Genomic DNA, 56,167 nt, shown 5'->3' with positions numbered 1-56,167 from the left:
GCCCGAGACGGTGGAGTTCTGGCAGGGGCGCAGCGGCCGGCTGCACGATCGGCTGCGTTACCGTCGGACCGAACAGGGAGAGTGGATCATCGAACGCCTGGCACCGTGAGCAGAGGACCCCGGCGATGGGCCATTGACCTACGGCCCCTGGCCACCCCCAGCTACCGCCGGATGTGGATCGGCACCGCCTTCTCCAACTACGGCTACCAGTTCACCGCGGTGGCCGTACCCGTCGAGATGTTCGCCCTGACCCAGAAGTCGTTCTGGGTGGGCCTGCTCGGCATCGCGGCCCTCGTGCCCCTGCTGGTCTTCGGTCTCTGGGGTGGCGCCCTGGCCGACGCGATGGACCGCCGCAAGCTGCTGATCGCGGGCTCGGTCGTGATGTGGCTGGGCACCCTCGGCTTCCTCGTGCAGTCGCTGGCGGAGTGGGACAACCCGTGGCTGCTCCTGCTGTTCACCGCCGTCCAGTCGTGCGCGTTCGCGGTGACCAACCCCACCCGCAGCGCGATCATCCCGCGGCTGGTGCCGGGCCACCTCGTGCCGGCGGCGAACACGCTCTCGTTCACGACCGGCGAGGCCGCCGTGGTGCTCGGCCCCCTCACGGTCGGCGTCATCCTCGCGAGCTGGGACCTGCACACCGCACTGCCCATCGCGTACGCCGCGGACGCGCTGCTGTTCACCGTGGGCCTCTGGTCGACGCTGCGACTGCCGGCGATCCCGCCCGTCGGCGAGACCGCGCGGGCCGGCCTGCGCAGCGTGGTCGAGGGCTTCCGCTACCTGGCCGGCGCGCCGGTGCTGCTGCTCTCGTTCGCGATCGACATCATCGCGATGACGATCGCCATGCCCCGGGCGCTGTTCCCGGAGATCGCCGCCGAGCGGTTCGGTGGCGGCGCCGCGGTCGGCTTCCTGTTCAGCGCGATCGCGATCGGCTCGGTGCTCGGCGGGCTCACCTCCGGCTGGATCGGCCGGGTCCGCCGTCAGGGCCTCGCGCTGGTCGGCGCCGTGGTCGCCTGGGGCGTGCTGGTCGGTCTGGCCGGTTTCGCGCACAGCCTGTGGCTGATGGTGGTCGTGCTCGCCCTGGCCGGCGCGGCCGACCTGGTCAGCGCCGTGTTCCGGCACTCGATCCTGCTCGTCTACGCCCCCGACCAGATGCGCGGGCGGCTCCAGGGTGTGATGACCGTCGTGGTCGCCGGCGGGCCCCGGCTGGGTGACCTGCGGGCGGGCGGCACCGCCGCGATCTGGGGTGTCGGCGCGGCGTTCAGCGGTGGCGGCTTCGCCGCGGCGGGCCTCGCGATCGCGCTCGCCCTGGTCTTCCCCGCCCTGGCCCGCTACCGGAGCCCGGACCCGGAGCCGGACCCGCAGCCCGCGGCCCAGCCGGAACCGATATCGTCCGGCCCATGACCAACCGCACCGCCCCGCCGCTTTCCGGAACACAGTGGACGATCGCCGCGCACGGCCAGGAGGCCGTCGTGGTCGAGGTCGGCGGTGGGCTGCGCGCCTACCGGGCCGACGGGGTGGACTACCTCGACGGGTACGCGCAGGACGAGTTGCCGCCGGGCAGCTCCGGGCAGGTGCTGGCGCCGTGGCCGAGCCGGATCCGGGACGGCCGCTACACCTTTGCCGGGGTGGCCTACCAGCTCCCGCTCACCGAGCCGGCCAAGCACAACGCCATCCACGGCCTGGTCGCCTGGCAGCGCTGGCGCCTGGTGGAGCGGTCCGAGTCGGCGGTGCTGATCGAGCTCGACCTGCCGCCACAGGTCGGCTACCCGTGGCAGCTCAACCTGCGCACCCGCTACTCGCTCGGCCCCGACGGGCTGCGGGTCGACCACGAGGTGACCAACATCGGGGTCGCGGCCGCGCCGTTCGGCCTGGCCGCGCACCCGTACTTCCGGCTGCCCGGCACCACGGTCGACGACCTGCTGCTGACAGTCCCCGGCCACAGCCGGGTGCTCTTCGACGCCCGGTTGTTGCCGATCGGGGCGGCCAAGGTGGCCGGCGGCGACCATGACTTCACCGAGGCCCGGCGGATCGGCGCGCAGGTGCTCGACAACGCCTTCGGTGACGTCGACCGGGACGCGGACGGCACCTCCGCGGTGCTGATCTCCGACGCGACCCGCACGCTGCGGGTCTGGGGCGGCGAGGCGTTCAAGTGGTGGGTGGTCTTCACCTCCGACACCCTGCACGGCGACCGGCAGCGCCGGGCCGTGGCGGTCGAGCCGCAGACCTGCCCACCCGACGCGTTCCGCTCCGGCCACGACGTGATCGTGATCGAGCCGGGCGACACCTGGACGGCCGCCTGGGGCGTCCAGGTCTCGGTGGACGGATAGCCGGGCCGACCGATAAGTTGCGAAACCGGCCACCGGGGAGGTTGGTGATGGAGTTCGGCGAGGTCGTCCGCAAGCGGCGGATGGTCCGCGACTACGACCCCGGCCGCCCGGTGCCGGCGGCGGTGGTCGACCGGCTGCTCACGCACGCGACCCACGCGCCGTCGGCGGGCTTCTCGCAGGGCTGGGGCTTCCTGGTGCTGGACGACCCGGCCGACCGGGCGGCGTTCTGGGCGGCGACGACGCCGGACGGGCGGGGGCGCGGCCGGTGGATCGAGGGCATGCGCCGGGCGCCGCTGATCGTCGTGCCGCACTCCAACCGGTCCGCCTACCTCGACCGCTACGCGGAGCCCGACAAGGGCTGGACCGACCGCGACCCGGCCCGCTGGCCGGTCCCCTACTGGGACGTCGACACCGGGATGGCGGCGCTGTTGATGCTGCTCACGGCCGTCGACGAGGGGCTGGGAGCGTGCTTCTTCGGCATCCCGGGGGAGTCGGTCGACCGATATCGGAAAGCTTTCGACGTGCCGGCCGAATTCAACCCGATCGGTGCCGTGACGATCGGCTACCGGGCACCCGATCGGCTGTCGCCGTCACTGAAAAGGGGGCGGCGTTCCGTTGATCAGGTGGTACACCGGGGCCGCTGGTCCCGAGACTGACTCGCCGCCCGACGCTTATCGTTGCGCGGGTCGATAGGCTGAGCCAGCTGGCGGCCAGCCACCTAGCCGGGAGGAGCGGTGCGTGATCTTCAAGTCGGTACGTGACGGCCGCCCCTACCCGGAGCACGGCCTGACGCTCAAGCAGTGGTCGGAGATCCCGCCGCGGCCGCTGCGGCTCGACCAGCTCATCACCACCAAGCGCGAGCTCGCCCTCGACAAGCTGCTCGCCGAGGACTCGACGTTCTACGGCGACCTGTTCCCGCACGTCGTGCAGTGGCACGGCGGCCTCTACCTGGAGGACGGGCTGCACCGGGCGCTGCGGGCCGCACTGCAGCAGCGCAACCAGATCCACGCCCGGGTGCTCGTGCTGCCCACCGAATAGGGTGAGCGGCATGGACCCGCTGGAGCTGCTCGACCTCGATGGGACCCTGTCCCCCGAAGACCGCGACATGCGCGCCGTCGTGCGCCGGGTGGTCGACGAACGGGTCAGGCCGCACGTGGCCACCTGGTACGAGGAGGGCCGCGTCCCGGTCCGTGAGCTGGCCGCCGAGTTCGGCAAGCTCGGCCTGCTCGGCATGCACCTGACCGGATACGGCTGCGCCGGGGCGACCGCCACCGCGTACGGTCTGGCCTGCCTCGAGCTGGAGGCCGGCGACTCGGGCGTCCGCTCGCTGGTCTCGGTGCAGGGTTCGCTGGCGATGTTCGCGATCCACCGGTACGGCTCCGAGGAGCAGCGGCAGCGCTGGCTCCCGCCCATGGCCGCGGGTGAGGCGATCGGCTGCTTCGGGCTGACCGAGCCCGACCACGGCTCCGACCCGGCCGGCATGGCGACCCGGGCCCGCCGCGACGGCGGCGACTGGGTGCTCACCGGCGGCAAGATGTGGATCACCAACGCCCCCGTGGCCGACGTCGCGGTGATCTGGGCCCGCACCGACGAGGGCGTGCGCGGCTTCGCGGTCCCGATGGACACGCCGGGCGTCACGGCCCGCGAGATCACGCACAAGATGTCGCTGCGGGCGTCCTCCACGGGCGAGATCGTGCTCGACGACGTCCGGCTGCCCGACGACGCGCGCCTGCCGGGTGCCGAGGGCCTCAAGGCGCCGCTGTCCTGCCTGACCGAGGCCCGGTACGGCATCGTCTGGGGCGCGCTCGGCGCCGCCCGCGACTGCCTGACCACGGCGCTCGACTACGCGGTCAGCCGCGAGCAGTTCGGCCGGCCGATCGCCGGGTTCCAGCTCACCCAGGCCAAGCTCGCCGACATGGCGGTCGAGTTGCAGAAGGGCTACCTGCTCGCGCGGCACCTGGGCACGCTGGCCGACGCGGGGCGGCTGCGGCCCGAGCAGGTGAGCGTCGGCAAGCTCAACAACGTGCGCGAGGCGATCGCGATCGCCCGGCAGTGCCGCACGATCCTCGGCGCCAACGGGATCAGCGCCGAATACCCGGTCATGCGGCACGCCAACAACCTGGAGAGCGTGCTCACCTACGAGGGCACGAGCGAGGTGCACCAGTTGGTGATCGGCCAGAAGCTCACGGGAGTGTCGGCCTTCGTTTAGGGCTTGCCGCCATCGGGGAAACTGTTCGCAGAAGGACGGTGAGGTGGACAAATGGCCAATATCGAGCCCACCCGCGAGTACCCCGGTGTCAACGCCCCAGGCGTCAACGCCACGGCCGAAGACCGGCAGCCGGACGATCCGGCGTGGACCGACCAGCAGCCGCAGAACCGACCACCTCGGTGGCGTGGCCTGATCTGGCTGGCCGCGATCGTCGCCGTGCTGATCGCCGGCGGCTTCGCGCTCAAGGCCGCCGACCTGCTGCCGAGCTGGCGCAACCCGTTCGCCCAGGAGACCACCGACCGCAGCCAGCCGCCGCTGCTCAAGTCGATCCAGGACCTGAGCCGCTACGTCGCGGCCGAGGGCAACTTCCAGGTCATCGTCGACAAGCAGACCAGCCGCGACAACATCCCGGAGTTCCTGCTCAACGAGCGGACGCTGTTCGTCGGGGTGGGCTCGGTCGAGGCCTACGTCGACTTCGGCACAATCGCCGAGGGCGCGATCATCGAGTCGCCCGACGGCAAGTCGGTCGAGGTGAAGCTGCCCGCGCCGCAGTTGGGCGAGGTCAACCTCAACACCCAGGACAGCTACATCTTCGCCGAGGAGCGCGGGCTGGCCAACCGGCTCGGCGACCTGATCAAACGCGACCCGAACCAGCAGGCCGAGGTCTATCAGCTCGCCGAAGACAAGATCAAGGCGGCCGCGGTGGACAGCGGGCTGCAGGAGCGGGCCCGGGCCAACACCAAGACGATGCTCGAGGGCATGCTCAAGTCGCTCGGCTACGAGACGGTGACGATCACCTACACCGCTCCCTGAGGACAAAGGGGAAGGGGCCCCACGGGGGCTTCAGGGCGGGCGCCCCTTCGGGGTTGAAGGGGCCCCGGCAGGGGCCCCTTCCCGGTCTTCAGCGCGTCACGCGTGGGCGTGGTAGCGGCTCTCGTCGGGCATCAGCACCCAGAGCACGATGTACGCGAGCACCTGCGGGCCGGGCAGCAGGCAGGAGAGCACGAACAGCAAGCGCATGGTGTTGGGTCGCATCCCGAAGCGGCGGGCCAGCCCACTGCACACGCCGGCGATCCACCGGTTGTCGCGCGGTCGGACGAGTCGAGCGCTCATCTGTAAGTCCCTTTCCCTTCATTCGGTCCTGATACCAACGGTAGAAACGGACATCAAGGCCGCCCTCGGTCCGCAGGTGGATTTCGGGCCTCCGCTTCCCGTAGGGAGTACCCCGATTGCGCGCGTATGCTCGCGCGCGGCCGCACGAAGAATGGAGCACGCCGGTGATCAGCGCTTTCGACCTCTTCACGGTCGGTATCGGACCGTCGAGTTCGCACACCGTCGGCCCGATGCGCGCCGCCCGTACGTTCGTGGCGGGCCTGGCCGACGACGGCGTGCTGGCCGGCACGGCCCGGGTCCGGGCGGAGCTGTTCGGCTCGCTCGGCGCCACCGGCCACGGCCACGGCAGCGACCGGGCCGTCGTCCTCGGCCTGGCCGGTGAGACGCCCGAGGAGGTCGACACCGACGCCGTGCCGAAGCTGGTGGCCCGCACCGCGGAGGGCCGGCGGCTGGCCCTGCTGGGCCGGCACGAGATCGACTTCGACCCGGCCGAGGACGTGGTGCTGCACCGTCGGCGCTCGCTGCCCTACCACCCCAACGGCATGACCTTCGCGGCCTTCGACGCCGCGGGCGCGACGCTGCGGGAGCGCACCTACTACTCCGTCGGCGGCGGGTTCGTGGTCGACGAGGAGGCGGCCGGCGCCGATCGGATCAAACCGGACACGACGCCCGTACGCTATCCCTTCCGCACCGGCGCCGAACTGCTCGACCGGGCCGCGGAGGCCAAGGGCTCGATCTCCGACGTCATGCTCGCGAACGAGTTGGCCTGGCGCTCCGAGGCCGAAGTCCGCGCCGGGTTGCTGGACATCTGGCGCGTCATGCGGGAGTGCGTCGAGCGGGGCTGCGAGCGGGACGGGACCCTGCCGGGCGGCCTGAAGGTCCGCCGCCGGGCCGCCGAGTTGAACCGCAAGCTGCGCTCCGAGATCGCCGGCGACCCGCTGCGGGTGATGGACTGGGTGACTCTTTTCGCACTGGCCGTCAACGAGGAGAACGCGGCCGGCGGGCGGGTGGTCACCGCGCCGACCAACGGCGCCGCCGGCATCATCCCGGCCGTCCTGCACTACTACACCCGGTTCGTCCCGGAGGCGACCGCCGACGGCGTCGTCCGCTTCCTGCTGGCGGCCGCGGCGATCGGCGTCCTGTTCAAGGAGAACGCCTCGATCTCCGGCGCCGAGGTCGGCTGCCAGGGCGAGGTCGGCTCGGCCTGCTCGATGGCGGCGGCCGGGCTGGCCGAGGCGCTGGGCGGCACCCCTGAGCAGGTGGAGAACGCCGCGGAGATCGGCATGGAGCACAACCTGGGCCTCACCTGCGACCCGGTCGGCGGCCTGGTCCAGATCCCGTGCATCGAGCGCAACGCCGTGGCCAGCATCAAGGCGATCACGGCGGCCCGGCTCGCGCTGCGCGGTGACGGGGTCCACCACGTCTCGCTGGACAAGGTCATCAAGACCATGCGGGAGACGGGCGCGGACATGAAGGTCAAGTACAAGGAGACCGCCCGCGGTGGTCTCGCGGTCAACGTCATCGAGTGCTGAGCCCGGGGGACGCTGCGCTTATGAGCCAGTTTTACTGGCTGCTAACCTATGGCGCGTCAGCGGCCCGCGTCGGCGCTCGCAGCCGCCGCGACGCGTGCGTCGCTCGGGCAGCCACGCAAGACGTTCGCGGCTGACCGCCGACGGGTTGCTCGTCGATGAAAAGCGCAGGTGGAGGCGGCTGTGACATCGAGCGTGATGACGTTGTGGGAAAACCGCAACGCCCTGGGGCTGCTGGTCCGCCGCGACCTCGCGGTGAAATACCAGCAGTCCCTTCTTGGTTACCTGTGGTCACTGATCGAGCCGCTCGGCGTCGCCGCCATCTACTGGTTCGTCTTCGGCGTCCTCTACGGCACGGGTTCCGACCGCCACCTCGGTGACGCCAACAACTCGTACCCCCTGTTCCTGATCACCGGGATCTTCGCGTGGTCCTGGGCCAACGCGGCCATGGGCGAGGCGACCAGCGCGCTCACCGGCCAGGCCCGGCTGATCACGACGATGAAGGTGGCGCGCCAGGTCTTCCCGATCGGTCGCGTGCTCGGCCGGTTCGCCGAGTTCCTCGCCGGCCTGCCGATCCTGATCATCCTGGCCATCGTCTTCGGCGAGCTGCACTTCGACTGGCAACTGCTCGCGCTGCCCCTCGCGGTGCTGCTGCAGACGGTCTTCCTGACCGGCCTCGCGCTGCTGCTCTCCTCGCTCAACGTGCTGCTCCGCGACGTCGAGAAGCTGATGCGGCTCGGCCTGCGGGTGCTCTTCTACGCGACGCCGATCATCTACCCGCTGGCGATGGTGCAGAACGCGAACATGCCCGGCTGGGCCAAGGACGTGTACGAGCTGAACCCGCTGGTCGGGATCATGGAGCTCTACCACGCCATCTGGTACCCGGAGATGTTCCCGAGCGCCACGCTGCTGGGCATCACCGTCGGCATCAGCGTCGCCCTGCTCGTCGGCGGCTGGTGGGTGTTCCGCCGCCTCGAACCCGCCGTCCTCAAGGAGCTGTGATGGCCACCCCGATCATCGAGGCCGAGGGGCTCGGCGTCCGGTTCGTCCGCAACCGCCGCCGGCAGCTCCGGATCCGCGAGATGTTCATCCACCGCGGCGGGCGGCAGCCCAACCCGGGCGAGTTCTGGCCGCTGCGCGACGTCAACTTCGCCATCAACCCGGGCGACGCGATCGGCATCATCGGCCGCAACGGCACGGGCAAGAGCACGCTGCTGCGGCTGATCGCCGGCGTGCTGATCCCGGACGAGGGCAAGATCACCGTCCGCGGCCGGGTGGCGCCGCTGCTGGAGCTCTCGGCGGGCTTCTCCAACGACCTCACCGGCCGCGAGAACGTGCACCTGGTCGGCTCGCTGCACGGCCTGTCGAGCAACTTCCTCAAGAAGACGTTCGACGAGATCGTCGACTTCGCCGGCGACCAGGTGAGCAAGGCGATCGACACCCCGGTCCGGCACTACTCGTCCGGCATGAAGGTCCGGCTCGGCTTCTCCGTGATCGCCCAGCTGTCGCACCCGATCCTGCTGGTCGACGAGGTGATGGCGGTCGGCGACGCCGAGTTCCGCAAGAAGTGCTACGCGACCATCGAGCGGCTGCTCGCCGAGGGCCGGACCCTGGTGCTCGTCTCCCACAACGAGGGTGACCTGACCCGGTTCTGCAACCGCGGGCTCTACTTCAACGCGGGCAAGCTGATGACCGACGGCTCGGTCCAGGACGCGCTCGACGCCTACAACGCGGTCGTCCGCGCGTGACCGTAGCCGTCCTGTTGCCGGGCCCCGACCCGGCGCTGCTGGAACGGCTCGCCGCCCAACTCCGCGCCGCCGGCGTGCGCGAGGTGCGGCACACGCTGCCGGCCGACCGGTCCGAGCCGGTGCTGGTCTGCGCCGGCGACCTCGTCGCGCACGATGCGGTGATCCGCCACGTGGTCACCGCGCCCGGCGCCGGGACCGTTGCCCTGGTGCTGCCCGACGGGCCGGGCGAACCCGTCCGCGAGGAGCGCGGCCAGCTCGTGCCCGGCGATCCGACCGGGGTCGCCGGTGGGCTCGTCCGGGTGGGCGTGGCCGACCTTCCCGCGCTGACCGACGCCTCGGGTCCGATGCTCGCCGGCCTGCTGGCCGCCGGCGTCACCGTCACCGCGCAGCGGGTCCGGCTGCTGGTCGCCCGGCGCGTCACCGCGCCCGCGGAGATCCCCGCCGCGCTGGCCGCCGTCGCGGCCGTCGACTCGGACCGCGCGGAGTTGCGGCTCGCGGTCAAGGAGCAGGACGACTTCTTCACCACCTACTTCGTCAGCACGTGGTCGCCGCACGTGACCCGGGCGGCGGCCCGGCTGCGGCTGACGCCGACCCAGGTGACCGCGATCTCCGTCGTGGTGGTCGCGGGGGCTGCGGCGCTGTTCGCCTGGGGCGGCGGCCGGCCCGCCTGGCTGCTCGCCGGGGTCCTGCTCTACCTGGGCTTCGTGCTCGACTGCGTCGACGGGCAACTCGCCCGCTACACGCGCGTGTTCAGCGTGTTCGGCGGCTGGCTCGACACGATCGCCGACCGGGCCAAGGAGTACCTGGTCTACGCCGGTCTCGCCGTGGGCGCGGAGAGCGCCGGGCTGGCCGGGGCCTGGCCGCTGGCGATCACGGCGATCGGCCTCCAGACCGTGCGGCACATGACCGACACCTGGTACGGCACGCTGCACGACGTGGCGGCCCGCGTGCCGGTCGCCGCCCCGTCGACGGGTGGGGTGGCGGGACGGCTCGGCGCCGTCTCGGCCCGGGTCCGCGGCGACACCGGCTCGCCCGCCTACTGGCTCAAGCGCACGGCCGCGTTCCCGATCGGCGAGCGGTGGGCGGTGATGGCGCTGCTCGGTGCCCTCTTCGGCCCGCGGATCGCGCTGGTCGCCGTGCTGGCCGGCATCGTGGTCGCGTTCGCCTACACGCTCGGGCTGCGTACCCTGCGCGCCCGGGGCATGCGGGTCTCCGCCTTCACCGGCGTCGCGGCCGGCGAGCAGCGTGACGACGGCCCGATCGCCCGGGCGCTGAGCCGGTTCCGGGTCGGCGGGCCGCTCGCCGGCGCCGTCGCCGCGGTGCTGGTGGCCGCCCTGTTCCTGGCCCTCGCGTACGCCGGGCTCGGGGGTGGCGACCTGCGCACGGTGACGCTCAGCGCGGCGGTGGCGCTGCTGGTGGCCGCGCTGCCCGCCGCGGCGCCGCACGACCGGCCGCTGGACTACCTCGTGCCGGCCGCGCTGCGGGCCGCCGAATACCTCTTCGTCATCGCCATCGGGGTCGGCTTCGACGTGCCGGCCTGGGGCACCTTCCTGCTGCTGTTCGCGCTCGCCCTCTGGCACTACGACCTCACCGCCAAGCTGGAGAAACGGGAGACCGGCGGCTGGCTGCACCGGTGGGGCCTGGGCTGGGACGGCCGGGTTCTCGTGCTCGCCCTCGGCTGTGCTTTCGGGCAGGCCGCCGCCACGACGGTTACGATCGCTGCTTACCTGTTGTTTACCTTCGCGTTGGGCAGTGTGATCTGGTGGCGGAACCGGGCGGCAATGGCAGCCCTCTGATCAGCTTCGTTGTTCCGGTCTACAACGTCCGGTCGTACCTGCGGCAGTGTCTCGACTCGTTGCTCGCCGACGACTCGGTGCCGGTCGAGTTGATCGCGGTCGACGACCGGTCGACGGACGGCAGCGCCGATATTCTGGCGGAGTACGCGGCCCGGGACCCCCGGGTGACGGTTCTCACACTGGAACGCAACGGCGGTCAGGGGCCGGCCCGCAACCGCGGCCTCGAGATCGCCACCGGTGCGTACGTCTGGTTCGTCGACAGCGACGACTGGCTGGCCGACGGCATCGTGCCGGCGGTGGCGGCCCGGATCGCCCACCTCGATCCCGACGTCGTGGTCGTCGACCACGTCCGGTCGCACTGGGACGGCACCGTCGACGCCTCACGGAACAATTTCGCCGCGGCCCCTGAGGTCTTCGCCCTGCACGAGTGGCCGAAGGCGATCGAGATCCTGCACACCCCGTGGAACAAGATCATTCGGCGGTCGTTGCTGCTGTCGACCGGGTTCCAGTTCAAGACCGGCTGGTACGAGGACGTCCCGTTCACCTACCGCGTCCTGATGGCCGCCGACCGCATCACCGTGCTCGACCGGGTCGGCGTGCACTACCGCCAGCGGCGGGTCGGCGCGGCCACCCGTACGGTCGGCGAGGGGCACTTCGCGATCTTCACCAACTGGGCCGAGGTCTTCGACACCTTCGACGACAGCCGTCCCGGCGCCGACAAGCTGCGCGGGCTGCTGTTCCGCCGGATGATCTGGCACTTCCTGATCGTCCGGGGCAACGACGACCGGCTGCCCGACGAGATGCGGGCCCGGTTCTTCACGGAGATGAACGCGCACTACCACCGCTTCCTGCCGCCGGGCGGCTACCCGGTGCCGGGTGGCATGGACGGCCTGAAGCACCGGCTCGTGGCCGCCGGCCGGCACCGCACGTTCCAGGCGCTGCGGTTCGGCTTCCGCCGCGCACAGGGCGCCAAGGCCGGCGGGGCGGTCGCCGTGCGGGCGGCGCGACGCGGCAAGGGCGCCGCCCGGCTCGGCCGGAAGGCCGCGCTGCGCGCCTACTACCACGCGGAGTTGCGCCGGCCCCAGGATCCGCGCCTGGCGCTCTACGCCGCCTACTGGTACCGCGGCTATGCCTGCAACCCCGCGGCGATCTACGAGAAGGCCAGGGAACTCGCGCCGGACGTACGCGGTGTCTGGGTCGTGCGCCGCGACAAGGTGAGCAGCCTGCCGCCGGGCGTGCCCTACGTGGTGGCCGGCACGCGCGCCTACTTCCGGGCGCTCGCGCAGGCGACCTACCTGATCAACAACGTCAACTGGCCCAACTACGTGGTCAAGCGGCCGGGCAGCACGCACGTGATGACCCACCACGGCACGCCGCTCAAGGTGATGGGGCTCGACCAGCAGGACTATCCCGGCGGCGTGCAGGACGCGGACTTCGCGGGGCAGATGCGCCGGGCGGACCGCTGGGACTACAGCATCACGGCCAACGCGTTCACGACGCAGATGTGGGAGCGGGCCTACCCGTGCCGCTACCGCACGCTGGAGACGGGCTACCCGCGCAACGACCGGTTGGCGTCGGCCACCCCGGACGAGGTGGCCCGGGTGCGCGCGTCGCTGGGGCTGCGGCCGGGTCAGCCGGTGGTGCTCTACGCCGCGACGCACCGCGAGCACCTGCCCGGCTACCACCCGCCGTTCGACCCCGAGCGGGTACGGGCGGCGGCCGGCGACGACGCGGTGCTGCTGATGCGCAGCCACTACTTCCACGACCGTTCCGGCGCCGCGCCGGATCCGGTCGACCTGCCGGGTGTACGGGACGTCTCCGCGTACCCGTCGGTCGAGGATCTCTATCTGGCCGCCGACGTGCTCGTCACGGACTACTCGTCGGTGATGTTCGACTACGCGGTGCTGGACCGGCCGATCGTCATCTACGCGCCCGACTGGGAGGCGTACCGGATGATCCGGGGCGTCTACTTCGACGTCGTGGCGGAGCCGCCGGGCGCGGTCGCGCTGACGCTCGACGACCTGCTGGACGCGTTCCGGACGGGTTCGTACGCCGGCGACGCGGCGGCCAAGGCCCGGGCCGAGTTCCGCCGCCGGTTCACGTCGTTGGAGGACGGCCAGGCCGCGCGGCGGGTGGTCGAGACGGTCTTCAAGGACTGATCATGCTGACGGTCGTGGTTCCGGTGCACAACGTTGCCCGCTACCTGGACATTTGCCTCGAATCGCTCGCTGCGTCGACCTATCGCGATCTCTCGGTCGTGCTGGTCGACGACGGGTCGACCGACGGGAGCGGGGATCTCGCGGACGCGTGGCCGGAGCGTGACCCGCGGTTCCGGGTGGTGCACCAGTCGAACCACGGCCTCGGGGCCGCCCGCAACGCCGGTGCGGCGGTGGCCGGCGGGGACTATCTCGCCTTCGTCGACGCCGACGACGTGCTGCCGCCGTACGCGTTCGAGGTGTTGGTCAACGCGCTCGAGCAAACGGGTTCGGACTTCGCGACCGGCGACGTCGCGCTACTGACCTCCGGAAAGCTGTCGCCGTCGCCGCTGCACCGGGGCACGCACCGGGAGACCCGGCTGGCGGTCGACCCGCGCGCGCACCGGTATCTCGTGTACGACCGGCTCGCGTGCAACAAGGTGTGGCGACGGTCGTTCTGGGGCGACACGCGCTTTCCGGAGGGTGTGCACTACGAGGACATTCCGGTGACGGTGCCGCTGTACGGGCGGAGCCGGCAGGTCGACGTGGTCGGGCTGCCGGTCTACTACTGGCGGCAGCGGCCGCCGGGGGACCCGTCGATCAGCCAGCGGCTGGCCGAGCAGCGCAACCTGGACGACCGGTTCGCGGCGGTGGTCAGCGCTTTGTCGGCGCTGGAGGGGTCGTTCGCGACCTGGTACGCGGAGACCGCGCTGCAGAGCGACCTGCGGCTGGTGCTGGAGGTGCTGCCGGACGCGGACGAGGCCTACCGGCACCGGTTCCGCAAGCTCGCGGCGGCGTTCCTGGCCGATGTGGACGACGGGGTGCTGTCCCGCCTGCCGAGCCGGCTGGCGGAGGCCTGGCGCCTGACCCGCGACGGCGAGATCGACGCGGTGGTCGAGCTGGTCTCGAGGGTACGGGCCGGCAAGACGGCAGGCGGCGGCGTGGCGGTGTCCGGCGCCGCCCCGGGCGGCGGCCTGGCGGGGTCCGGTGCGGCGCCAGGTGAAGGCGTGGTGGGGTCCGGCGTGGCGCCCGCCGGTGGAATGGCCGCGTGGCGGGACCCGGTTGCCCCGGTGGTGCGGGCCGCCGGCGTGCGGTGGTCCGGCGACCGGCTCCGGATCTCGCTCGCCGGGTCCTCGGCGCCGGTGGGGCTGCTCTGGCTGCGCGAGGGCGCACCGGGCGCTCGGGCCGTGGCGCTGCCGGCTGTCGGCGGTGCGGGGACGCTGTCCCCTTCCCGGCTGCGCGGCAAAGCCGGCTGGGCGCCGGGGGAGTGGACCGTCAACGTGGCGCCCGCCCGGGGCGCGGCGCGGGGGCTGTTGCGGGTCACGGATCCGATCGCGTTGCCGTCGCGCTGGGTCGGCGGCGCGCTGGTGGCGCCCGTGGTCCGCGGCGGGGTGCTGCGAGTGGCGGTGGACCAGCCGGAGGTGTTCGCGGCGGAGGCGGGCGAGGACGCCGGCGATCTCTACGTCGACGGGTTCGGTCACCTCGCGCCGGGGACGCTGTTCCACCTGGAGCGTGCGCCCGGCGTGCCGTCGCTGGCGTACCCGGTGATCGCGGCCGGTCCGAAGTGGATGGCCCGGGTGCCGCTGGCGGACCTGACGGCCGCGATCGGCCGTCCCGGCGTCCCAGCCGAGCCGCCCGCGACATGGCGAGCGGCGCTGCCCGGACCGGACGGCGAGACCGTGCCGCTGCTGGCCGGCCCGCGCCTGACCGAGAGGGCGGCCGGCCCGGTGCGCGTCGGCCCGGACGAACGCGGCGTGCTCCGCGTCGTCGCCGCCGGCTGACCGGTCGCCCTACTCGCCCCGGCGGACCAACCTCGTGCGGAGCGTGCGGCTGGCCGCGCCCGCGACGCGCATGGCGACGAAACGGGTGGCGAGCGCCAGCGAACGCGCACCCCCCACCGGGATCGTGTCGACGCCCAGGAAGCTGACCTTGTTGCCCAAAGTCGGTCGGGCGACCAGCCGCGGCAGCGGCGAGACCAACTCCTCCGCCGGCCACTCGGCCAGATTTGCCACGGCGAAGTCGCGGGCGCTGACCCAGCGTTCGCCGGCCACCGATACGACCGCCTTCTCCCAGGACTCGTCCGGGCGCTTCGCCCGGGCGGCCCGGCGCAGGGCCGAGGTGCGCCAGAGGGCCAGCGTCTGCTCCGGCGCGTTCTCCTTGGGGGCGAGCACCCGGACCAGCCCGACCTGCCACCGGTTGGCGATGTTGACCAGCCGCCGCACCGTGTTGGCGTCGACGCCGGCGCTGACGGGGACGTTGATCCGGTACGGCGAGGGGAACACGTCCTCGGGCGCCGAGGCCACCAACGCGACCCGCGGCTCGTGCCGGTAGGTCGCCTCGACCAGCCGTAGGTCCAGGTTGGGGTCCTTGAGCACCGACATCCGCCCGTTGTCGAGCGACGCCCAGTCACCGACCAGGAAGATCCGCATGTCGGTCAGGTCGCTCATCAGCAGCAGGTCGACACACGTCTTGACCAGCTCGAAGCTGCCCTCGGCCCGGACCACCGCGGTGACCAGCGGGACCTGCCAGCTCCGGTTGCCGACCGAGCGCAGCCAGCGCGGCTGCGGCATCAGGTCAGCCAGGAACGGCCAGTTGTAGCGGCGCAGCGCCTCGCCGCGCTGCATCATGTTGGTCGGACCCATGTGCCAACTGCCGGCCTTGGGCTCGGGTACGAAGGCCGCCCCCGCCTGGGTCAGCCGGTAGCCGAACTCCGTGTCCTCGCCGAGCCGCAGGCTGGTGTCGAGCCCGCCGGTCTCCTCGTAGAGCCGGCGGGTCAGCGCGGCCGTCGCACCGACGTGGGCCCGGAAGTTGAGGTGGTCGCCGGCCCGCAGCTGGTCGGTGTCGTCGATGATCTTCTCGACGTAGTCGTGCGGCTCGGTGTCCTCGAAGGCGAACAGCGTGTCGATGGTGCCGGCCGCGCACCGCTCGGCGACCTCTTCCGGCGTGGCCCAGCTCGTGACGAAGCGCTTGTAGCCGAGCGTGACGACATCGTCGCTGACGTGGTGCCAGCGGACCTGCGCCTCGACGTGCGCGGGGAAGACGACCATGTCGGCGTCGAGCCAGTGCAGGATCTCGCCGGTGCTGTTGGTGGCGCCGACGTGCAGGGCGTTGGCCCGGCCCCAACCCGCCGAGTGGTCGGCGACCCGGACGATCCGGGTGTTGGCCGGACGGATCTTCGGCAGCTCGATCGGCGGGTCGCTGGTGTCGTCGGCGATCACGACCTCGAGCAGTTCCTCGGGGTAGGTCTGGTGCGCCAGCGCGGCCAGCGTCAGGTTGAGCGACTCCTGGCAGTTGTAGGCCGGAATGACCACCGAAACGGTCTTCGTGGGACTCCAGGCGCCGATCTCGGGCGGCTCCAGGACGCTCCAGTCGTTGCGGAAGATCCGGACCGGCTCGGCTGCGTCGTTCGGGGTCGGCACGGTCGTGAGTGTATCCAGCGGAAATCCACCCCGCCTGGACGCTACGTTAAATGTGCCGGTCAACGGGGGTTTCCGGCACGAAGGGGGCGTCGCGTGGCGGCGGACCAGCACCGGAGCCGTTTCCGCCGGTGGCGGATCTTCGCCGGCCCGCGTCCCGCGCCGGGGCGGGCCTGGCCCGTCGGGATGCTCGGCGCCCGGCTGCGGGTGATCGACTCGCCGGAGCGTTCCGCGGCGCCGCTGGGGCCGGGCACCTGGGTCACCACGATGTGCGTGGGCGCCGCCTCGCTCGCGGATCTCCGCCGGCTGCTGGACCACCCGGTCGGCGGCACCATGGTGCGCGAGCTGACCGTCTTCGTCGAGGACTGGCAGAACCCACAGAGCACCTGGTCGGGCCGGCTCGGCCCGGTGCCACACCTGGTCGCGCACCGGGTCGACCTGCCCACGGCCGACCGCGGCCGGGCCACCGTCGGGCTGGAGCTGCGTCGCCCCGCGCCGCTGCGCAAGCTGATCATGGCCGTGCTGCCCGTGTTCAGCTCCGTGCGGCCCCTGCCCCGGGCGGTCAGCGCCGACATCACCGCGCAGGAGGTCGCGCCGCCGTGGGTGGGCGCGACGGCCAACGTGGCGGTGGTCAGCGGCGCGCTGCCGACCGACGCCGACATCCGCCCGCACGACCTTGTGCTCAGCGCCGACGGCGCACCGCTGCCGCCGGCCGGCGAGACGCCGGATCCCCTGTACGGCGGGGTGATCCGGGCCGGTGCGGCCGGGGTGGGCCGCACGGTGCTGGTCGACGTCGAGGCCTACGTCGGGCGGTACGGCCCGTTCGGCCGGCGGGTGCCCCGCGCCGAACTGGTCTTCGAGGAGCACGGCTGGCGGATCGACGGGCCCGCGGGAGTGCTGGCCCGGGGCCGGATGGACGACCACCGCCTGCCGCCGGAGTCCGTGGCCGCCCTGGTCGAGGTCGGCATCGTGCACTGCGCCCAGGCGCCCTGCGTCTATCCGGCCCGCGAGGCGGCGGTGCTGGTGCGGCTCGCGGCGGCCGGCGTGCTCGTCCACGCGCCCCGGCTGCGCCCGCCCGTCGCCGCCCTGCTCGCCGACGAGCTGCGCCCGCTGGTGCTGGGCGACCTGCCGCCGCCGGCCGCGGACGAGCTCGAGTGGGAGGCACGGGCGGTCCGCCAGCGCCGGGCGGCGTTGCGCCAGCATGCCACCGCGTTCGCGCTGCCCCGGCTGGCCGGCGCGACGTTCCCGGCGCTGACCGCCCCGCCGCCGGTCAGCGTGCTGCTGGTGACCCGCCGGCTCGAGCACGTCGCCCCGGCCATCGCCGCGATCGAACGGCAGACGTACCCGGATCTCGAGATCGTGCTCTGCCTGCACGGGACGCACCCGTCGGCCGAGCTGCTGGGCCAGGTCGCGCGCTGCACCCGGCCGGTCGAGCTAATGACGATCGGGCCAGAGCAGCGGTACGGCTTCGGCGAGGCGATCGGCCGGGCCACGATGCGCGCGCGGGGCAGCCTGCTGACCAAGATCGACGATGACGACACGTACGGGCCGGAGCACGTCTGGGACCTCGTGCTGGCCCGGCTCGTCTCCGGCGCGACGCTGGTCGGCAAGACCGCCGACTTCGTCTACCTGCACGCGTTGGGCATCACGGTGCGCCGGGAGAGCGCGGGTGCCGAGAACTACGCGAAGGTGGTCGCCGGCGGCACGATGCTGATCAGCCGGGGCGACCTGGAGGAGATCGGTGGCTGGCGGCCGGTGCCGCGGTCGATCGACCGGGGCCTGATCGAGCGCGTCACGCGGGCGGGCGGCCTGATCTACCGGACCCACCCGCTCGGCTACCTCTACCACCGGCGGGCCGGCGGGCACACCTGGGACACCGGGATCGAATACTTCCTGCGTAACAACGGCCCGCAGTGGCCGGGCGTGCTGCGACACCCGGAGTTCGGCACGGAGCCAGGCGTACGGGCGGCGCTGCCGGGGTAAACCTCGTCGCCATGGCGGACAAGGTCGCGGTGGTGGCCCATCGGAAGAAGAGCCTCGACGGCGGCTTGCCGGAACTGCGGCGCCTGCTCGCCGACGCGGGCGTGATCGAACCCCTCTGGTACGAGGTGCCCAAGAGCCGGAAAGCGCCGAAGAAGGTACGCAAGGCGCTGGACGCGGGCGCGGAGCTGATCTTCGTCTGGGGCGGCGACGGGATGGTGCAGCGCACGGTCGACGCGCTGGCCCGGGCGGGCGCCGACGACGTGCCGCTGGCCATCCTGCCGGCCGGCACGGCCAACCTGCTCGCCGCCAACCTGGAGATCCCGGAAGACCTCGCCGAGGCGGTGGAGATCGGCCTGCACGGCAAGCGCCGGTCCGTGGACGTCGGCCGGGTCAACGGCGAGCACTTCGCGGTGATGGCCGGGGCCGGCTTCGACGGCGAGTTGATCCGGGACGCGGACCGCGGGCTCAAGGACCGGCTCGGCCGGCTCGCGTACGCCTGGACCGGTGCGCGACACGTCCGCGACGGCGCGGTGCCGATGCGGGTGACGGTCGACGGCGAGGAGTGGTATGCGGGCGCGGCGAGCTGTGTGCTGTTCGGCAACGTCGGCACCATCACCGGCGGCATCCGCGCGTTCGACGACGCCGACCCGCACGACGGCCGGCTGGAGGTCGGCGTGGCCACCGCCGAGGGCGCGCTGGAATGGGCGCGCACGCTCGGGCGGATGGCCACGGGCCGCTCCGACGGCTCGCCGTTCATCAAGATTACGACGGGCCGCAAGATCCGGGTGGACCTGGCGGAGCCGCTCATCTACGAGATGGACGGCGGCGCACGCGACGCGGCCAAGAAGCTCAAGGTCCGCGCAGTCCCCGCCGCGATCACCCTCTGCCTGCCGGGTTAGCCCCCTAACCTAGGGCGGGCTCCGTGAAAGTGGCCGGTGGGACCGGGTCGTCGGCCGGGCAGGCGCCGCGGGCCACGTAGCGCTCGATGAACGCCGCCACCGCCTGCTGGATGCGCGGCCCGGCGCCCCGGCGGTCGAGGGCCGCCGCGGCCGCCGTGAAGCAGGTCAGGGCCGCCGTCGCGAGTTGCGGGTCGCGCAGACCCGTGCGGGCCGCCGCCAGCCAGTCGCGGTGCCGGCGCAGGGGCGAGCGCAGGTGCTCGGTCGCCGCCGCGGCCGCGTCGGCCGCGATCGGGTCGTCGAGCAGCGCGCTGACCACCGCCAGCGGCACGACCCAGCCGTCGCCCGGCTGCTGGTCGATCATGCGGAACTCGAGGTAGCCGCGCGGGCGTACCGGTGGGACCAGGGTGCCGAGGTGGCGTTCCAGGTCTGCCAGGGTGACCGGGCGCGGGCCGTGGCCGCGCAGCCAGGAGCGCATCGTCAGACCGGTCGGAACCTGCCAGGCCGCGGGCTCCGGCTCGGCGATCATCGCCACGTTGGCCCGCAGGGCGTAGCGGGCCCAGTCGTCCCGGGGCTCGCCGCCGCGGCGGGGTGCGCGGGTCCGGGTGGCGTCGGTGCCGAACCGCAGCGCCTGCCGGTAGGAGACCCAGCGGTGGCCGCGCACGGTCCGCGGCGAGTTGGCGAACGCCGCCAGCAGCACCGGGCCGATCGCGTCCGCGAGCCACCAGCGCATCCGGTAGCCGGCCCAGCCGTCGGAGTCGTCGCCCGAGTCCAGGCAGACCTGCACCGAGGCCGAGTTGCACATGACCGCGAGGCCCTTGCCGCCGGAGCGGCCGTGGTATTCGGCGAGCGCGACGTAGCGCGGGTTCGTCGTGATCAGTTCGGGTGTGCGGTGCGCGTCCAGGCCGGTGCCGTCGAGCACGAGGCCGTCGGCGGCCAAGGCCGACCGCACCACCGACAGGTCGGCCCGGTTCGCGTCGACACAGTCCACGAGGGACGCGCCGACCGCGGACGAGATCTCCAACTGGCCGCCGGGCTCGATGGTGATCTGGCCGCCGCCGGGCAGTGGGCCCAGGTGGGCGGTGGCCGCGGTCAGCCGGTCGATCGACGGCCGCGCCAGCGGCGTCCGCGGATCTCGCACCGGGTACTCGACCTCGACGCCGACCCGGCCGATGGGGCCGACCCGAAATCCCGCGGCCGCGACGTAGATCTCCGCAGCGCGCTCCGTGAGGACGGCGATGTCGTCCACGGCGCCTCCGATGAGTGCGGTCGTCCGCCGCCGTCGGTGGGCAGGGCCGGCGGCGGCGTTCGGTGAGGTAGGTGTGCCGTCCGGGAGCCCGGTCGGGGTGACTCCATTAGCGGTCCCGCGGGCCGCCGTGTCCAGCCAAACCGGCCAACTCGAAATGAACACCCGATTGACCACACGTTCGGCTGACGGGGGCGGTTGCGTCCCGCTTCTTTCACGTTTTTCCGAACGCTTTCTTAAGGGCGCCTTTGGTGACCGAAAGTCGTTGGTACGTAACGCATTCCGCGTACAAAGAAGGCGCCTTTCGATGCTTGCGAAGAATAGGTCAGGATCGGTTAAGCTGGCCCCGGCTTCAGCCGGATCATCCCCCCGGTGACTCCGGCGCCGCTGCCGCCTAATCGCCGTGAGGCGAGCCGGGGACCCAGAGTTCCCTTGGGGTGAGTCCGCGCAATGCGGTAGGGGTTGTTCCGTCCCGAACCCGTCAGCTAACCCGGTCGGCGGCCCGACCGAAGGAACGTGAATGACGCGCACAGGACGTCCGCGCGCGATTGCCCCGCGCGCAGCCCTCGTGGGGACCGTGACGCTGTTGGTGAGCCTTGCCCTCGCCCCGGCCGCGGTCGCCGCACCCAACCCCAGCCCGACCCCGGCGGCACCCGCCGAGGGCGGCAAGAACGAGTTGCTGGACGACGCGATCGAGCGGACCAGCCGAGCCTTCGTCGAGGCGAAGAACGCGGCCGCCGACGCGAAGAAGAAGCAGGACGCGCTCGGCAAGGAGCTGGTCCGGCTGGACGTGCGCCGGGCCGCGCTGGTCCCGCAGGTCGCCGAGATCGCCCGCCACAACTACATGAACGGCCGGCTCGGCCCGGTCCTCATGATGCTCAACAGCCGTGACAGCAACGACTTCCTGGCCCGGGCCGAGACGCTCGACATGCTCAACTCCCTGGACAACGCGCAGCTCACCGAGTTGGCCGAGAACCAACGGCGGGCCAACGAGGCCAAGGCCCAACTCGACCTCGAGGTCAAGCGCGAGCAGGCCCAGCTGACCGTGATGGCCAAGCAGAAGGCCGATGTGGAGAAGGCGTTCAAGCTGGCCGGCGGCAAGACGGTCAACGGCAACGTGTACGCGAACCTGCCGACGGCCAGGCAGTCGCCGCGGTCCGCGGACGGCTCGTTCCCGCCGCAGTCGTGCAACGTCGACGACCCGACCACCAACGGGTGCATCACGGCGCGCACGCTCTTCGCGCTCAAGGAGACCCAGCGGCTGGGCTACAAGCGGTTCGTCTCGTGCCACCGCGACGGCGGCCCCTTCGAGCATCCGAAGGGGCGCGCCTGCGACTTCTCGGTCTTCAAGACCAACGACTTCGGCAGCGGTGACGCCCAGGGCGGTGACCGGTTCTACGGCAACAACCTGGCGGCGTTCCTCGTCAAGAACGCCGACAAGCTGGGCATCCTCTACGTGATCTGGTACCGCCAGGTCTGGCTACCGTCGACGGGCAACTGGAAGCCCTACAGCGGCGTCGGCGGTGATCCGTCCAGCGATCACACCAACCACGTGCACCTGTCGCTCCTCTGAGCGCCTAACGCCGCCTCGCGTCGGGCGCCGGCCGCCGTGCCGGTGCCCGACCCGCGGGCTGGCGGGGCTGCCGCCGGTGCGGCTCGATCGGCGGGATCGGCATCCTGACCTCTTTTTCACAGGTCACCGTGACCGGCTCCCCGTGGTGGGTGAGGTCGAGGCTGTGGTCGGTGTCGCCGTCGCGCAGCGAGTAGGTCACCTCGTGCTGGCGGACGTCGACCCGCAGCCGCATGCCGCGCCACATCAGCGAGAACTCCAGCCGGTTGATCCGAGCGGGTAGCCGCGGCACGAAGGTGAGCTGCTCCTCGTGGTCGCGCAGGCCGCCGAAGCCGGCGACCAGACCCAGCCACGCACCGGCCAGGGCGGCGATGTGCAGCCCTTCCCGGGTGTTGTTGTGGATGTCGTGCAGGTCCATCAGCGCGGCTTCGCCCAGGTAGTCGTGGGCGAGCTCGAGATAGCCGACCTCGGCCGCGACGACCGCCTGGGTGCAGGCCGACAACGACGAGTCCCGGACCGTACGCCGCTCGTAGTAGTCGAAGTTGCGCAGCTTCTGCTCGGCCGTGAAGGCGTCGCCGGCCCAGTGCATGGCGAGCACGAGGTCGGACTGCTTGACCACCTGGCGGCGGTAGAGGTCGAAGTAGGGGTAGTTGAGCAGCAGGGGGTAGCTCTCCGGCGGCGTGTTGTCGAAGTCCCACTCCTGGTAGCGGGTGAACCCCTCGACCTGCGGGTGGACGCCCAACTCCTCGTCGTACGGGATGTGCATGTTGGCGGCCGCGTCGCGCCAGGCGGCGGTCTCCTCGTCGTCGACGCCGAGCCGCCAGGCCCGCTCGCTGTGCCGGTTGACGCACTCGGCGGCGACCAGCAGGTTTCGCCGGGCCATCAGGTTGGTGTAGATGTTGTCGTTCTTGACCGCGGTGTATTCGTCGGGCCCGGTCACACCGTCGATGTGGAACTTGCCGTGCCGGTCGTGGTGACCCAGCGAGTGCCACAGCCGCGCGGTCTCGACGAGCAGCTCGAGGCCGACCTCGCGCTCGAAGTCGACGTCGCCGGTGGCCTGGACGTAGCGGCGGACGGCGTCGGCGATGCCGGCGTTGACGTGGAACCCGGCCGTGCCGGCCGGCCAGTAGCCCGAACACTCCTGGCCGCGGATCGTGCGCCAGGGGAACGCGGCGCCGCGCAACCCGAGCTGCTTGGCCCGGTCGCGGGCCATCTCCAGGGTGGCGTGCCGCCAGCGCAGGGCGTGCGCGACCGCCACCGGTTGGGTGTAGGTCAGCACCGGCAGGGCGAACATCTCGGTGTCCCAGAAGACGTGGCCGTCGTAGCCGGGACCGGTCAGGCCCTTGGCTGCGATCGGTCGCAGCTCGGCCCGCGCGCCCGCCTGGAGCACGTGGAAGAGGCCGAACCGGACCGCCTGCTGCACCTCGGAGTCGCCCTCGACCTGCACGTCGGCGGCGTCCCAGAACGTGTCGAGGTATTCCTTCTGCTCGCGGACGAGGCCGTCCCAGCCCGAGAACTCGGCGGCGGCCAGCGCGGCGCTGACCTGGTCGCGGATCGCGGGCAGCGAGCGCCGGCTGGACCAGCCGTAGGCCAGCAGCTTGACCACGACCAGCTTCTCGCCGGGCTTGAGCACGCAGGCGATGGTGGTGCGGGCCCAGTCGTCGTGCGACTCGGTGTTGATGTTGGTCTTGGCCGGGCCCTCGATGTCGTGCTGCATCGCGGCGCCGACCCGCAGGCCGCTGCGCTTGGTGCGGTGGATCAGCAGGCCGCTGGTCTTGTCGGTGACCCGCTCCTCGATCTGCAGCGGCCGCTCCAGCACGGCGGCGACCCGGGGGTCGCGGCTCTGCCCGGGCAGCTCCTCGTTGGCCACGAGCTCCGACTGGACGATCAGCCGCAGCGGCTCGTCGACGGCCTCGACCTCGTAGCGGATCGCGGCGATCGAGCGCTGGGTGAACGAGACCAGCCGGGTGCTGCGCACCTTGACCGCGCGGCCGGCGGGCGAACGCCACTGGACCACCCGGTCGAGCGTGCCGGCCCGCAGGTCGAGCACCCGGGAGTGCGCGTCGAGCTCGCCGTAGCGCACGTCGAACGGCTCGTCGTCGACCAGCAGCCGGATCAGCTTGCCGTTGGTCACGTTGACCACGGTCTGGCCCGACTCCGGGAAGCCGTAGCCCGCCTCCGCGTAGGGCAGCGGGCGCAGCTCGTAGAACGAGTTGAGGTAGGTGCCGGGAAGGCCGTGCGGCTCGCCCTCGTCGAGGTTGCCGCGCATCCCGATGTGCCCGTTGCCGAGCGCGAAGACCGACTCGGCCTGCGCCAGCACGTCGAGGTCGAGCCTCGTCTCCCGGACGTGCCAGGCCTCGACCGGATAGGCCCGCTCGCGGATCATGCCGTGCCCTCCAGCAGTTCAGAAAGGTCGCGCACCACGACGTCGGCGCCGTGTGCCTTCAGGTCGGCGCCATGGTTGCCGCCCACGCGGTCAACGCCGATGACGATGCCGAAGTTGCCCGCCCGGCCCGCCTCCACTCCGGCGAGTGCGTCCTCGAAGACGGCCGCGTGCGCCGGGGCGACGCCGAGGAGCTCGGCGCCGCGCAGGAAGGTGTCGGGGGCCGGCTTGCCGGGCAGCTTCTCGGCCCGCGCGACGTTGCCGTCGACCCGGGCCTGGAGCAGCTCGCCGAGGCCGGTGATCTTCAGGATGTCGGGGGTGTTGGCGCTCGCCGAGACGACCGCGGTCTTGAGTCCGGCGGCCCGGGCGGCGTGCAGGTAGGCGACGGTGCCGTCGTAGACCGCCACGCCGTCTTCGCGGATGCGGCGGACCAGCACGGCGTTCTTGCGGTTGCCGACCCCGTTGACGGTGTCGGCCTCGGGTGAGTCGTCGGGGTCGCCCTCGGGGAGCGTGATCCCCCGGGACGCGAGGAAGGTGCGGACGCCGTCGGCCCGGGTGCGGCCGTCGACGTATTTCGGATAGTCGGAACGAGGGTCGAAGGCCGCGAACGGCTCGCCGGTCCGCTCACTGCGGCGGCGCAGAAAATCGTCGAAAGTCTCGGTCCACGCCGCGTTGTGAACGGTCGCGGTCTGCGTGAGGACGCCGTCCATGTCGAACAGGCAGGCGGTCACGTGATCGGGTAGCCCCAGCACGGGTCAAATCTAGTCGAACCGGGTTGGAGCGATGTTACGTGGATCACCCTGTTTCGAGGGGCCCGGTCAGCCGTGGTCGTGCCCGCTGACGCGGCCCGCGGACTGACCCGGCGCGACCACCACGAACTGCCCCATCATGCCGTCGTCCTCGTGCATCAACAGGTGACAGTGATACATGTACGGCATGTCTGGATCGGCATAATCGGCGAATCGCAGAATGATCCGCACCTCGCTCTTCGGCGGCAGGAAAACGGTGTCCTTCCAGCCGCGCAGCTCCGGCGGCGGCTCGTCACCGTCCACCGAGAGCACCTGGAACTGGACGTCGTGCACGTGGAAGTTGTGCCGCTGCCCGTCGGTGTTGCGGACCGTCCAGATCTCGGTCGCGCCCTGCTCGACCACCGCGTCGATCCGGTCCATGTCCATCTGCTCGCCGTTGATGTTGGTGCCGGTGAGCTGGAAGTCGCGGTTGACCACCGCGGTGGCCGGGTTCAGCCGGGGGATGGCGGTGAACCGCTCGGGTATCGCGCCGGTGCGGCGCAGCCGGGCCGCCGCGCGCAGTTCGAGCACGTCGAACTGGTCCTTCCCGCCGTCGAAGCCCCGGCCGGTCTGCGGTGGGAAGCTCCGCAGGACGACCCGCTCGCCGGCCTGGACCGGCACGACGATCTCGGCGCGCTCGCCCGGTGAGAGGCGGATCCGGGTGACGGTGACGGGGTGGTCGAGCAGGCCGCCGTCGGTCGCGACGAGGGCGACGGGGCGCTCGTCGGCCAGCCCGAAGGCGAAGGTGCGGGAGACGGCGGCGTTGAGCAGGCGCAGGCGTACGCGATCGGTCGTGATCGTGAGGTATGGCCCGTAGGTTCCGTTGACCAAGAGCTGGTTGCCGGTGTTCTTGGCGCGGAGCTCCGTCTTGTCGACGTCGACGTCCTGGACCACCAGGGGGATGTCGTCGACGCCGTAGTCGTGCGGGAGCCGGCGCTGGTGCGGATCGTCGTCGTCCAGGATGAACAGACCGGCCAGTCCGCGCGCGACGTGTTCCTTGGTGTGGCCGTGCGGGTGCGGGTGGTACCAGAGCGTGGCCGCCGGCTGGTTGATCGTCCAGGTCGGTGACCAGGTGGCGCCGGGGCGGACGGGCTGGTGCGGGCCGCCGTCCATCCGGGCCGGCAGGTGCATGCCGTGCCAGTGCACGGAGGTGTCCTCGTCGAGCTCGTTGACGACGTTGACCATGACCTGCTCGCCGCGCGTGGCGCGCAGCGTGGGGCCGAGGTGGTCGCCGTTGAAGCCCCAGGTGCGGGTGGGGCCGCCGAACCCGAAGTCGCGCCGGCCCCGGCGCGCGTGCAGGTCGAACACGCGCCGGCCGGCGCTGTCCGTCCTGGAATCGGCCAGGGGTGGGATGAGCAGCGGTCGGGTGAAGTCGACCTTGCCAACGGTGTCGACGGTGGCGCAGGCGGAGAGTCCGGCGCCGCTGGCGACCAGGAACGATCCGCCGAGTACGCCGGCCAGCACGCTTCTGCGACGCATCTGTCTCGTACCTCCTTGCCGTTGGTTTTCTACATGTAGGCTGCCTTCCTATGCGCGGTGGCGTCCAGGGTCGTGGTCGGCTTTGGGGGCTGGTTCCGGGCGACCCCTAAGGAGAGCGTTCCGGTTGACATGTGATTGAGTCACACATACGTTGAGGGCATGACCGAGATCGTGGAAACCAAGCTCGAGATCACCTCGTGGGACGAGAAGCCCTACCGCGAGTTCGACGACGGCCGCAAGTTCTCCCGCGCCGAGGTCACGCTGGGCGGCACCGGCGACGGTCTGACGGGCGGGGCGTTCGAGTCGCTGCTCTACTACCGCGCCGACGGCACCAGCGACTATGTGTCCATCATGGAGATCACGGGGTCGCTGGGCGGGCGCAGCGGAAGCTTCGTGCTGCGCGGCGACGGCACCTTCGACGGCACGACGGCCCGGGGCACCAGCACGATCGTGCCGGGCTCGGGCACGGGGGAGCTGGCGGGCATCAGCGGGTCGGCGGAGAGTGTGTCGACCCACGCGGACTACCCGAACATGCCGCTGACCATCCGGTACGACCTGGCGTGAGCGACGAACCCCTCGACCATCAGGCCAACGTCCTGGGCGCCTTCGCGCTCGCGGTGGCCGACCGCACAGCGGCGGCGGTGGCGGCGGCGGGCGAAGCCAACCCGTCGTCGGCCGCCGCCCTGTCGGCGCTGCTGCACTTCCTGGACCACCCGACGCTCGACCAACTCCGCCGGGTGCTCGGCCTGACCCCGTCGGGCGCCGTACGCCTCGTCGACCGCCTGGCCGCCGCGGGCCTGGTGACCCGCGGCCCGGGCGGCGACGGCCGCTCCCGCTCGGTCGCCCTGACCCCCGAGGGCCGGGCGACCGCCGAACGCCTCTCGGCGGCCCGGGCCGCGAGCCTGCGGGGGGCGCTGGGCGCGCTCTCTCCTGCCGAACGCTCCACTCTGGATGATCTCATCGGCCGGGTGATGGCGGGGATCGTCGCGGAGAAGGAAGGCGGGGCCTGGCTCTGCCGCCTCTGCGACCTGACGGCCTGCGGCCGTGACACAGGCGCCTGCCCGACAGCCAACGCGGCAGCAGCCAAATACGGCGCAGCCGCAATCCGCCGCGACCCCTGACGCGCCACCCTTCGTCGGCCGCGCCGGCCTTCCTTGGCTGCGCCGGCTTTCCTCCTGGCTCGCTAAAGGTTGGCGATCGTCCGGATGATCTCCGCGTAGAAGTTGCCCTCGATTTCGCGGAACAGGGCGAACGGTGAGTCCGGGTTGCCGAAGAACGGGCGCAACGTCCACGCCAGCTGTGTGCCGACGAAGCCGAACAGCAGGATCCAGATGTAGAGCAGCGTCATGCTCGCCGGGCGTTCGGTGGCGACGCCCGTCGGGCGGGCGACCTTGTAGCGCTGCTGTGCCGGGTCCCAGACGCGTTCGTCGGAGCGGGCGACCAGCACCGGTGGTGGCGGGGCCGCCGCCGGGACCGCTGCCGGGGCCGTCGCGCCGTCGCCGTTGGCGGCCGGGGCGCCGACCACCGCGGGCTTCTTCTCCTCCGCCGGCAAGGTCTCTGTCGGCGTAGGCGTGGCGACGGCGACCAGGGCCGGCTCCGGCTCCGGCGTGCGGGCCGGGGAGAGCAGGCCGTGGGAGTGCAGCACCTGCATGCCGCTGGTCAGGAACCGCAACCCGACGATCGCCGACAGGGCCAGGATCGTGACGTTGAGCAGCTTGAAGAAGCCGTAGTCCGGCGCGGTGATCAGGAAGAACAGCGCGATCGGCGCGAACGCCACGGCCAGCATCGCGGTCACCGTGATCGCGACCATGACCAGCGCGACGGCCTGCTTGACCGACAGGCGCGCACCGAAGACGAGGTTGAACAGGTAGAGCGTGGGTAGGCAGATCGCCAGGGTGACGAGGAAGAGCAGCGGCAGCTTGATCGCCGACGTCAGCGCCATCAACGGGCCGTTGAAGAAGCCCAGCACCGCTCCGTAGATGGCGAGGGCGACGGCCGAGCTGGCGAGCATCTGGCCGCTGAGCCGGTTGAGGTCGCGCTCGTCGACGATCTGTTGCCAGATGCTGCCGCGGTCGCGCAGGATCCGCTCGATGATCAGCAGCCCGGGGCTGTTAGCCGACACGATGCCATCCTCTCTGGACTCACGTGGCGACAGACGCTAGACCACCGCGTGTGATCAGCGCCACCCCACATCGATGCGGTCGCCGCGATCGTCGAAAAAGTGCAGGGCATCGAGACGTACGGAGACCGAAAGGGCGGTGCCCGGCTGCACGTTCGGGTAGGGCGCGAGGCGGACCGCCAGCTCCGCCGGGCGCCGGTGGTGCCGGCCCGGGTCGCTGAGCACGCTCGTGCGGGAGCGCGGGCCGCCGAGCTCCGCCGCGACGTCGGCGCCGGAGGTGCGGCTGGTGAGCCGCTGCACCGCGTGCCCGAACCGGCGCAGCGCGCCGCCCTCGTTGGCCGGCTCCGCCGGTGCCTGGCCCATCTCGTCGACGACCACCGCGGTCGCGCCGATGTCGAGGAACGCGAGCGACTCGTGCCCGTGGTGCTCCAGATAGCGGATGCGGCCCTGCAGCACGTCGCCCGGGCTGTTGGGCGCGACCGGGGTGAGCGCCTCCGCGCGCATGCCGATGACGATACGCTCGCCGTGGTAGTGGGCGACCGCCCGGGCGCGGATGTCGTCCCACGGCAGATAGATGGCCTGCTCGCCCAGGTTGAGCGTGACGTAGCGGTCGAGGTGGACGTAGACCGACGCCTCCAGCAGGTTCATCCGCGGGCTGCCGAGGAAGGCCGCGACGTAGAGGGTCGCCGGGCGCCCGTAGACCTGCGTCGGTGTGCCGACGTCCTGCAGCACGCCGCGGCGCATGATGGCGACCCGGTCGGCCATCGTGAGCGCCTCGGCCTGGTCGTGCGTCACGTAGATGGTGCTGACGCCCAGCTCGCGCACGAGCCCGGAGATCTCGGCCCGCAACTCGGCCCGCAGGCCGCTGTCGAGGTTGGACAGCGGCTCGTCCATCAGGAACAGGCCGGGGCGGCGGACGATCGCGCGGCCCATCGCCACGCGCTGCCGCTGGCCGCCGGAGAGCTGGTTGGGCTTGCGGCCGAGCACGTCGCCGATGCCGAGCGCGCTGGCGACGTCGGCCACCCGTTCGCCGCGCGCGGTCGGCTCGACCCGGGACAGCCGCAGCGGGAAGCCGATGTTGTCGCCGACCGACATGTGCGGATAGAGCGCGAAGTCCTGGAACACCATCGCGATCCGGCGCTCGCGCGGTGGCAGGTCGTTGGCGAGCTCGCCGTCGAGCAGGATCGCCCCGACGGACGGGTCTTCGAGCCCCGCGACCATCCGCAGCACCGTGGACTTGCCGCAGCCGGACGGGCCGAGGAGCACCATGAACTCGCCGTCGTTGACGTCGAGGCTCACGTTGTCGACAGCGACCGTGCCGTCCGGAAAGATCTTGCTGACGTCCTTGAGCGCGACGGTGGTCACCGTCTCCTCCCAACAGTCGATTCCCCGATCAATGACTGTGACGAGAGTTACTCGAATATCCCATCGGGTAAACGTGCCATGTTCACCCTGTGACAATCTGACTACCTCCATCGACGCTGATAGCTCTAAGGCCGACGCGGCGTAGCCGGGCGATCCTCCGCCGTTGATCATCAGACGCCGCGAGTACGCAAGATCAGGATCTGTCAAGCCGTACGCAAAGGTGGCCCGCCTCCGCTAGCCTCAGCAGGCTGTGGCAGTTCGTGCGGACGAGGGGGCGGCGATGCGACTGACGGTGGGGGTCCTCACCTACCGCAGTGCGGCCAACCTGCCGCCGCTGCTCGCCGCGCTGCCCGCCGGCCTCGCCGGTGTCGACGACTGGCGGCTCGTCGTGGTCGACAGTGGCTCGTTCGACGACACCCTGACCGTCGCGAAGGACCTGGCGCCCGAGGCGACCCTGGTGCAACTCGACAGCAACCGTGGCTTCGCGGCCGCCGCCAACGCCGCAGCGGCGGTCGACCCCGAGGCCGACGCCGTGCTGCTGCTCAGCCCCACCACCCGGCTGCGGCAGGGCTGCGCCGCCGACCTGCTGGCCGCCCTGGCGGAGCCGGGGGTCGGCATCGCCGTGCCCCGGCTGATCGGGCGCGACGGGGCCCTCAAGACCTCGCTGCGCCGCCGGCCCACCCTCGGGCGCGCCCTGGCCGAGGCGGTGCTGGGCGGCAACCGGGCCAGCCGGCTCGGCCGCGGCGAGGTGGTCGCCGACCCGGCCGGCTACGACCGCGGCACCCCGGCCGACTGGGCCACCGGCGCGGTGACGATGGTCAGCCGCGCCTGCCTGGCCGCCACGGGCCCGTGGGACGAGACCTTCTTCCTCTACAGCGAGGAGACCGAGTTCGCCCTGCGGGCCGCCGACCACGGCTTCCGGCTGGCGTTCGTGCCCGGGGCCGAGGCGGTGCACAACGGCGGCGACTCCCGGAACGTGCCCGCGCTGTGGGGCATCATGGTCGCCAACCGGGTCCGGCTGCACGCGATGCGGCACGGCCGCGCGGCCGCCACCGCCTACTGGGCGGCGATCACGCTCGGCGAGGCCGCGCGTTCGGCTCGTGATCACAACCACCGTTACGCCACCCGCAAGCTGTTGCGGGAGCGCAAGCGGCTGGTCCGGGGTCAGCCGGCGGGCATACCAGGCGATCTCAAATAGGATCAGCTTCGCCGAACCGGGCGCCCGCACCGCCGTCACCCTGTGGCGAGGCCGATTCGGCATTAGCGTGGAAGTCATGACTGACGTGACGGCTGGAACTGTGTCGGTGCAGCCACCGGACCCGGCCGAGGGCAGTCACGTCGAGCGCGGCATCGTCGAGCACCCCACCTCCGACGACTTCCACCACGCCAGAAACGTCCCGGTCGACCAGACCTGGTTCCAGCGTGCGGTCTTCTACGAGGTGCTGGTGCGGGCGTTCGCCGACTCCGACAGTGACGGCTCCGGCGACCTGCGCGGGCTCATCGACAAGCTCGACTACCTGGCCTGGCTGGGGGTCGACTGCCTCTGGCTGCCGCCCTTCTACGACTCGCCCCTGCGCGACGGCGGCTACGACATCCGCGACTTCTACAAGGTGCTGCCCGAGTTCGGCACCGTCGACGACTTCGTCGCCCTGCTCGACGCCGCGCACAAGCGGGGCATCCGGGTGATCACGGACCTGGTCATGAACCACACGTCGGACCAGCACCCCTGGTTCCAGGAGTCGCGGCGGGACCCCGACGGCCCGTACGGCGACTTCTACGTGTGGAGCGACAGCGACGACGGGTACGCGGACGCGCGGATCATCTTCGTCGACACCGAGGAGTCCAACTGGACCTTCGACCCGGTGCGGCGGCAGTTCTACTGGCACCGGTTCTTCTCGCACCAGCCGGACCTCAATTACGCCAACCCGGCCGTGCAGAACGCGATGCTCGACGTGCTGCGGTTCTGGCTCGATCTCGGCATCGACGGCTTCCGGCTCGACGCCGTGCCGTACCTCTTCGAGTCCGAGGGCACCAACTGCGAGAACCTCCCGGAGACCCACGCCTTCCTGCGGCACTGCCGCAAGGTGATCGACGACGAGTTCCCCGGCCGGGTGCTGCTCGCGGAGGCCAACCAGTGGCCCGCCGACGTGGTGGCCTACTTCGGCGAGTCCGAGTCCGGTGGCGACGAGTGCCACATGGCGTTCCACTTCCCGCTGATGCCCCGCATCTTCATGGCCGTCCGGCGGGAGTCGCGCTTCCCCATCTCCGAGATCCTGGCCAACACGCCGGCGATCCCGGCCAACTGCCAGTGGGGCATCTTCCTGCGCAACCACGACGAGCTCACGCTCGAGATGGTCACCGACGAAGAGCGCGACTACATGTACACCGAGTACGCCAAGGACCCGCGGATGAAGGCCAACATCGGCATCCGCCGGCGGCTCGCGCCGTTGCTGGAGAACGACCGCAACCAGCAGGAGCTGTTCACCGCGCTGCTGCTCTCCCTGCCCGGCTCACCGGTGCTCTACTATGGCGACGAGATCGGCATGGGTGACAACATCTGGCTCGGCGACCGCGACGGCGTCCGCACGCCCATGCAGTGGACACCCGACCGCAACGCCGGTTTCTCCACGTCGACACCGGGCCGGATCTACTTGCCGGTCAACCAGGATCCGATCTACGGTTATCAGTCCGTCAACGTCGAGGCGCAGCGCGACAGCTCGACCTCGTTGCTCAACTGGACCCGGTTGATGCTTTCGGTGCGCCGCCGGCACGACTCGTTCGCGGTCGGCACGTTCCAGGAGCTCGGCGGCTCCAACCCCGCCGTGCTGGCGTTCCTGCGCCATCATGAGGACGACGTGGTGCTCTGCGTCAACAACCTTTCCCGCTTTCCCCAACCCATCGAGCTGAACCTGCAAGCGTGGTCGGGCTATTCGCCGATCGAGCTGACCGGACGCGTCCTGTTCCCCCGCATCGGCCAGCTGCCCTACCTGTTGACGCTACCGGGCCATGGGTTCTACTGGTTCCAGCTCACCCCACCGTCCGATGAGGATGATCCGACCCGGGCGGCCGAACGGAACATGGAGGACTCATGACTTTGCCGTACGCCGACTGGCTGCCGCATCAGCGGTGGTACGCCGGACGCGGCCGGACCCTCCACAGTGTCACGCCTGTCGCGGTCACTGCCCTCCGCGAATCGCTCGACCACGTGCTGCTCGACGTCACCTACGAGGACGGCGGCAGCGAGCGTTACCAGCTGTACGTCGCCTGGGACGTCGAGCCACGCCCCGAGTTCTCCGGAGCGGCGACGATCGGCGTCGACCACGAGGCCGACCGCACCGCCTACGACGCGCTCTACGCCGAGTGGGCCGCCCGCGCGCTGCTCGAGCTGATCGACCAGGACGCGGTGGTCGGCCGCCTCCTGTTCCGCCGCGAGCCGGAGGCCAAGCTCCCGCTGGAGGCGCCCGCCCGGGTGGCCGACACCGAGCAGAGCAACACCAGCGTCGTCTACGACCGGGCGGCGATCCTCAAGGTGTTCCGCCGCGTGGTCACCGGCATCAACCCCGACGTCGAGCTCAACCGCGTGCTGGCCCGGGCCGGTTGCCCGCACGTGGCCCAGTTGCTCGGCGCCGTCGAGAGCTCCGACGAGTACGGTGAGCCGGTCTCGCTGGGCATGCTCACGGCCTACGCCGAGAACTCAGCCGAGGGCTGGGCGATGGCCACCACCAGCGTCCGCGACCTGTTCGGCGAGGCCGACCTGGCCGCCGACGAGGTGGGCGGCGACTTCTCCAGCGAGTCCTACCGGCTGGGCGAGGCGGTCGCCGTGGTGCACCGGACGCTGGCACAGGAGCTGGGCAGCGAGACGGTCGACTTCCCGGTCGACCGGATGCTGGCCCGCCTCGACCGCGCCGCGTCCTCGGTGCCCGCGCTGGAGCCGTACGTGCCCGCGGCCACGGCCGCCTTCCAGGCGCTGGGCGGCGAGCGGATGACGGTGCACCGGGTGCACGGCGACCTGCACCTCGGCCAGGTGCTGCGCACGCCGAAGACCTGGCTGCTGATCGACTTCGAGGGCGAGCCCGGGCAGCCGGTGGAGGAGCGCCGCCGGCCCGACTCGCCGCTGCGCGACGTCGCCGGCATGCTGCGGTCCTTCGAATACGCGCCGCACCACCTGATCGTCGACCAGCCCGACGACGCGCAGGTCGTCTACCGGGCACGGGAGTGGGCCGACCTCAACCGGCGCGCGTTCTGCGACGGCTACGCGAGTGCCTCCGGCGAAGACCCGCGGTCCCGGCCCGAGCTGCTCGGCGCGTTCGAGCTCGACAAGGCCATCTACGAGGCGGCGTACGAGGCCCGCTTCCGCCCGAGCTGGCTGCCCATCTCGTTGCGCTCGGTGGCCCGCCTGCTGAGCTGACTGGGCTAGCGTGGTCCGGGTGCTGGTCACCCTGGCGGTGGAGAACTACCGGTCGCTGCGCCGGCTGGTCCTGCCGTTGCGCCGGCTCAACGTGGTGACCGGCGCCAACGGCACGGGCAAGTCCAGCCTCTACCGCGCGCTGCGCCTGCTCGCCGCGGCGTCGCGCAACGGCGCGGTCGCCGCGCTGGCCCGCGAGGGCGGCCTGCCGTCGACGCTGTGGGCCGGTCCGGAGACGATCGGTCGGGCGGTGCGCGCCGGGGAGCATCCGGTGCAGGGCACGGTGCGGTCCAAGCGGGTCGCGCTCCGCCTGGGGTTCGCCGGCGACTCGTTCGGCTACGCGATCGACCTCGGGCTGCCGCAGATCGTCCCGGACACGACGCTGTTCGCGCTCGACCCGGAGATCAAGGCGGAGGTCACCTGGACGGGTCCCGTCCTGCGGCCGGGCACGCGCCTGACCGAGCGGACCAACGCCGCCGTCGGCGTGCGCGGGCCCGACGGTTCCTGGCGGGCCACGACGCTGCGGCTGCGGCCGTACGACAGCATGTTGGCCGAGTTCGTGGACCCTGAGCTGGCGCCGGACCTGATGCTGCTGCGGGAACGGATCCGGTCGTGGCGCTTCTACGACCAGGTGCGCACCGACGCCGACGCGCCGATGCGGGCCGCCGCGATCGGCACCCGCACGCCGGTGCTCAGCGCCGACGGTGCCGACCTGGCGCCGGCGCTGCAGACGATCCGGGAGGTCGGCGAGGCCGACGCCCTGGCCGCCGCCGTCGACCTCGCGTTTCCGGGCAGCCGGCTCGGCATCGACGCGACCGCCGGCCGGTTCGCGCTGCGCCTGACCCAACCGGGGATGCTCCGCCCGCTGGACGCGAGTGAGCTCTCCGACGGGACCCTGCGGTACCTGAGCTGGGTCGCCGCCCTGCTCACCCCGCGGCCGCCCGAACTGCTGGTGCTCAACGAGCCGGAGAACAGCCTGCATCCCGACCTGGTCCGGCCCTTGGCGGCGCTGATCGCCGGCGCCGCCTACCGGATGCAGATCGTGGTGGTGACCCACTCGCGCGCGCTGGCGTCCGCGCTCGACACCCACGCCGGCGACACCGACCTGCAGTTGGTCGAGTTGGCGAAAGAGCACGGCGAGACCTACGTCGTCGGTCAGGGAAAGCTCGACGAGCCGTCGTGGCACTGGCCGAAACGCTGAGGAAGGATGATCACATGAGTCTCGAACGACCCGTTCCGCCGGATCCCTACGACCTGCTGCCGCAGAAGCCGTCGTTCACGGTGACCAGCGACGACGTGACCGACGGCGAGCAGATGGCCGACACCTTCGCCGACCCGAGCGTCGGCGGTGGGGGCCGGTCGCCGCAGCTCTCCTGGTCGGGCTTCCCCGAGCACACGAAGAGCTTCGTGATCACCTGTTACGACCCGGACGCCCCGACGCACAGCGGTTTCTGGCACTGGGTGCTGGTCAACGTGCCCGTGTCGGTGACCTCGCTGGCCCAGGGCGCGCAGCCGCCGGCCGGCGCGTTCGCGGTGCGCAACGACTACGGCACCAAGGCGTACGGCGGCGCCGCGCCGCCGCAGGGCGACTTCCCGCACCGGTACGTCTTCACGGTGCACGCGGTCGACGTCGAGCAGCTCGACGTCACGCCGGACGTCTCGCCGGCCGTGGTCAGCTTCAACCTCACCTTCCACGACCTGGCCCGGGCGACCATCCGTCCCACGTACCGAATCGCATAACGGACATTCCGGCGTAGGCTGGTGCGGGTGAGGATCGGCATCGGCCTGCCCAACGCGATCCCGGGCGTACCGGGTCGCACCCTCGTCGAGTGGGCCCGGCGGGCCGAAGACCTTGGCTTCGCCGGGCTCTCCACGATCGACCGCATCGCCTACCCCAACCACGACGCGCTCACCGCGCTCGCTGCCGCCGCGGCCGTGACCAACCGGATCGAGCTGTTCGCCGACCTCATGCTGGACTCGGCGTACCCCGCCGGCACTACTGGCGAAGATGGCCGCCACGGTCGACCAGATCGGGCGGACCCGGCTCACGTTGGGCCTGACCCCCGGCAATCGCCCGGACGACCTCGCGGCCCTGGATCGTGACTTCGCCGAGCGCGGCCCGGAGTTCGACTCGCTGGTCGAGCAGCTCCACCGGATCTGGTCCGGCGAGCTCGAGCACTCGCCCGCGGCCGGCCGGGCGGTGCCGGTGCTGATCGGGGGTGCCGGGGAGCCGGCGCTTCGGCGCCTGGTGGCCTGGGGCGCGGGCGGGTCGCTCGGCGGCGCGTCGCCGGCGCAGGTGATCGACTACGTCGCCCGGGTGCGGGCCGCCTGGCAGGAGGCGGGCCGCGACGGCCAGCCGCGGATCTCCGTGCTGGCCCACTACTCCCTCGGCCCCAGCGCCGAACTCCAGTCGCTGGCCTACCTGCAGCACTTCTACGCGTTCCTCGGCGAGTACGCCGACACGATCGCCGCCGGCGCCCTGCGTACACCCGAATCGATCCGCGAAGCGGTCAAGGCCTTCGCGGCGGCCGGCGTGACCGAGTTCTATCTCAACCCCACGGCGCCCACGCTGGACCAGGTCGACCGACTGGCCGATGTGGTCAGTCCGGCATTGCGAGATTGACCCGCACGCCGAGCAGTCGCACCGGGCGCCGCCACTCGAACTTCGCGAGCAGGCTGACCGCCGCCTGCTCGACCGCCTCGGGATCGGTGGTCGGCCCGGACCGCAGCTTCATCTCGCGGGTGGGCGTGAAGAAGCTGACGTAGCGCACCTTCACCGCCACGTGGGTGATCTCGCGGCCGTCGGCGACCACCTCGGCGGTCAGCGCGCGAGCCATCGCGGCGACCTCGCGGGAGATCACGTCCAGATCGGACAGATCCTCGGCGTACGTGTTCTCGCGGCTGCGCGACCGCGCCACCCACGGCTCCGTGTTGATCTGGGTGTCGCCGCCGCCCGCCGCGACCACGGGCAGCCACGCCGCCTGCCGCGGGCCGAACCGGTCGACCAGATCCGCCTCCGGGGCCGCGGCGAGCTGGGCGACCGTGTGCAACCCGAGCTCGTCGAGCTTGCGGCTGGTCTTCGGGCCGATGCCCCACAGGTCGGCCGCGGGCCGCTCGCCCATCACCGCCATCCAGCCGGCCGTGGTGAGCCGGTGGATGCCGCCCGGTTTGGCGAACCGCGCCGCCATCTTCGCCTGCAGCTTGTTGTCGCCGATGCCGATCGCGCAGGTCAGCCCGGTCTCCGCGAAGACCGCCGCCTTCAGCTCCGCGGCCAGCGCCTCCGGGTCGGCGATGTCGCCACCGACGAACGCCTCGTCCCAGCCCCAGACCTCGACGTCGACCGGGAACCGGCGCAGCACCGCCATCACCCGCTCCGACGCCTCCCCGTACGCGGCCGGGTCGGTCGGCAGGAACACCGCTTCGGGGCAGAGCTGGGCCGCCCGGCGCAGCGGCATTCCGGAGTGGACACCGAAGGCCCGCGCCTCGTACGAGGCCGTCGAGACCACTTGCCGGCGCGCCGTCGGGTCGCCCGCGCCGCCGACCACCACCGGCCGGCCCCGCAGCTCCGGCCGGCGCAGGATCTCCACGGCGGCCACGAACTGGTCCATGTCGACGTGCAGCAGCGCGGTCATGGCGTGCCGGCCGCCAGCCGGTCGGCCCGGTCGCGCAGGTAGCGCTGCTCGGGCTCGCTGAGCGTACGGTCGGCGGCCGCGCGGTATTCCTCGGCGGCGCCACCTGTGTCCCCGGCCAGCTCCAGCAGGTGCGCGCGGACCGCGGCGAGCCGGTGGTGCCGGGCCACCCGCTCGTCGCCGTCGAGGGTCGCGAGCAGGTCGAGCCCCGCCTGCGGACCCGACACCATGGCGACCGCGACCGCCTTGTTGAGCCGCACCATCGGGGAGTCGCTGACCCGCTCCAGCAGGTCGTAGAGCGCCAGCACCTGGGGCCAGTCGGTGGCCTTGGCGTCCGGTGCCTCGTCGTGCACGGCCGCGATCGCCGCCTGGAGCTGGTAGGCGCCCGGCCGGGTGCGGGACAGCGCCGCCGACACGAGCGCGACCCCTTCGGCGATCGCCGTGCGGTCCCAGCGCGACCGGTCCTGCTCGTCGAGCGGCACGAGCTCGCCGCCCGGTCCGGTGCGGGCCGGGCGGCGGGCATCGGTGAGCAGCATCAGCGCGAGCAGGCCCGCGGCCTCACCGTCGTCGGGCAGTTGCCGGTGCAGCATCCGGGCGAGCCGGATGGCCTCCGCGGACAGCTCGACCCGGGCCAGCTCGGGCCCCGAGGAGCTGGTGTAGCCCTCGTTGAAGATCAGGTAGAGCACCTGGAGCACGGCGTCCAGCCGCGCGGCCCACTGCGCCGGCGGTGGCAGCTCGAAGCCGAGACCGGACGACTTGATCTTCTGTTTGGCGCGGCTGATGCGTTGGCCCATGGTCGGCTCGGGCACGAGGAACGCGCTCGCGATCTCCGCCGTCGTCAGCCCGCCGACCGCGCGCAGGGTCAGCGCGACCTGGGCCGGCACCGCGATGGCCGGGTGACAGCAGAGGAAGAGCAGGAGCAGCGAGTCGTCGCCGGCCGCCCCTTCGTCGGCGGGCGGCGCGACCCGGGTCGCCGCCGGGTCGCGGCGGAAGTCGCTCTCCTCGCGCAGCCGGCGGGACTCCTCGCTGCGGAGCTGGTCGATCAGCCGGCGCGACGACACCCGGATCAGCCAGGCCCGCGGGTCGTCGGGCACACCCTCGGCGGGCCACTGGGTCGCGGCCGCGAGCAGCCCTTCCTGCACGGCGTCCTCGGCGGCGTCGAAGTGCCCGTACCGGCGCACGAGCGCGCCCAGCACCTGCGGTGCCAGCTCCCTGAGCAGCTCTTCCGTGCCCACGATCCGAAGCCTAGGTCAGGGTCGCGGCCCGCGCGATCACGCTCAGCACGTAGGCGAGGGCGAAGACCAGGGCCAGGACCGCGGCGGTACGCAGCCGCGGGTCGGCCCGCTGGCGGGTGGACCGGGCCCGGGCCACGCCGTGGATCAGGAGGCCGAGCGGGGCGACGAGGAAGATCGGGTTGAACAGGACGCCGAACGCCAGCACGAACGAGACCCACCCGGTGATCGTGGACGGGTGCAGCGCGTCGGCGTCGCCGATGCCGACCTGGGCCACGCCGTAGCGGGCCCGTTGCAGTTCCGGCAGGCGGGCGGCGTACCCGGCCTCGCCGTTGTCCCGCATGCCCACGGCGAGGTCGGCCTGCGCGCGCTGCAGCGCCCGGACGCGGCTGGAGGCGCGCACGCCGCCGTAAACGTAGGCGTTCCACCGGGCCCGGCCCCGGCTGCGCCAGCCCCGCAGCGCCACGATCTCGTTGTGGGTGGCGGTCCACGGGTTGCGCAGGCTCTCCAGCGGGCCGGCCAGGCCCTCGTACTCGTCCCTGCGGAAGAAGTGCAGCAGGATCAGGAACGTGCCGAGGATCAGCAGCCCCTTGATGAACAGCACGAGCAGCGTGCCGTAGGCGCCGGCGTAGTCGGTCAGCGACGCGGCCGCCGGCGAGTTCCACAGGAAGTGCATCAGCCACGCCAGGGCGAGGGCGCCGAGCGCGACACCGATCCGGTTGAACCACGAACGTTCCCGGTGCAGCACCGCGTACGCGACCCCGGCGCCCGCGATCGCGCTGTAGACGGTGTGGCTCCACAGCCCGGCGAGCAGCCCGCGCACCACGAACGTCTGCACCACCGCGCCGAGGCTGTCGTCGCCCGCGGCCGCCACGGCGTTGAGGCTGTAGGTGATGTTCTCGATCTCCTGGAAGCCCAGTCCGACGAAGGCCCCGTACACGACGCCGTCGAGCACGCTGTTGATCTGGCGGCGGGCCAGCAGCACGATCATCACGATGCCGAGCGTCTTGAGGATCTCCTCGTCGGTCGGCCCCTCGATCGCGGCGGCCCAGTCACGGACGAAGCCCAGCGAGGTCATCTTGACCAGGATCGACTCGAGCGCGGTGTTGGCCCGCAGGGCGTTGGCGCTGGCCACGAACCCGCCCCAGATGATCGCGGCGGCGAACAGCCAGCGCGGCTCGGGCTCCAGCCAGTCGACCGTCCGGATGATCGCCACGAACACCGCGCCGTGGATCGCGAACAGGACGACCGCCAGCACGAACGCCGCAGGCGACTCGGCGATCGCCGGGCCGAAGGCGATGCCGAGGATCACGACGCCGGCGATGCTCAGCGCGACGAAGAACCAGACGGCGGGCCAGCGGGCGGCGGCCGACCAGGAGTCGAAGACCCGCCGGCGGCCGGGCACGGGCGCCGCCTGCTCGACGCTCATGTCAGCTCGTCGATCGTGACCGTGCGGACGCTGGTCTCCAACTCGGCGCGGTGTTCGGTGACGCCCGCGTCGTTGCCGTCGACCACCGCGGTCACCCCGGTGCCGCCGCGCAGGTAGACCGTGTACCAGCCGGTGCGGTTCTCGGCCACGAAGGTGGCCTGCAGGCCGCGGATGCCGCCGGCGGAGGTGACCGGCTGGTCGGGGGAGATGGCCTGGATGCCGGCGACGTTGCGCACCTGGTCGCGGATCCGGTCGGCGAGTTGCTGCAGGGTCCCGGGGAACGACTCGGCGGTCAACCGGTAGCGCACCCCGTCGACCGCCATCGTGACCACGCCCTGGTCGGGCGAGGTCTGCTCGGCGACGACCGTCGCGTCCGGCGGCGGCACCACGCTGGCGTTGCCGGAGAACTCGAGGGGTTCGGTGCTGGAGACGGTGGCGTCGGGCAGCGCGTCGTCGATCGCCGGGAGGCCCAGCGACAGGGCGAGCACGCCGGCCACCACCGCGAGGCTGCCGACGAGGTTGCGCCGCCATGCGGTGGTTGCCCCGGCCATCAGGCCATTGTCGGCGATCTCCCGAGTCGGTGCACCATCCGGCGCGGGGTCAGCGTGCCGGGACCCCGCTGGTGGCGAGCAGCGTGTGCATGAGGTGGGTCAGCTCACAGACCGAGGCGACCGGGCGCTCGAAGCCCAGCCGCAGGCGCGGGCCAGGGCCGCCGTTGGGCACCGAGCCGACGGTCAGCCCGTAGCGGTCGAGGCGCAGCGCCTGGCAGCCCACCGGGGCCGGGCGGCCGGCGACCCGCTCGACCAGCACGACGAGCTGGTCGAGGTGGTGGTCGTTGAGGTCGTGCAGCAGCCGGCCCTCGTCGGCGGCCAGCGGGTCGGGCGTGGCGGCCCGGAACTCGGCGGGGTCGATCTCGACGAGCCGCCGGCCCTTGGCCAGCCGGACCTCGCTCGCGTCGATCCGGAACAGAGCCTGGCCGCGGCCGACGTCGAGGAGATCACCGAGCGGACTGACCTGGGCGTACGCGTCGGCGGCGGCGCGGGCGTCGGCGCCGTCGAGGCGCTCCGCCGAGCCGGTCAGCCAGAGCCGGCCCCGGCTGGGCGCGCATGGGGTCGGCGGCACGTCGTCGACGCTGAGCACCGTCGACGCGGCGGTGAGCGCGCCGGCGAGGTCGGTGCCGAGGCCGACCAGCAGGAGCGGACGGCCGTCGGCGGGCGTGGCGTGCCGCACCTTCACCTGGCCGGGGTAGCCGCGGACGTGCGCGGTGCCCGCCAGCCGACCGTTCGCGAGCGTCCGCGCCACCTCTGCCGCCGTCGGCCGCATGATGCCTCCTCTGGTGTGGTACGGATCAACTTAAGTTAGGCTCACCTAATTCACAAGTTCCCGCGTACAGGAAAGTCGCAGTTCAGCCCCAGGTAGAGGGCAGATCTGGGGGGCACGGTGAAGACATGAGCGCTTACTCCACGTGGCAACACCAGCCGGCGGCCGGCGGTCCGAGCGGGCCGGTCCCGCCGTGGAACCCCTACGGTGGCGCGCCGGCCGGCCCGCCCCCGCGCCCGCCCCGTCGTTTCGGTCGGATGGCCGCCACCGGCGCCGGTGTGCTGGTGCTCGCCCTCGGTGGCGGCATCGCGGGCGGGGTGATCGGGGCGCACGCCGACCAGTCCTCGCCGGCCGCCGGTGCCACGGCCGACGCCACCAACGTCTCGGCCCGATCGGCGACGATGGCCTCGGTCGCCGCCCGCACCTCGCCGAGCGTCGTGACGGTCACGGTCCAGGTCGCGCAGGGCACCGTCGAGGGATCCGGCGTGATCGTCGACGACCAGGGCCGCATCCTCACCAACAACCACGTGGTCGACCAGGCCCGCGGCGACGCGACGGTGCAGCTCTCCGACGGGCGGGCGGTGCCGGCGCAGATCCTGCGTACGGACCCGGGTCACGACCTGGCCCTGCTCCAGGTCGACGCGAGCGGCCTGACCGCGGCGCCGCTCGGCGACAGCTCGGACATCCAGGTCGGCGACACCGTGCTGGCCTTCGGCAGCCCGCTGGGCCTGTCCGGCACGGTCACCTCGGGCATCGTCTCGGCGCTGGACCGCGACGCGCAGGACCTCAACCTGTCCGGCCTGATCCAGACGGACGCGCCGATCAACTCCGGCAACTCGGGTGGGCCGCTGGTGAACGCCGCGGGCCAGGTCATCGCCATCAACGTCGCCAACGCCTCGACCAACCAGGGCGGCGGCAGCATCGGCATCGGCTTCGCCATCCCGATCGACGAGGCCCAGTCGTTGCTCCGCTGACTTTGCTCCGCACCCACATACGCAGCACCCTGTAAGCGGGGTGGTGCGGATGTGGGTGCAGAGCACAGCGTTGTTCCGCGGGTCCACGTGGCGGCGCGGCGTGCACCTGTTGCTCGGCGGGGTGATCGCGCTTCCGTACGCGCTGCTCGCCGTCGTCTTCGTCAGCATGCTGACCAGCGACGACGTGCCCGCGGGCGCGACCTGGGCCCTGATCCTGATCGGTGCGGCGATCGCCGTGACGCCGGCGTTCCTGGGCGGGACCCGGGCCGTCGAGATCGTCGCCGCCCGCGGCCTGCTCGGCGTCGACCTGCCCGACCCCGCCGGCCCCGCCGACCGGGAGACCACGCTCCGCGGTGCCCTCTGGTACGGCCTGCACCTGGTCTTCGGCGGCCTGGTCGGGCTCGCGCTGCTGACCGCCCTGCCGATGGCGCTGGTGTTCGTGCTGCAGTGGGCCGTCGACGACCTGCGCCGGGCCGGCCTGCCGCTCGGCGACTGGAGCCCGGCCGCCGCCTCGGTCGCCGGGATCGTGCTGTTGGTGCTGCTCGGCTACGCGGTCGCCGGCCTCGGCGCGCTCGCCGCCCAACTCGCGCCGACCCTGCTCGGCCCGTCGCCGGCCGAGCGGATCGCGGCCCTCGAGGAGCGTGCCGGCCACCTCGTCGAGCGCACCCGGCTCGCCCGCGAGTTGCACGACTCGGTCGGCCACGCGCTGACCGTGACCACGCTGCAGGCCGCCGCCGCGCAACGGGCGCTGGACGACCCGGAGTTCGTCCGCCGGGCGCTGGTGGCGATCGAGGAGGCCGGCCGCGCCGCGATGGACGACCTCGACCACGTGCTCGGGCTGCTCCGGGCGGCCGAGCGGGCCGACCGGCCGGCGCCGCAGCGCACGCTGGCCGACCTCGACCGGGTCGTCGCCGACGTCACCGGTGCGGGGCTGCGGGTCACGCTGACCCGCACGGGTCCACTCGCGAGCGTCCCGGCGGCGCTGTCCCGGGAGGGCTACCGGATCGTGCAGGAGGCGCTGACCAACGCGGTACGGCACGCCGGCGCGGTTCCGGTTACGGTGCGGGTCGCGGTGGCCGACCGGTCGCTGCTGATCGACGTGGCCAACCCGGTGACGCGGGACGGCCCGGGAGACCCGTCCGGGCGGGGCCTCGCGGGCATGCGGGAGCGGGTCGACGTGCTGGGCGGGCGGATGACCGCCGGGCCCGCCGACGGGCTGTTCACGGTCGCGGTGCGGTTGCCGACGGGAGGGTCATGACGGTACGGGTGCTGATCGTCGACGACGACGCGCTGGTCCGCGTCGGCCTGCGCACGATCGTCGACGCCGAGCCGGACCTGTCGGTGGTGGCCGAGGCGGGCGACGGCGCCGAGGTGCCACCGCTGGTGGCCCGGCACCGCCCCGACGTGGTGCTGATGGACGTGCGGATGCCGGACGTCGACGGCATCCAGGCCACCCGGCACCTGCTGGCCACTGCCACCGGGCCGGCGCCCCGGGTGCTCGTCGTGACCACGTTCGAGAACGACGACTACGTCTACGACGCGCTGCGCGCCGGTGCGAGCGGCTTCCTGCTCAAGCGGGCGCGGCCGGCCGAGGTGGTCGACGCGATCCGGCTCGTGGCCCGCGGCGACTCGCTGCTGTTCCCCGCGGCGATCCGCCGGCTGGTCGCGGGCCGCGGCGGCAACCCGGACCGGCGGACGAGCCGGCTCACCGCCCGCGAGGCCGAGGTCTTGCGGCTGATGGCGGCCGGACTGTCCAATGCGGAGATCGCGGCCCAGTTGGTGGTCGGCGCCGAGACGGTCAAGACCCACGTGGGCAACGTGCTCGCGAAGCTCGGTGCCCGGGACCGCGTCCAGGCCGTGATCACCGCGTACGAGTCGGGTTTCGTGACCCCGGCCGGCTGACCTCCCCCGCGTGGGGGACGGGGTCCACACCGCGCGGGGAGTCGTCCCGGGCGCGGCGGCGGGAGCGTAATGGGCATGACTCCCATGACTGCCCGGAACCTGTCCGGTTATCTGGCCGCCGCCTGGGCCCTGGCCTACGGTGTGATCGCTCTGGTGTGGACGGTGACCGGTGACGGTTATCCGTTCGGTTCGCGCAACGACGACCAGACGCACCCGCTGCGGGCCGTGCCGGTCGACGTCGGCGCACCGGTCTTCGCCGTGGTGCTGCTCGGCGCGGCCGTGCTCGCCCTCGCGCTCGCCGGCCGGCAGCCCCTCCGGCCGCCGCCCACGGTGCGGGCCGTTCTGCTCGGCACGGGGTGGACGCTGGTGGCCGCGCTCGTGTTCCTGGTGCCCGGCGCGCACATCCTGGCCATCGCCGGTTACACGCCGATGCTGCTGATCGGGGCGCCGTTCGGCTGGCCGGACCAGATCGACTACGGGGTCATCTTCAACTGGACCACGGCGGCCGAACTGGCGGCGCTCATCGGTGGCCTGCTGCTCGGCCGGGCGCTGCTGACCTGGCAGGCCGTGACGCCTGTGGTGGCCCGCGGACCGGTCCGCCTGGGTCCGTGGGTGACCTACGTCGCCGCGGCCGTCCCGGCCTTCTACGGCCTGACCCGGCTGGCCTGGGCGGTCGGCATCCCGCTCGGTGTCGAGCCGGCGACGCTCGACGAGCCGGACATCGCCCTCGCGGCGACGGGCCTGGGCGGCTTCGCCCTGGTCGGCACGGTGCTGACGATCGGCCTGCTGCGCCCGTGGGGCGCACGCTTCCCGCGCTGGCTGCCGGGCCTGGGGGGCCGCCCCGTCCCGGTCCGCCTGGCCACGGTGCCGGCCGCCGCGGTCGCACTGGCGGTGGGCGCGGCAAGCGCGAGCTTCCTCACGGACACCGAGGCCCTTCACCTGATCGCGGCGGGCGACCTCGCGGTGCTGCCGATGGCCTTCTGGCCCCTGTGGACGGTGACCTTGCTGCTGGCCGCCTACGCCTACCACCGCCGCCGCACCGCCTCGCCCGTCGTCCTCACGAGGACAACGGAGTCGGCGGTGACGGGCCTGGTCGCGGTGCCCACCGACGGTCAGGCGGCGACCGGGTCGGCGGCCGGGATCGAGGCGCGGATTGCCTCGTCCACGTCGGTTGCCGACAGGCCGAAGGTCGCAGCGGTCAAGGTCGAGTCGAGCACGAAAGGCCGGTCCCACTGATAGGCCATCTCCACGAACTCCCGGGTGCGGCGGTCGAAGAGCCCAGCGGCTCGGATCGCCGCCTTCGGGTACGCGCGTACCCGGGGCATGGGGTGACCGGTGATCTCGGCGAGCCGCGCGACCACCTGGCGCAGGGTCATCGGCGCCGGGGACGGCACGTGCCAGCCGCGGCCCCAGGCCCGTGGGTCGCGGGCAAGCGCGATCAGCGCCGTCGCCATGTCGCCGGTGTAGGTGAAGGTGTGCGGGTTGTCCAGCGGGCCGGGCAGCCAGACCGTCCTGTTGGCGCGCAGGCCCGGCATGGCCATCTCGATCACCGAGTAGCGCGGGCTCAGGTAGTCGGAGCCGCGGACCTCCGTGACGCCGCTGATCCGGCCCGACCGGTAGGCGGCCACCGCGTCCGTCCACATCTTCGCCCGGACCCGGCCCTTCACCGTTGGCGCGGCCATCGGCAGGTCCTCGGTCATCGGGCCGTCGACCGGGCCGTAGCCGTAGAGGCAGCCGGTGATCGCCAGCGGTGCCCCGCTCGACTCGGCCGCGGTCAGCATCGCCTCGGCCATCGGCGGCCAGTCGGTCGGCCAGGTGTGGTACGGCGGGTTGACGCAGTTGTAGATCGCGACCGCCCCGCGGCTCAGCCGGGTCAGATCGGTCGCGTTCCCGGCGTCCGCGGCGACGCGCTCGATCGCCGGGTGGGCCGGGCCGCTGCCGCTGCGGGTAATCATCCGGACCTGCTCGCCGCAGTCGGCGAGCTTGCGGGCCACGGTGCTGCCGACGACTCCGGCTCCGATGACGACGTGCATGATCTTCCTCCAGTGAGATTCGGAGAGCAGTGCTCTCTGTTGAGAGCAATAGTCCACGGATCGGCGCTCACTGTCAAGAGCAGTGCTCTCGGTATGCGACACTGATCTCGTGAAGGCCACGTCGATGCGCGCCCGGCTGCGGGCGGAGATGACCGAAGAGATCAAGACGACCGCCCGGCGGCACCTGGCGACCGAGGGCGCGAACCTCTCGCTACGCGCGGTCGCCCGCGACCTCGGGATGGTGTCGTCCGCGATCTACCGGTACTTCCCGAGCCGCGACGACCTGCTCACCGCGCTGATCCTCGACGCGTACACCGCGCTCGGCGGCTCCGTCGCGGCGGCCGAGGGCGCGGTCGACCGGGCCGACCTGGCCGGCCGGTTCCTCGCGATCTGCCACGCGGTGCGCGACTGGGCACTGGCCAACCCGCACGAGTACGCGCTGATCTACGGCAGCCCGGTGCCCGGCTACGTGGCGCCCACGGACACGGTGCCGGCGGCCACCCGGGCCGTGACCGTCCTCGGTGGAGTGATCGAGGACGCGAGCGCGGCGGGCCTGCTCCGCGACGACGAGGCGCTGCCACCGGACGCCGCGCAGGATGTCGCCCGCGTCGGTGCGCTCATCGCGCCGCACGCGCCGCTCGGGCCCCTGAGCCGGGCCCTGGGTAGCTGGCTCCACCTCTTCGGCTTCGTCAGCTTCGAGATCTTCGGGCAGCTCAAGAACGCCGTCGACGTGCCCGGCCCGCTGTTCGCGCAGCAGATGCGGGCACAGGCCGTCTACATCGGACTGCCTACGGCTTGAGCGTCTCCTGGTGCTTGAGGTAGCGCTCCAGCAGGCCGCCGAGCTCGCTCTGGATGAAGGTGTAGAAGTCGCCCATAGCCGCGATCCGCTGGCCGGCCGGCGTCTCCCGCCCCCCGGCCGCCGCGACACCGCCCTCGGCGAGCTTGGCGATCTGGAAGAACAGCGTGCCCTTCATGATCGAGCCGAGGTACCACGCGTCGTCGGGCAGCCCGTACCGGTCGCGGCGTGATCCGGGCACGGCGGTGCGCTCGACGAGGCCGAGGTGCTGCAGGTAGCGCACCGCCTGGGACACCGCGGCCGGGCTGATCTGCAGCCCGTCGCTGATCTCCGCGGCGGTCAGCGACCCGGTGTCAGAGGCCATGAGCTGCATGAGTACGCGGGCCGCCATCCGCGGGAAACCCCAGTCGGCGTAGAGCCGGGCCATGTCCTCGACGTACTGCCTAAGGGCGGCTTCGTCGCGTTCCTCAGCCATCCAGCGCACCTCCTCCGGTCAATTGTGCCGAGCGTGATCTATCTTGACGACCTCTTGACGCTCAACAAGCTTCACAAGTTTGTGAAGCAAGTGTAGCTTCCAAAATTATGGAGAACGTCATTTCGGTCAACGGGCTCGTCAAGAGCTTCGGCCGGACCCGCGCCCTCGACGGACTCGACCTCGAGGTGCGCCGTGGCGAGGTGCACGGCTTCCTCGGCCCCAACGGTGCCGGGAAGTCCACCGCTATCCGGGTGCTGCTCGGTCTGCTCAAGGCCGACAGCGGCACCGCCACCCTGTTCGGGGGAGACCCCTGGCGCGACGCGGTGTCGCTGCACCGCCGCCTCGCCTACGTGCCCGGCGACGTCACGCTGTGGCCCAACCTGACCGGCGGCGAGGTCATCGAGCTGCTCGGCCGGCTGCGCGGCGGGCTCGACACCAAGCGCCGCGACGAGCTGATCGCGCGCTTCGAGCTGGACCCGCGCAAGAAGGGCCGCACCTATTCCAAGGGCAACCGCCAGAAGGTGGCGCTGGTCGCGGCGCTCGCCTCCGACGCCGAACTGCTCGTGCTCGACGAGCCCACCTCCGGCCTGGACCCGCTGATGGAGTCGGTGTTCCAGGCGTGCGTCAACGAGGAGAGCGGCGCCGGCCGCACGGTGCTGCTCTCCAGCCACATCCTCGCCGAGGCCGAGGCGCTCTGCGACCGGGTGAGCATCATCCGGGCCGGGCGCACGGTCGAGAGCGGCACGCTCGCCGACCTGCGGCACCTGACCCGTACGTCGATCCACGCCGAGCTGGCCGGCTCGCCGAACGGGATCGGCGCGCTGGCCGGCGTGCACGACCTCGTGGTCGACGGCGACCGCGTGCGGTTCCAGGTCGACAACGCCGAGCTGGACACCGTGCTCCGCGCCTTGACCACGGTCGGCGTACGCGGCCTGACCAGCCAGCCGCCGACGCTGGAGGAGCTGTTCCTGCGGCACTACCAGAAGGAAGAGGTGCCGGCATGACTGGCACGTGGCAGCTCTTCCGGTTGGCGTTACGGCGTGACCGGGTCGTCCTTCCTTTGTGGACGATCCTGCTGGGACTGTTTCCCGGATTGGTCGCGAGCAGCTTCGCCAGCCTCTATCCCGACCCGGCCGAGCTGGCTAGTTTTGCCGCGTCGATGTCGAACCCCTCGTTGACCGCCGTGTACGGCCCGATCTGGTCACCCGACCTCGGCGGCCTGACGGCGTGGCGGTCCAGCATCGTGCTGCTGATCGTCTGCCTCGCCACCGCGTTCACCGTCATCCGGCACACCCGGGCCGAGGAGGAGCAGGGCCGGCGCGAGCTGCTCGGCTCAACCGTGGTCGGCCGGACGGCCGGGCTGGCCTCGGCCCTGCTGGTGGCGCTGCTGGCCGCGGTCGTGGTCGGCGGCCTGACCGCACTGGGCACGGCGGCCGCCGGTGCCGACGGGACGGGTTCCTTCGCGCTCGGCCTGCAGTACTTCCTGGCCTGCCTGCTCTTCGCCGCGATCGCCGCGGTGCTGGCGCAGGTCGCACAGGGTGCCCGCACCGCGCGCTGGATCGTCGGTGCGGTGCTGACGGGCTCGTTCCTGCTGCGGATGGTCGGCGACGCCGGGGGCGACCTGAACTCGCCGCTGTCCTGGATCTCGCCGATCGGCTTCCTGCAACGGATCCGCCCGTTCGCCGACGAACGCTGGTGGCCGGCCGCGGTCGCCCTGGTGGTCGCGGCCGCGCTCGCCGCTGTCGCGTACCGGCTGAATGCCCGGCGCGACCTCGACGCGGGTCTCATCGCGCCGCGACCCGGACCGGCGCGGGCGCCGCGGTCCCTGCTCTCGCCGCTCGGCCTGGCCTGGCGGTTGCAGCGCACGACGCTGTTCGGCTGGCTCGTCGGGTACGCGGTCCTCGGCCTCTTCCTCGGCTCGGCCACCGACGCCGCGTCCGACGCGGTGCGGGAGAGCCCGGACCTGGCCGACGCGATCGGCCGGGTCGGCACCGGCGCGTCGATCGCCGACATGGTGATCGCCACGGGCATGGCGATCATCGGCATCGGCGCGGCGGGCCAAGGTGTGCAGGCGGCGCTGCGTGCCCGCGGGGAGGAAAGCGCGCTCCGCGCGGAACCACTGCTGGCGGCGTCAGTCGGACGGCTGCGCTGGGCGGGCTCGCACCTGCTGTTCGCGTTCGCGGGCCCGGCACTCGGCCTGCTGGTGGCGGGCGTGTTCCTGGGCGCGGGCTACGGGGCGTCAGCGGACGAGGGCGCCGGCGCGATCGGCCGCGTCCTCGGGGCGGCAGCGGTGCAGATCCCCGCGGTCTGGCTGACGGTCGCGATCGTGGTGCTGCTGTTCGGCCTGCTGCCGCGGCTGACGACGCTCGGCTGGGCGGTCCTCGCGTTCTTCCTGCTGCTCGGCCAGCTGGGCGCGATCCTCCAGCTGAGCCAGTGGGCACTGGACCTGTCCCCGTTCACCCACCTCCCGTCCCTGCCGGGCGGCGAGGTGACGGCGACGCCGTTGGTCTGGCTCGTCGCCCTGGCCGCGGCACTCACGGCAGCGGGCCTGACCGGCTTCCGCCGCCGCGACATCGCCAGCGGCGGCTGAAACCCGCGGGCGCATCCGCGCAGGTCCGCAGCGTGCGGCGGCGCGGTGCGCCCGACGAGCGGCCGTGGAGCGTTGCGGCCAGTGCGCGGGCCACCCCCTCCGCGTCGCCCGTCGGCACATCAGCCACAGCCGCCTCGAGTGCGTCGAGCCAGACGATCCACTCCTGGTCGAGCACCTCGAGGAAGATCGCCTCGCGTGAGTCGTAGTAGCGCAGCACGTTGGACTTCGCCAGGCCGATCCGGTCGGCCAGCTCGCGCAGGCTGATCTCCGCCACCCCGCGCTCCGCGAGCATCGCCCGGGCGGCGTCCAGGATCGCGACGCGGCGGCTGACGGGCTGGGTCAACGCGATCTCCTACCGGATCCCGGGCATGTGGCGGCAGGTCGACACCGGAGTCGTGCCCGCGCTCTACGCCGCCACGAGCCCCGAGGCCGAAGGCGGGGCCTACTACGGCCCGGCCGGTTTCGGCGAGCTGACCGGCGGCCCGGCGCCGGCCAGGCTGCCCCGCGCCGCGACCGCGGAGACCGCCCGACACCTGTGGGAAGTCTCCGCGGAGCTGAGCGGCGTCCACTACGACGCGGTCAGCCACCCGGGTCGGTGATCGGGACGACGCCGTCCAGGCCGGTCAGGGTCACGAGCTCGATCAGGCGCGCGCAGGCTCCCTCGACCGCGACCTCGCAGTCGTGCCGGCGGGCGGTCAGGCAGATCCGGGCCAGGGCCTCGACGGTGAGCATGTCGGGATGGGCGATCGCCGTCACGCAGACCACCACGCGTACGGGCCGGCGCAGCGAGGCCAGCCGCTCGCACAGCCCCAGGATCTCGCCGCGCCGGATGGTGGGGCCGAGCGTGAGCTCGTAGCGCCGCATGCGCACCTCCGGCGGGGAACGCGGCCTCCCCGGCGAGACCATCGTCACCCACGGACATCATCGCGGTTGCGCGCGGTGCAGGGTGCGGCGGGTCGCCAGCAAGGCCGCCCCCAGGGCCAGGCCGGTGCAGGCGGCGACCACGACGGCGAGTTCCGGCCACGGCAGCACCAACCGCACGGCTGACCCGGTCAGCTCGGCGAGCGACGACCGGATGCCCAGCAGCGCCGGCAGCGCCACCAGCGCGCCGAAGGCCGTGCCGAAGAGCACCACGAGCGCCGTCTCCGTGCCGACCATCCGCAGGATCTGCCGGTTCGTCGCGCCGGACAGCCGCAGCACCCGGAAGTCGCGGCGCCGGTCGCCGGTCGCCATCACCAGCGTGTTGGCCACCGCGATGCTCGTGTAGCCGACCGACATGCCGACCATCACCAGCACGAACAGCCACACCAGGGCGTCCTCGTCGTCGTTGGCCGCGTACGCCGCCGGGTCCTGGGCCAGGACCCCGGGATCACCGGTCATCGCCGCGGGCGGCGCGCCCCGGACGTACGCGGTCATGGTCAACGCCGACGGGTCGTGGGCACGGACCAGGTCCCGCGGCAGCAGCAGGGGCGTCGTCAGCGTGCCTGGCTCGACCGACGCCGCCACCCGCAGCGGCACGGCCTCGCCGTCGGCGAAGGTCAGGAGCAGCGTGTCCCCGGCCCGCCAGCGCGGGTCGGCGACCACGGCCGTGTCGCCGGTCAGCGCCCCGGCGTCGCCCCGCACCGGCACCGCACCGGGCACCACGCCGAGCGCGTCCACCGGGGCGCCGGCGACGAAGACCTGTGTGGACAGTCCGGAGAGGACGTCGCCCGGCAGCGCGGCCACCGCCGCGTCGGAGAGGCCGGGAGTGCCGCTCGCGGTGACCACCGCGTCGACGCCCAGGGCCCGCGCGTCCTCCGAGCCGAACGCCGGCGACATCGTCTTGACCATGCCCAGGATCAGCGTCGCGAAGCCGACCGTGAGCAGGATCGGCCCGGCCGTCGCCGCGGTCCGCCGGATCGCCGCGCCGGCGCTCTCCCGCACCACCTCGCCGGTCGCCGACCGGCGCAGCGGATAGGTCAACGCCCGCAGGGCCGGCGGGATCAGCACCGGGGCGAGCAACGTGCAGCCCACGATCAGCGTCAATGCCGAGAAGATCGCCATGGTCATCGCCGAGTCGCCGTCGTCCGCCGCGGTCCCCACCGCGAGCGCGAGCCCGGCCAGGCCGAAGAGGACGCCGAAGACCCACCGTGGCCGGGTCATCACGTGCTTGTCGACCGCGGCCTCGCGCAGCGCCTCGAGCGGCCGGACCCGGGCCGCCCGCCGCGCCGCCACCCAGGCCCCGGCGACCGCCACCAGCACGCCGGTCACCACCGCCGGGCCGACCGCGAGCAGCGAGGGGCGCGGCGCGAAGCCGGCCGGCTCGAGCTCGGCCCGGACCAGCAGGTCGCCGAGCAGCGGCGCGGCCAGCACGCCGAGCAGCGCCCCGGCCGCCGCCGAGACCACGCCGACCGCCAGCGCCTCGCCGAGCAGCAGCCGCCGCGTCTGCCGGGGAGTCGCGCCGATCGCCCGGAGCAGCGCCAACTCGCGCCGCCGCTGGTAGGCGTTGAGCGCCGCGGTCGACGCCATCACGAAGACCGTCGCGAAGGCCGCGAGCACGATCATCACGGTGAGTAGTTGGGTGCCCAGCCAGCGGACCCGGGTCACCGCCTCGGGTTCGAGGGCGGTGCGGGCGTCGCCGGCGACCACGGCACCGGCGGCGCCGACGACGGTTCGCGCGGCGGCCGCCACCGTCGCGGGAGCGGCGCCGGGCGACAGGACCAGACCGATCGCGCGTACGCCGGGCGCCAGCGCGCGGGCCGACGCGTCCGAGACGTAGATCCCGGGGCCGTCGACCGTGCCGCTCACCCGCATCTCCCGTGGCCCGATGGCGGTCAGCACGGCCGCGGTCGCCCCGGGCGCGAGGCCGTAGGCCGCGTCCAGCGCGACCTCGTCCGCCGCCGCGGGCGCCGCGCCGTCGACCAGCGCGTAGGGCGCGAGCGCGGCCGTCGACCAGCCGTGCCCGATCGGGTCGCCCGCCGGCGGGTCACCGACCGGCCGCCCGTCCCGGACGAGCTGGGCGTAGAACGACCGGTCCGGCACCGCGGCGGCCACGCCGTCGATCGCCCGCAGGGACGCCGCCAGCTCCTCGGCGCGCGCCGCCGACCAGGGCACGTACTCGACGTACGCCTCGGCGTCCTCCCCACCGGCCGGCGACTGCACCACGACCGCGGCCCCGGCGAGCCGCTCCGGCACGGCCGGCTGGGCGGAGACGAAGACGACCAGCGCGGTGGTCAGCACCCCGACCCCGAGCGTGAGCGCCACGAACGAACCCACGAAACCCGTCCACCGCTCGCGGACGGTCGACCACGCCAGCATCACGCCTCCAGCCGAGCCATGCGGGCGGCCACCTCGGCGGCGAACCCCGCGTCACCCGGGGTGCCGGGGCCGGTCAGCTCGTCGACCAGGAGGCCGTCGGCGAGGAAGAGCACGCGGTCCGCGTACGCCGCCGCCAAAGGATCATGGGTGACCATGACGACCGTCTGGTCCTGCTCGTGCACGGCCGCCCGGAGCAGGCCCAGCACCTGCCGCGACGACCGCAGGTCCAGCGCCCCGGTGGGCTCGTCGGCGAACACCACCGCCGGCCCGGTCACCAGCGCGCGGGCGATCGCCACCCGCTGCTGCTGACCCCCGGACAGCTCGCTCGGCCGGTGCCCGCCCCGCTCGGCGAGACCCACCGCCGCGAGGGCCGCGGCGACATCGGCGGGAGCGGGGCGGCGGCCGGCGAGCCGCAACGGCAGCGCCACGTTCTGCGCCGCGGTCAGCGCGGAGACGAGGTTGAACTCCTGGAAGACGAAGCCGACCAGGTCCCGGCGCAGGGTGGTCAGCCGGTGCTCGGAGAGGCCGCCGAGGTCGGTGCCGCCGATCGTCACGGTGCCGGCCGTCGGCCGGTCCAGCCCGGCGGCGCAGTGCAGGAGCGTCGACTTGCCGGAGCCGGAGGGCCCCATCACCGCGGTGAAGCTGCCGGAGCGGAAGCCGACGGACACCCCCGCGAGCGCGGTCACCGCCGCGTCGCCGGCGCCGTACGTGCGGCGCACCTCCCGCAGCGTGACCGCTTCGGCCAGCCGCGTACCTGTCGTCATCGTCATGCCTGCCAGCCAACCGGCCCGCGGGCGGCGACACATGGGCGCGGAGGCGACAACCGGGGGTATACCTGGCGCTACCGTCGGGCGGGCCGGTGCCGGGTACGGTCGGCTCGTGACTCCCCGGACCGCCTTCCAGGCCGTGAGCGAGCGCCCGCTGGGGTTCCTCGCCTCGTCCTGGCCGTGGCGGTCGGTCGCCTATCTCGCCTCCGGTGTGCTGCTCGGCGCCGCCACCGCCGGCACGCTGATCGGCCTGCTGCTGGCCGGGGCGCTGCTCGCACTCGCGCTGATCGGGCTGGTCGCGTTCCTCGCCGTCGCGCTGTCGGGCATCGCGGTCGGCCGGTTCGAGCGGTGGCGGCTGCGCCTGGTCGACCAGGACCCGCTGCCGGACCCGCACCGCCGCCCGCCCCGACGCGGCCGGATCGCCTGGGTCCGGCATCGGCTGCGCGAGCCGGCCACCTGGCGGGAGCTGGGCTACACGGTGGTCTCGCTGGGCGCGCTGTGGTGGATCGACGCGCTGATGCTCGGCATCGTGCTGGGCATCCCGATCTCGCTGATCGCCAGCGCCTTCTTCCAGGAGTCGACCCAGATCGTTCCGGCCGCGCTGTTCATCGTGGCGGGGCTCGGCCTGCTGCCGTTCGCCGCGTACCCGATCACGGTCTGGGCCGGCGCCCGGGCGGCGCTGGCGCGGGCGATCCTCGCGCCGCGGGACGCGGAGCTCGGCGCCCAGCTCGTCGAGGTGACCCGGTCCCGGGCCCGGCTGGTCGACGCGTTCGACGTGGAGCGCCGCCGGATCGAGCGGGACCTGCACGACGGCGCGCAACAGCGGCTGGTCGCGCTGAGCATGGCGATCGGGCTGGCCCGCCTGGAGGTGCCCGACGACTCGCCGGCGGCGAAGCACCTGACCGCCGCGCAGGACGAGGCCGAACGGGCGCACGGCGAGCTGCGCGAGCTGATCCGCGGCGTACACCCGCAGGTGTTGACCGACCGCGGCCTGCCCGCGTCCGTCACCGACCTGGCGGACCGGTCGCCGGTGCCCGTCGTGGTCGACGTCGAGCTGCCCCGGCGGCTGCCGCAACCGGTCGAGGTGACCGCGCACTTCGTGGTCAGTGAGGCGCTGACCAACGTGGCGAAGCACAGCCGCGCCGCCACCGCGACG

Annotated in this window: 52 protein-coding genes and 1 riboswitch (2 of these 53 cut by a window edge); of the genes, 33 read left to right on the top strand and 19 right to left on the bottom strand. The window is 72.6% G+C overall.

From position 1 onward, the window contains the following. The 7 genes from pdxH to Asi02nite_RS15260 form a co-directional block, all read left to right on the top strand. Nucleotides 1-109: the end of a pyridoxamine 5'-phosphate oxidase gene (gene pdxH, locus Asi02nite_RS15290; RefSeq protein ID WP_203713517.1), read on the top strand. It extends 521 nt beyond the left edge of the window; the window shows 109 of its 630 coding nt (coding positions 522-630); its start codon lies beyond the left edge, outside the window; its stop codon occupies nt 107-109. 62 nt (nt 110-171) lie between these two features. Beyond that, nucleotides 172-1,401: an MFS transporter gene (locus Asi02nite_RS15285; RefSeq protein ID WP_203713499.1), complete on the top strand. Its 1,230-nt coding sequence runs from the start codon at nt 172-174 to the stop codon at nt 1,399-1,401. Next, nucleotides 1,398-2,327 carry an aldose 1-epimerase family protein gene (locus Asi02nite_RS15280; protein ID WP_203713497.1) on the top strand — a complete coding sequence of 310 codons (930 nt, stop codon included), beginning with the start codon at nt 1,398-1,400 and terminating at the stop codon, nt 2,325-2,327. The genes Asi02nite_RS15285 and Asi02nite_RS15280 overlap by 4 nt, the downstream gene beginning before the upstream one ends. Nucleotides 2,328-2,374: 47 nt before the next feature. Then, nucleotides 2,375-2,983 (top strand): nitroreductase family protein, encoded by a 609-nt coding sequence (locus Asi02nite_RS15275; protein ID WP_203713495.1) that lies wholly within the window; start codon nt 2,375-2,377, stop codon nt 2,981-2,983. Nucleotides 2,984-3,065: 82 nt separating this feature from the next. After that, nucleotides 3,066-3,365, top strand: coding sequence for a type II toxin-antitoxin system VapB family antitoxin (locus Asi02nite_RS15270; protein ID WP_203707577.1), 300 nt, complete (start codon nt 3,066-3,068; stop codon nt 3,363-3,365). Between the two features lie 10 nt (nt 3,366-3,375). After that, nucleotides 3,376-4,536, top strand: a complete 1,161-nt coding sequence (locus Asi02nite_RS15265) for an acyl-CoA dehydrogenase family protein (RefSeq protein WP_203713493.1) — start codon at nt 3,376-3,378, stop codon at nt 4,534-4,536. 51 nt (nt 4,537-4,587) lie between these two features. Beyond that, the gene (locus tag Asi02nite_RS15260; RefSeq protein ID WP_203713491.1) at nt 4,588-5,349 is read left to right on the top strand and encodes a DUF4230 domain-containing protein; all 762 of its coding nucleotides are present in this window, start codon (nt 4,588-4,590) and stop codon (nt 5,347-5,349) included. A 96-nt stretch (nt 5,350-5,445) separates the two neighbouring features. On the opposite strand, the gene Asi02nite_RS15255 is transcribed toward Asi02nite_RS15260, so the two are convergent. Further along, nucleotides 5,446-5,649, bottom strand: a complete 204-nt coding sequence (locus tag Asi02nite_RS15255) for a PspC domain-containing protein (protein ID WP_203713489.1) — start codon at nt 5,647-5,649, stop codon at nt 5,446-5,448. Between the two features lie 164 nt (nt 5,650-5,813). Here Asi02nite_RS15255 and Asi02nite_RS15250 point away from each other — a divergent pair, with 164 nt between their 5' ends. The 6 genes from Asi02nite_RS15250 (at nt 5,814) to Asi02nite_RS15225 (ending at nt 14,698) form a co-directional block, all read left to right on the top strand. Continuing rightward, on the top strand, nt 5,814-7,181 hold the full coding sequence (locus tag Asi02nite_RS15250) for an L-serine ammonia-lyase (RefSeq protein WP_203713487.1): 1,368 nt from the start codon (nt 5,814-5,816) through the stop codon (nt 7,179-7,181). Nucleotides 7,182-7,361: 180 nt separating this feature from the next. Continuing rightward, nucleotides 7,362-8,180, top strand: a complete 819-nt coding sequence (locus Asi02nite_RS15245; RefSeq protein WP_203713485.1) for an ABC transporter permease — start codon at nt 7,362-7,364, stop codon at nt 8,178-8,180. Further along, nucleotides 8,180-8,926, top strand: a complete 747-nt coding sequence (locus tag Asi02nite_RS15240; RefSeq protein ID WP_203713483.1) for an ABC transporter ATP-binding protein — start codon at nt 8,180-8,182, stop codon at nt 8,924-8,926. Before Asi02nite_RS15245 ends, Asi02nite_RS15240 begins: the two co-directional genes overlap by 1 nt. Beyond that, entirely contained in the window at nt 8,923-10,722 is a 1,800-nt protein-coding gene (locus Asi02nite_RS15235; protein WP_203713481.1) for a DUF5941 domain-containing protein, read from the top strand. Before Asi02nite_RS15240 ends, Asi02nite_RS15235 begins: the two co-directional genes overlap by 4 nt. Further along, the gene (locus Asi02nite_RS15230) at nt 10,689-12,881 is read left to right on the top strand and encodes a bifunctional glycosyltransferase/CDP-glycerol:glycerophosphate glycerophosphotransferase (protein ID WP_239126731.1); all 2,193 of its coding nucleotides are present in this window, start codon (nt 10,689-10,691) and stop codon (nt 12,879-12,881) included. Before Asi02nite_RS15235 ends, Asi02nite_RS15230 begins: the two co-directional genes overlap by 34 nt. 2 nt (nt 12,882-12,883) lie before the next feature. Beyond that, entirely contained in the window at nt 12,884-14,698 is a 1,815-nt protein-coding gene (locus tag Asi02nite_RS15225; protein WP_203713480.1) for a glycosyltransferase, read from the top strand. A gap of 9 nt (nt 14,699-14,707) precedes the next feature. Here Asi02nite_RS15225 and Asi02nite_RS15220 read toward each other — a convergent pair whose 3' ends face one another. Beyond that, nucleotides 14,708-16,336, bottom strand: coding sequence for a glycosyltransferase family 2 protein (locus Asi02nite_RS15220; RefSeq protein ID WP_203713478.1), 1,629 nt, complete (start codon nt 16,334-16,336; stop codon nt 14,708-14,710). A gap of 93 nt (nt 16,337-16,429) precedes the next feature. Between Asi02nite_RS15220 and Asi02nite_RS15215 the strand changes: the two genes are divergently transcribed. Beyond that, entirely contained in the window at nt 16,430-18,316 is a 1,887-nt protein-coding gene (locus Asi02nite_RS15215) for a glycosyltransferase family 2 protein (protein WP_203713476.1), read from the top strand. A gap of 11 nt (nt 18,317-18,327) precedes the next feature. Further along, nucleotides 18,328-19,215, top strand: a complete 888-nt coding sequence (locus tag Asi02nite_RS15210) for a diacylglycerol/lipid kinase family protein (protein ID WP_203713474.1) — start codon at nt 18,328-18,330, stop codon at nt 19,213-19,215. Between the two features lie 4 nt (nt 19,216-19,219). Here Asi02nite_RS15210 and Asi02nite_RS15205 read toward each other — a convergent pair whose 3' ends face one another. After that, the gene (locus Asi02nite_RS15205; RefSeq protein ID WP_203713472.1) at nt 19,220-20,461 is read right to left on the bottom strand and encodes a glutamate-cysteine ligase family protein; all 1,242 of its coding nucleotides are present in this window, start codon (nt 20,459-20,461) and stop codon (nt 19,220-19,222) included. Between the two features lie 378 nt (nt 20,462-20,839). Next, nucleotides 20,840-20,972: riboswitch (cyclic di-AMP (ydaO/yuaA leader) on the top strand. Between the two features lie 63 nt (nt 20,973-21,035). On the opposite strand from Asi02nite_RS15205, the gene Asi02nite_RS15200 reads away from it, so the two are divergent. Beyond that, the gene (locus Asi02nite_RS15200) at nt 21,036-22,031 is read left to right on the top strand and encodes a coiled-coil domain-containing protein (protein ID WP_203713471.1); all 996 of its coding nucleotides are present in this window, start codon (nt 21,036-21,038) and stop codon (nt 22,029-22,031) included. Between the two features lie 4 nt (nt 22,032-22,035). Here Asi02nite_RS15200 and Asi02nite_RS15195 read toward each other — a convergent pair whose 3' ends face one another. The 3 genes from Asi02nite_RS15195 to Asi02nite_RS15185 form a co-directional block, all read right to left on the bottom strand. After that, entirely contained in the window at nt 22,036-24,414 is a 2,379-nt protein-coding gene (locus Asi02nite_RS15195; RefSeq protein ID WP_203713470.1) for a glycoside hydrolase family 65 protein, read from the bottom strand. Then, complete coding sequence (locus tag Asi02nite_RS15190; protein ID WP_203713469.1) at nt 24,411-25,163, bottom strand: HAD family hydrolase; 753 nt, start codon at nt 25,161-25,163, stop codon at nt 24,411-24,413. Before Asi02nite_RS15190 ends, Asi02nite_RS15195 begins: the two co-directional genes overlap by 4 nt. Before the next feature lie 66 nt (nt 25,164-25,229). Beyond that, nucleotides 25,230-26,678, bottom strand: coding sequence for a multicopper oxidase family protein (locus Asi02nite_RS15185; protein WP_203713468.1), 1,449 nt, complete (start codon nt 26,676-26,678; stop codon nt 25,230-25,232). Nucleotides 26,679-26,837: 159 nt separating this feature from the next. On the opposite strand from Asi02nite_RS15185, the gene Asi02nite_RS15180 reads away from it, so the two are divergent. Both Asi02nite_RS15180 and Asi02nite_RS15175 read left to right on the top strand, forming a co-directional pair. Beyond that, on the top strand, nt 26,838-27,242 hold the full coding sequence (locus Asi02nite_RS15180) for a DUF3224 domain-containing protein (protein ID WP_203713467.1): 405 nt from the start codon (nt 26,838-26,840) through the stop codon (nt 27,240-27,242). Further along, nucleotides 27,239-27,799 carry a MarR family winged helix-turn-helix transcriptional regulator gene (locus tag Asi02nite_RS15175; RefSeq protein ID WP_203713466.1) on the top strand — a complete coding sequence of 187 codons (561 nt, stop codon included), beginning with the start codon at nt 27,239-27,241 and terminating at the stop codon, nt 27,797-27,799. The genes Asi02nite_RS15180 and Asi02nite_RS15175 overlap by 4 nt, the downstream gene beginning before the upstream one ends. Before the next feature lie 62 nt (nt 27,800-27,861). Here Asi02nite_RS15175 and Asi02nite_RS15170 read toward each other — a convergent pair whose 3' ends face one another. Beyond that, nucleotides 27,862-28,800, bottom strand: a complete 939-nt coding sequence (locus Asi02nite_RS15170) for a hypothetical protein (RefSeq protein WP_203713465.1) — start codon at nt 28,798-28,800, stop codon at nt 27,862-27,864. A 54-nt stretch (nt 28,801-28,854) separates the two neighbouring features. Further along, nucleotides 28,855-30,162: an ABC transporter ATP-binding protein gene (locus Asi02nite_RS15165; RefSeq protein WP_203713463.1), complete on the bottom strand. Its 1,308-nt coding sequence runs from the start codon at nt 30,160-30,162 to the stop codon at nt 28,855-28,857. Between the two features lie 280 nt (nt 30,163-30,442). Here Asi02nite_RS15165 and Asi02nite_RS15160 point away from each other — a divergent pair, with 280 nt between their 5' ends. The 7 genes from Asi02nite_RS15160 to Asi02nite_RS15130 all read left to right on the top strand — a co-directional run bounded on the left by Asi02nite_RS15160 (nt 30,443) and on the right by Asi02nite_RS15130 (nt 37,190). Then, complete coding sequence (locus Asi02nite_RS15160) at nt 30,443-31,360, top strand: glycosyltransferase family 2 protein (protein WP_203713461.1); 918 nt, start codon at nt 30,443-30,445, stop codon at nt 31,358-31,360. A 76-nt stretch (nt 31,361-31,436) separates the two neighbouring features. Then, on the top strand, nt 31,437-33,254 hold the full coding sequence (gene treS / locus Asi02nite_RS15155) for a maltose alpha-D-glucosyltransferase (protein WP_203713459.1): 1,818 nt from the start codon (nt 31,437-31,439) through the stop codon (nt 33,252-33,254). Next, nucleotides 33,251-34,570: a maltokinase N-terminal cap-like domain-containing protein gene (locus Asi02nite_RS15150; RefSeq protein ID WP_203713457.1), complete on the top strand. Its 1,320-nt coding sequence runs from the start codon at nt 33,251-33,253 to the stop codon at nt 34,568-34,570. The genes treS and Asi02nite_RS15150 overlap by 4 nt, the downstream gene beginning before the upstream one ends. A gap of 19 nt (nt 34,571-34,589) precedes the next feature. Further along, a complete protein-coding gene (locus tag Asi02nite_RS15145) occupies nt 34,590-35,768 on the top strand; it encodes an AAA family ATPase (RefSeq protein ID WP_203713456.1) in 1,179 nt (392 codons plus the stop codon). A 14-nt stretch (nt 35,769-35,782) separates the two neighbouring features. Then, the gene (locus tag Asi02nite_RS15140) at nt 35,783-36,307 is read left to right on the top strand and encodes a YbhB/YbcL family Raf kinase inhibitor-like protein (protein WP_203713454.1); all 525 of its coding nucleotides are present in this window, start codon (nt 35,783-35,785) and stop codon (nt 36,305-36,307) included. A gap of 27 nt (nt 36,308-36,334) precedes the next feature. Further along, entirely contained in the window at nt 36,335-36,670 is a 336-nt protein-coding gene (locus tag Asi02nite_RS42325; protein ID WP_203713452.1) for an LLM class flavin-dependent oxidoreductase, read from the top strand. Beyond that, nucleotides 36,576-37,190, top strand: a complete 615-nt coding sequence (locus tag Asi02nite_RS15130) for an LLM class flavin-dependent oxidoreductase (protein WP_203713450.1) — start codon at nt 36,576-36,578, stop codon at nt 37,188-37,190. Before Asi02nite_RS42325 ends, Asi02nite_RS15130 begins: the two co-directional genes overlap by 95 nt. On the opposite strand, the gene Asi02nite_RS15125 is transcribed toward Asi02nite_RS15130, so the two are convergent. From Asi02nite_RS15125 to Asi02nite_RS15105, 5 genes are read right to left on the bottom strand one after another with little or no spacing between them, the layout of a single operon-like run. Continuing rightward, complete coding sequence (locus Asi02nite_RS15125; RefSeq protein WP_203713449.1) at nt 37,168-38,199, bottom strand: DNA polymerase IV; 1,032 nt, start codon at nt 38,197-38,199, stop codon at nt 37,168-37,170. The genes Asi02nite_RS15130 and Asi02nite_RS15125 overlap by 23 nt on opposite strands. Continuing rightward, nucleotides 38,196-39,431, bottom strand: a complete 1,236-nt coding sequence (locus tag Asi02nite_RS15120; protein WP_239126730.1) for an RNA polymerase sigma factor — start codon at nt 39,429-39,431, stop codon at nt 38,196-38,198. The genes Asi02nite_RS15125 and Asi02nite_RS15120 overlap by 4 nt, the downstream gene beginning before the upstream one ends. 10 nt (nt 39,432-39,441) lie before the next feature. Then, nucleotides 39,442-40,857 (bottom strand): PrsW family intramembrane metalloprotease, encoded by a 1,416-nt coding sequence (locus tag Asi02nite_RS15115; protein WP_203713448.1) that lies wholly within the window; start codon nt 40,855-40,857, stop codon nt 39,442-39,444. Beyond that, nucleotides 40,854-41,408, bottom strand: coding sequence for a hypothetical protein (locus Asi02nite_RS15110; protein WP_203713447.1), 555 nt, complete (start codon nt 41,406-41,408; stop codon nt 40,854-40,856). The genes Asi02nite_RS15115 and Asi02nite_RS15110 overlap by 4 nt, the downstream gene beginning before the upstream one ends. Before the next feature lie 49 nt (nt 41,409-41,457). Further along, nucleotides 41,458-42,180: a DUF2470 domain-containing protein gene (locus Asi02nite_RS15105; protein ID WP_203713446.1), complete on the bottom strand. Its 723-nt coding sequence runs from the start codon at nt 42,178-42,180 to the stop codon at nt 41,458-41,460. 125 nt (nt 42,181-42,305) lie between these two features. Here Asi02nite_RS15105 and Asi02nite_RS15100 point away from each other — a divergent pair, with 125 nt between their 5' ends. From Asi02nite_RS15100 to Asi02nite_RS15090, 3 genes are read left to right on the top strand one after another with little or no spacing between them, the layout of a single operon-like run. Continuing rightward, the gene (locus tag Asi02nite_RS15100; RefSeq protein WP_203713445.1) at nt 42,306-43,151 is read left to right on the top strand and encodes a S1C family serine protease; all 846 of its coding nucleotides are present in this window, start codon (nt 42,306-42,308) and stop codon (nt 43,149-43,151) included. Nucleotides 43,152-43,200: 49 nt separating this feature from the next. Then, nucleotides 43,201-44,409 (top strand): sensor histidine kinase, encoded by a 1,209-nt coding sequence (locus Asi02nite_RS15095; RefSeq protein ID WP_203713444.1) that lies wholly within the window; start codon nt 43,201-43,203, stop codon nt 44,407-44,409. Then, nucleotides 44,406-45,053 (top strand): response regulator, encoded by a 648-nt coding sequence (locus Asi02nite_RS15090; protein ID WP_203713442.1) that lies wholly within the window; start codon nt 44,406-44,408, stop codon nt 45,051-45,053. The genes Asi02nite_RS15095 and Asi02nite_RS15090 overlap by 4 nt, the downstream gene beginning before the upstream one ends. Nucleotides 45,054-46,165: 1,112 nt before the next feature. Here the strand turns inward: Asi02nite_RS15090 and Asi02nite_RS15085 are convergent. Then, on the bottom strand, nt 46,166-47,086 hold the full coding sequence (locus Asi02nite_RS15085; RefSeq protein WP_203713441.1) for an NAD-dependent epimerase/dehydratase family protein: 921 nt from the start codon (nt 47,084-47,086) through the stop codon (nt 46,166-46,168). Between the two features lie 109 nt (nt 47,087-47,195). Here Asi02nite_RS15085 and Asi02nite_RS15080 point away from each other — a divergent pair, with 109 nt between their 5' ends. Beyond that, a complete protein-coding gene (locus Asi02nite_RS15080; protein ID WP_203713439.1) occupies nt 47,196-47,885 on the top strand; it encodes a TetR/AcrR family transcriptional regulator in 690 nt (229 codons plus the stop codon). Here Asi02nite_RS15080 and Asi02nite_RS15075 read toward each other — a convergent pair. Then, complete coding sequence (locus Asi02nite_RS15075) at nt 47,875-48,357, bottom strand: GbsR/MarR family transcriptional regulator (protein ID WP_203713437.1); 483 nt, start codon at nt 48,355-48,357, stop codon at nt 47,875-47,877. The genes Asi02nite_RS15080 and Asi02nite_RS15075 overlap by 11 nt on opposite strands. 107 nt (nt 48,358-48,464) lie before the next feature. Between Asi02nite_RS15075 and Asi02nite_RS15070 the strand changes: the two genes are divergently transcribed. Both Asi02nite_RS15070 and Asi02nite_RS15065 read left to right on the top strand, forming a co-directional pair. Beyond that, entirely contained in the window at nt 48,465-49,361 is an 897-nt protein-coding gene (locus Asi02nite_RS15070; protein ID WP_203713435.1) for an ABC transporter ATP-binding protein, read from the top strand. Further along, on the top strand, nt 49,358-50,947 hold the full coding sequence (locus tag Asi02nite_RS15065; protein WP_203713433.1) for an ABC transporter permease: 1,590 nt from the start codon (nt 49,358-49,360) through the stop codon (nt 50,945-50,947). Before Asi02nite_RS15070 ends, Asi02nite_RS15065 begins: the two co-directional genes overlap by 4 nt. On the opposite strand, the gene Asi02nite_RS15060 is transcribed toward Asi02nite_RS15065, so the two are convergent. Beyond that, a complete protein-coding gene (locus Asi02nite_RS15060) occupies nt 50,892-51,290 on the bottom strand; it encodes a TetR/AcrR family transcriptional regulator (protein WP_239126729.1) in 399 nt (132 codons plus the stop codon). The genes Asi02nite_RS15065 and Asi02nite_RS15060 overlap by 56 nt on opposite strands. Before the next feature lie 25 nt (nt 51,291-51,315). On the opposite strand from Asi02nite_RS15060, the gene Asi02nite_RS15055 reads away from it, so the two are divergent. Continuing rightward, nucleotides 51,316-51,546 carry a Rossmann-fold NAD(P)-binding domain-containing protein gene (locus Asi02nite_RS15055; protein ID WP_203713431.1) on the top strand — a complete coding sequence of 77 codons (231 nt, stop codon included), beginning with the start codon at nt 51,316-51,318 and terminating at the stop codon, nt 51,544-51,546. Here Asi02nite_RS15055 and Asi02nite_RS15050 read toward each other — a convergent pair. Genes Asi02nite_RS15050 through Asi02nite_RS15040 form a run of 3 tightly spaced genes read right to left on the bottom strand, consistent with a single transcriptional unit; the run spans nt 51,527 to nt 55,014 of the window. Next, nucleotides 51,527-51,811 carry a hypothetical protein gene (locus Asi02nite_RS15050; RefSeq protein ID WP_203713429.1) on the bottom strand — a complete coding sequence of 95 codons (285 nt, stop codon included), beginning with the start codon at nt 51,809-51,811 and terminating at the stop codon, nt 51,527-51,529. The two genes, Asi02nite_RS15055 and Asi02nite_RS15050, sit on opposite strands and share 20 nt — an antisense overlap. A 57-nt stretch (nt 51,812-51,868) precedes the next feature. Continuing rightward, entirely contained in the window at nt 51,869-54,244 is a 2,376-nt protein-coding gene (locus Asi02nite_RS15045; RefSeq protein ID WP_203713427.1) for an ABC transporter permease, read from the bottom strand. Next, nucleotides 54,244-55,014, bottom strand: coding sequence for an ABC transporter ATP-binding protein (locus tag Asi02nite_RS15040; protein ID WP_203713425.1), 771 nt, complete (start codon nt 55,012-55,014; stop codon nt 54,244-54,246). The genes Asi02nite_RS15045 and Asi02nite_RS15040 overlap by 1 nt, the downstream gene beginning before the upstream one ends. Nucleotides 55,015-55,123: 109 nt before the next feature. On the opposite strand from Asi02nite_RS15040, the gene Asi02nite_RS15035 reads away from it, so the two are divergent. Beyond that, nucleotides 55,124-56,167 carry the 5' portion of a sensor histidine kinase gene (locus Asi02nite_RS15035; RefSeq protein WP_239126728.1) on the top strand. Its footprint extends 195 nt past the window's final position, so the window shows 1,044 of its 1,239 coding nt (coding positions 1-1,044); the start codon lies at nt 55,124-55,126; its stop codon lies off the right edge, out of view.

The sequence above is a fragment of the Asanoa siamensis genome, assembly GCF_016862555.1.
Lineage (GTDB): Bacteria > Actinomycetota > Actinomycetes > Mycobacteriales > Micromonosporaceae > Asanoa > Asanoa siamensis.
Note: the sequence above shows the minus strand (reverse complement) of the source record. Positions and strands in the feature narration are given on the sequence as shown.

Excerpts from the sequence above, each read along its gene's own strand:
- Asi02nite_RS15285 (WP_203713499.1), top strand. The coding sequence starts at position 172 with ATGTGGATCGGCACCGCCTTCTCCAACTACGGCTACCAGTTCACCGCG.
- Asi02nite_RS15280 (WP_203713497.1), top strand. The coding sequence starts at position 1,398 with ATGACCAACCGCACCGCCCCGCCGCTTTCCGGAACACAGTGGACGATC.
- Asi02nite_RS15275 (WP_203713495.1), top strand. The coding sequence starts at position 2,375 with ATGGAGTTCGGCGAGGTCGTCCGCAAGCGGCGGATGGTCCGCGACTAC.
- Asi02nite_RS15265 (WP_203713493.1), top strand. The coding sequence starts at position 3,376 with ATGGACCCGCTGGAGCTGCTCGACCTCGATGGGACCCTGTCCCCCGAA.
- Asi02nite_RS15260 (WP_203713491.1), top strand. The coding sequence starts at position 4,588 with ATGGCCAATATCGAGCCCACCCGCGAGTACCCCGGTGTCAACGCCCCA.
- Asi02nite_RS15255 (WP_203713489.1), bottom strand. The coding sequence starts at position 5,649 with ATGAGCGCTCGACTCGTCCGACCGCGCGACAACCGGTGGATCGCCGGC.
- Asi02nite_RS15240 (WP_203713483.1), top strand. The coding sequence starts at position 8,180 with ATGGCCACCCCGATCATCGAGGCCGAGGGGCTCGGCGTCCGGTTCGTC.
- Asi02nite_RS15225 (WP_203713480.1), top strand. The coding sequence starts at position 12,884 with ATGCTGACGGTCGTGGTTCCGGTGCACAACGTTGCCCGCTACCTGGAC.
- Asi02nite_RS15210 (WP_203713474.1), top strand. The coding sequence starts at position 18,328 with ATGGCGGACAAGGTCGCGGTGGTGGCCCATCGGAAGAAGAGCCTCGAC.
- Asi02nite_RS15195 (WP_203713470.1), bottom strand. The coding sequence starts at position 24,414 with ATGATCCGCGAGCGGGCCTATCCGGTCGAGGCCTGGCACGTCCGGGAG.
- Asi02nite_RS15185 (WP_203713468.1), bottom strand. The coding sequence starts at position 26,678 with ATGCGTCGCAGAAGCGTGCTGGCCGGCGTACTCGGCGGATCGTTCCTG.
- Asi02nite_RS15180 (WP_203713467.1), top strand. The coding sequence starts at position 26,838 with ATGACCGAGATCGTGGAAACCAAGCTCGAGATCACCTCGTGGGACGAG.
- Asi02nite_RS15160 (WP_203713461.1), top strand. The coding sequence starts at position 30,443 with ATGCGACTGACGGTGGGGGTCCTCACCTACCGCAGTGCGGCCAACCTG.
- treS (WP_203713459.1), top strand. The coding sequence starts at position 31,437 with ATGACTGACGTGACGGCTGGAACTGTGTCGGTGCAGCCACCGGACCCG.
- Asi02nite_RS15150 (WP_203713457.1), top strand. The coding sequence starts at position 33,251 with ATGACTTTGCCGTACGCCGACTGGCTGCCGCATCAGCGGTGGTACGCC.
- Asi02nite_RS15140 (WP_203713454.1), top strand. The coding sequence starts at position 35,783 with ATGAGTCTCGAACGACCCGTTCCGCCGGATCCCTACGACCTGCTGCCG.
- Asi02nite_RS15130 (WP_203713450.1), top strand. The coding sequence starts at position 36,576 with ATGGCCGCCACGGTCGACCAGATCGGGCGGACCCGGCTCACGTTGGGC.
- Asi02nite_RS15125 (WP_203713449.1), bottom strand. The coding sequence starts at position 38,199 with ATGACCGCGCTGCTGCACGTCGACATGGACCAGTTCGTGGCCGCCGTG.
- Asi02nite_RS15115 (WP_203713448.1), bottom strand. The coding sequence starts at position 40,857 with ATGAGCGTCGAGCAGGCGGCGCCCGTGCCCGGCCGCCGGCGGGTCTTC.
- Asi02nite_RS15110 (WP_203713447.1), bottom strand. The coding sequence starts at position 41,408 with ATGGCCGGGGCAACCACCGCATGGCGGCGCAACCTCGTCGGCAGCCTC.
- Asi02nite_RS15105 (WP_203713446.1), bottom strand. The coding sequence starts at position 42,180 with ATGCGGCCGACGGCGGCAGAGGTGGCGCGGACGCTCGCGAACGGTCGG.
- Asi02nite_RS15100 (WP_203713445.1), top strand. The coding sequence starts at position 42,306 with ATGAGCGCTTACTCCACGTGGCAACACCAGCCGGCGGCCGGCGGTCCG.
- Asi02nite_RS15095 (WP_203713444.1), top strand. The coding sequence starts at position 43,201 with ATGTGGGTGCAGAGCACAGCGTTGTTCCGCGGGTCCACGTGGCGGCGC.
- Asi02nite_RS15090 (WP_203713442.1), top strand. The coding sequence starts at position 44,406 with ATGACGGTACGGGTGCTGATCGTCGACGACGACGCGCTGGTCCGCGTC.
- Asi02nite_RS15085 (WP_203713441.1), bottom strand. The coding sequence starts at position 47,086 with ATGCACGTCGTCATCGGAGCCGGAGTCGTCGGCAGCACCGTGGCCCGC.
- Asi02nite_RS15075 (WP_203713437.1), bottom strand. The coding sequence starts at position 48,357 with ATGGCTGAGGAACGCGACGAAGCCGCCCTTAGGCAGTACGTCGAGGAC.
- Asi02nite_RS15070 (WP_203713435.1), top strand. The coding sequence starts at position 48,465 with ATGGAGAACGTCATTTCGGTCAACGGGCTCGTCAAGAGCTTCGGCCGG.
- Asi02nite_RS15065 (WP_203713433.1), top strand. The coding sequence starts at position 49,358 with ATGACTGGCACGTGGCAGCTCTTCCGGTTGGCGTTACGGCGTGACCGG.
- Asi02nite_RS15055 (WP_203713431.1), top strand. The coding sequence starts at position 51,316 with ATGTGGCGGCAGGTCGACACCGGAGTCGTGCCCGCGCTCTACGCCGCC.
- Asi02nite_RS15050 (WP_203713429.1), bottom strand. The coding sequence starts at position 51,811 with ATGCGGCGCTACGAGCTCACGCTCGGCCCCACCATCCGGCGCGGCGAG.
- Asi02nite_RS15045 (WP_203713427.1), bottom strand. The coding sequence starts at position 54,244 with ATGCTGGCGTGGTCGACCGTCCGCGAGCGGTGGACGGGTTTCGTGGGT.
- Asi02nite_RS15040 (WP_203713425.1), bottom strand. The coding sequence starts at position 55,014 with ATGACGATGACGACAGGTACGCGGCTGGCCGAAGCGGTCACGCTGCGG.